Origin of the sequence: Bifidobacterium primatium, from assembly GCF_002802875.1 — a bacterium.
In the GTDB taxonomy this organism is placed as follows: domain Bacteria; phylum Actinomycetota; class Actinomycetes; order Actinomycetales; family Bifidobacteriaceae; genus Galliscardovia; species Galliscardovia primatium.
Window position 1 is genome coordinate 399,320 of the sequence record NZ_PEBI01000003.1, and the last position, 48,509, is coordinate 447,828.

At 65.4% G+C, this 48,509-nt stretch carries 47 protein-coding genes, 3 tRNA genes and 1 other RNA gene; 16 read left to right on the forward strand and 35 right to left on the reverse strand.

The window, feature by feature from the left end; all coding sequences use genetic code 11:
- Window positions 1–20 precede the first annotated feature (20 nt).
- Genes CS006_RS07785 through CS006_RS07795 form a run of 3 tightly spaced genes read left to right on the forward strand, consistent with a single transcriptional unit; the run spans window position 21 to window position 3,509 of the window.
- Entirely contained in the window at window positions 21–503 is a 483-nt protein-coding gene (locus CS006_RS07785) for a YraN family protein (RefSeq protein ID WP_243386917.1), read from the forward strand.
- The gene (locus CS006_RS07790) at window positions 503–2,038 is read left to right on the forward strand and encodes a YifB family Mg chelatase-like AAA ATPase (protein ID WP_100511226.1); all 1,536 of its coding nucleotides are present in this window, start codon (window positions 503–505) and stop codon (window positions 2,036–2,038) included. Before CS006_RS07785 ends, CS006_RS07790 begins: the two co-directional genes overlap by 1 nt.
- 19 nt (window positions 2,039–2,057) lie before the next feature.
- Window positions 2,058–3,509 (forward strand): DNA-processing protein DprA, encoded by a 1,452-nt coding sequence (locus CS006_RS07795; RefSeq protein WP_100511227.1) that lies wholly within the window; start codon window positions 2,058–2,060, stop codon window positions 3,507–3,509.
- A 4-nt stretch (window positions 3,510–3,513) separates the two neighbouring features.
- Here CS006_RS07795 and CS006_RS07800 read toward each other — a convergent pair whose 3' ends face one another.
- Window positions 3,514–3,852, reverse strand: coding sequence for an MGMT family protein (locus CS006_RS07800; RefSeq protein WP_423734835.1), 339 nt, complete (start codon window positions 3,850–3,852; stop codon window positions 3,514–3,516).
- A gap of 49 nt (window positions 3,853–3,901) precedes the next feature.
- Here CS006_RS07800 and CS006_RS07805 point away from each other — a divergent pair, with 49 nt between their 5' ends.
- From CS006_RS07805 to CS006_RS07815, 3 genes are all read left to right on the forward strand, one after another.
- Complete coding sequence (locus CS006_RS07805) at window positions 3,902–5,764, forward strand: FAD-binding protein (RefSeq protein WP_100511228.1); 1,863 nt, start codon at window positions 3,902–3,904, stop codon at window positions 5,762–5,764.
- Between the two features lie 149 nt (window positions 5,765–5,913).
- Window positions 5,914–6,873 (forward strand): succinate dehydrogenase/fumarate reductase iron-sulfur subunit, encoded by a 960-nt coding sequence (locus CS006_RS07810; RefSeq protein ID WP_165777295.1) that lies wholly within the window; start codon window positions 5,914–5,916, stop codon window positions 6,871–6,873.
- Window positions 6,874–6,932: 59 nt separating this feature from the next.
- Complete coding sequence (locus CS006_RS07815; RefSeq protein ID WP_100511229.1) at window positions 6,933–7,631, forward strand: O-methyltransferase; 699 nt, start codon at window positions 6,933–6,935, stop codon at window positions 7,629–7,631.
- Between the two features lie 126 nt (window positions 7,632–7,757).
- Here the strand turns inward: CS006_RS07815 and CS006_RS07820 are convergent, their stop codons facing one another.
- Both CS006_RS07820 and CS006_RS07825 read right to left on the reverse strand, forming a co-directional pair.
- On the reverse strand, window positions 7,758–8,522 hold the full coding sequence (locus CS006_RS07820) for an LOG family protein (protein ID WP_243386940.1): 765 nt from the start codon (window positions 8,520–8,522) through the stop codon (window positions 7,758–7,760).
- A gap of 259 nt (window positions 8,523–8,781) precedes the next feature.
- Window positions 8,782–10,194, reverse strand: coding sequence for a Na+/H+ antiporter NhaA (locus CS006_RS07825; protein WP_100511230.1), 1,413 nt, complete (start codon window positions 10,192–10,194; stop codon window positions 8,782–8,784).
- Between the two features lie 164 nt (window positions 10,195–10,358).
- On the opposite strand from CS006_RS07825, the gene CS006_RS07830 reads away from it, so the two are divergent.
- A tRNA-Arg gene (locus tag CS006_RS07830) sits at window positions 10,359–10,435 on the forward strand.
- A 169-nt stretch (window positions 10,436–10,604) separates the two neighbouring features.
- Here CS006_RS07830 and CS006_RS07835 read toward each other — a convergent pair.
- Window positions 10,605–10,826, reverse strand: coding sequence for a hypothetical protein (locus CS006_RS07835; protein WP_133119549.1), 222 nt, complete (start codon window positions 10,824–10,826; stop codon window positions 10,605–10,607).
- Between the two features lie 182 nt (window positions 10,827–11,008).
- Here CS006_RS07835 and CS006_RS07840 point away from each other — a divergent pair, with 182 nt between their 5' ends.
- Window positions 11,009–11,302 (forward strand): helix-turn-helix domain-containing protein, encoded by a 294-nt coding sequence (locus CS006_RS07840; protein WP_100511232.1) that lies wholly within the window; start codon window positions 11,009–11,011, stop codon window positions 11,300–11,302.
- Between the two features lie 79 nt (window positions 11,303–11,381).
- On the opposite strand, the gene tsaD is transcribed toward CS006_RS07840, so the two are convergent.
- The 21 genes from tsaD to glyA form a co-directional block, all read right to left on the reverse strand.
- Entirely contained in the window at window positions 11,382–12,428 is a 1,047-nt protein-coding gene (gene tsaD / locus CS006_RS07845; RefSeq protein WP_100511233.1) for a tRNA (adenosine(37)-N6)-threonylcarbamoyltransferase complex transferase subunit TsaD, read from the reverse strand.
- A complete protein-coding gene (gene rimI / locus CS006_RS07850) occupies window positions 12,425–12,988 on the reverse strand; it encodes a ribosomal protein S18-alanine N-acetyltransferase (protein WP_100511234.1) in 564 nt (187 codons plus the stop codon). Before rimI ends, tsaD begins: the two co-directional genes overlap by 4 nt.
- A complete protein-coding gene (gene tsaB / locus CS006_RS07855) occupies window positions 12,988–13,794 on the reverse strand; it encodes a tRNA (adenosine(37)-N6)-threonylcarbamoyltransferase complex dimerization subunit type 1 TsaB (protein ID WP_100511235.1) in 807 nt (268 codons plus the stop codon). Before tsaB ends, rimI begins: the two co-directional genes overlap by 1 nt.
- A 30-nt stretch (window positions 13,795–13,824) precedes the next feature.
- The gene (gene tsaE, locus CS006_RS07860; protein WP_100511311.1) at window positions 13,825–14,352 is read right to left on the reverse strand and encodes a tRNA (adenosine(37)-N6)-threonylcarbamoyltransferase complex ATPase subunit type 1 TsaE; all 528 of its coding nucleotides are present in this window, start codon (window positions 14,350–14,352) and stop codon (window positions 13,825–13,827) included.
- Window positions 14,353–14,401: 49 nt separating this feature from the next.
- Window positions 14,402–15,373 (reverse strand): DNA polymerase III subunit delta, encoded by a 972-nt coding sequence (gene holA, locus CS006_RS07865; protein ID WP_100511236.1) that lies wholly within the window; start codon window positions 15,371–15,373, stop codon window positions 14,402–14,404.
- Window positions 15,374–15,428: 55 nt separating this feature from the next.
- Window positions 15,429–17,150 (reverse strand): ComEC/Rec2 family competence protein, encoded by a 1,722-nt coding sequence (locus CS006_RS07870; RefSeq protein ID WP_100511237.1) that lies wholly within the window; start codon window positions 17,148–17,150, stop codon window positions 15,429–15,431.
- Complete coding sequence (locus tag CS006_RS07875) at window positions 17,147–17,896, reverse strand: ComEA family DNA-binding protein (RefSeq protein ID WP_133119550.1); 750 nt, start codon at window positions 17,894–17,896, stop codon at window positions 17,147–17,149. Before CS006_RS07875 ends, CS006_RS07870 begins: the two co-directional genes overlap by 4 nt.
- A 204-nt stretch (window positions 17,897–18,100) precedes the next feature.
- Complete coding sequence (leuS, locus tag CS006_RS07880) at window positions 18,101–21,088, reverse strand: leucine--tRNA ligase (RefSeq protein WP_100511239.1); 2,988 nt, start codon at window positions 21,086–21,088, stop codon at window positions 18,101–18,103.
- Between the two features lie 82 nt (window positions 21,089–21,170).
- The gene (locus CS006_RS07885) at window positions 21,171–22,052 is read right to left on the reverse strand and encodes a transporter substrate-binding domain-containing protein (protein WP_100511240.1); all 882 of its coding nucleotides are present in this window, start codon (window positions 22,050–22,052) and stop codon (window positions 21,171–21,173) included.
- A gap of 55 nt (window positions 22,053–22,107) precedes the next feature.
- Entirely contained in the window at window positions 22,108–23,058 is a 951-nt protein-coding gene (locus CS006_RS07890; protein WP_100511241.1) for a magnesium transporter CorA family protein, read from the reverse strand.
- A 268-nt stretch (window positions 23,059–23,326) separates the two neighbouring features.
- Window positions 23,327–23,399, reverse strand: a tRNA-Ala gene (locus CS006_RS07895).
- A gap of 156 nt (window positions 23,400–23,555) precedes the next feature.
- Window positions 23,556–24,764, reverse strand: coding sequence for a hypothetical protein (locus CS006_RS07900; protein ID WP_100511242.1), 1,209 nt, complete (start codon window positions 24,762–24,764; stop codon window positions 23,556–23,558).
- Window positions 24,765–24,929: 165 nt separating this feature from the next.
- Window positions 24,930–25,655 (reverse strand): histidine phosphatase family protein, encoded by a 726-nt coding sequence (locus CS006_RS07905; protein ID WP_100511244.1) that lies wholly within the window; start codon window positions 25,653–25,655, stop codon window positions 24,930–24,932.
- Window positions 25,652–26,056 carry a ribosome silencing factor gene (gene rsfS / locus CS006_RS07910; protein ID WP_100511245.1) on the reverse strand — a complete coding sequence of 135 codons (405 nt, stop codon included), beginning with the start codon at window positions 26,054–26,056 and terminating at the stop codon, window positions 25,652–25,654. Before rsfS ends, CS006_RS07905 begins: the two co-directional genes overlap by 4 nt.
- A gap of 19 nt (window positions 26,057–26,075) precedes the next feature.
- On the reverse strand, window positions 26,076–27,452 hold the full coding sequence (glmU, locus tag CS006_RS07915) for a bifunctional UDP-N-acetylglucosamine diphosphorylase/glucosamine-1-phosphate N-acetyltransferase GlmU (RefSeq protein ID WP_100511312.1): 1,377 nt from the start codon (window positions 27,450–27,452) through the stop codon (window positions 26,076–26,078).
- A gap of 139 nt (window positions 27,453–27,591) precedes the next feature.
- Window positions 27,592–27,662 (reverse strand) — tRNA-Gln (locus tag CS006_RS07920).
- Between the two features lie 160 nt (window positions 27,663–27,822).
- Entirely contained in the window at window positions 27,823–28,839 is a 1,017-nt protein-coding gene (locus CS006_RS07925; RefSeq protein WP_100511246.1) for a ribose-phosphate diphosphokinase, read from the reverse strand.
- A 116-nt stretch (window positions 28,840–28,955) separates the two neighbouring features.
- Complete coding sequence (gene nadD / locus CS006_RS07930; protein WP_243386942.1) at window positions 28,956–29,609, reverse strand: nicotinate-nucleotide adenylyltransferase; 654 nt, start codon at window positions 29,607–29,609, stop codon at window positions 28,956–28,958.
- 26 nt (window positions 29,610–29,635) lie between these two features.
- Complete coding sequence (locus tag CS006_RS07935; RefSeq protein ID WP_165777296.1) at window positions 29,636–30,211, reverse strand: phosphoribosylglycinamide synthetase; 576 nt, start codon at window positions 30,209–30,211, stop codon at window positions 29,636–29,638.
- A 28-nt stretch (window positions 30,212–30,239) separates the two neighbouring features.
- Window positions 30,240–31,535 carry a glutamate-5-semialdehyde dehydrogenase gene (locus CS006_RS07940; protein ID WP_165777297.1) on the reverse strand — a complete coding sequence of 432 codons (1,296 nt, stop codon included), beginning with the start codon at window positions 31,533–31,535 and terminating at the stop codon, window positions 30,240–30,242.
- A gap of 202 nt (window positions 31,536–31,737) precedes the next feature.
- The gene (glyA, locus tag CS006_RS07945) at window positions 31,738–33,048 is read right to left on the reverse strand and encodes a serine hydroxymethyltransferase (protein ID WP_100511248.1); all 1,311 of its coding nucleotides are present in this window, start codon (window positions 33,046–33,048) and stop codon (window positions 31,738–31,740) included.
- A 209-nt stretch (window positions 33,049–33,257) separates the two neighbouring features.
- On the opposite strand from glyA, the gene thrC reads away from it, so the two are divergent.
- Entirely contained in the window at window positions 33,258–34,742 is a 1,485-nt protein-coding gene (gene thrC, locus CS006_RS07950) for a threonine synthase (RefSeq protein ID WP_100511249.1), read from the forward strand.
- 108 nt (window positions 34,743–34,850) lie between these two features.
- On the opposite strand, the gene CS006_RS07955 is transcribed toward thrC, so the two are convergent.
- From CS006_RS07955 to CS006_RS07975, 5 genes are all read right to left on the reverse strand, one after another.
- Complete coding sequence (locus CS006_RS07955) at window positions 34,851–35,834, reverse strand: D-isomer specific 2-hydroxyacid dehydrogenase family protein (RefSeq protein WP_100511250.1); 984 nt, start codon at window positions 35,832–35,834, stop codon at window positions 34,851–34,853.
- A 104-nt stretch (window positions 35,835–35,938) separates the two neighbouring features.
- Window positions 35,939–36,631, reverse strand: coding sequence for an HAD family hydrolase (locus CS006_RS07960; protein ID WP_100511251.1), 693 nt, complete (start codon window positions 36,629–36,631; stop codon window positions 35,939–35,941).
- Window positions 36,624–37,448 carry a bifunctional hydroxymethylpyrimidine kinase/phosphomethylpyrimidine kinase gene (thiD, locus tag CS006_RS07965; RefSeq protein ID WP_100511252.1) on the reverse strand — a complete coding sequence of 275 codons (825 nt, stop codon included), beginning with the start codon at window positions 37,446–37,448 and terminating at the stop codon, window positions 36,624–36,626. The genes CS006_RS07960 and thiD overlap by 8 nt, the downstream gene beginning before the upstream one ends.
- Window positions 37,449–37,464: 16 nt before the next feature.
- Window positions 37,465–39,213, reverse strand: coding sequence for a DNA repair protein RecN (gene recN / locus CS006_RS07970; protein ID WP_100511254.1), 1,749 nt, complete (start codon window positions 39,211–39,213; stop codon window positions 37,465–37,467).
- 17 nt (window positions 39,214–39,230) lie between these two features.
- Window positions 39,231–40,151, reverse strand: coding sequence for an NAD kinase (locus CS006_RS07975; RefSeq protein WP_165777298.1), 921 nt, complete (start codon window positions 40,149–40,151; stop codon window positions 39,231–39,233).
- A gap of 241 nt (window positions 40,152–40,392) precedes the next feature.
- On the opposite strand from CS006_RS07975, the gene CS006_RS07980 reads away from it, so the two are divergent.
- The 4 genes from CS006_RS07980 to CS006_RS07995 all read left to right on the forward strand — a co-directional run bounded on the left by CS006_RS07980 (window position 40,393) and on the right by CS006_RS07995 (window position 44,645).
- The gene (locus CS006_RS07980) at window positions 40,393–41,598 is read left to right on the forward strand and encodes an ROK family transcriptional regulator (RefSeq protein WP_100511256.1); all 1,206 of its coding nucleotides are present in this window, start codon (window positions 40,393–40,395) and stop codon (window positions 41,596–41,598) included.
- Between the two features lie 84 nt (window positions 41,599–41,682).
- Complete coding sequence (locus CS006_RS07985; RefSeq protein ID WP_100511257.1) at window positions 41,683–42,594, forward strand: carbohydrate kinase family protein; 912 nt, start codon at window positions 41,683–41,685, stop codon at window positions 42,592–42,594.
- A gap of 178 nt (window positions 42,595–42,772) precedes the next feature.
- Window positions 42,773–43,171: a transfer-messenger RNA gene (ssrA, locus tag CS006_RS07990) on the forward strand.
- Window positions 43,172–43,334: 163 nt separating this feature from the next.
- Window positions 43,335–44,645, forward strand: coding sequence for a tyrosine-type recombinase/integrase (locus CS006_RS07995; protein ID WP_100511258.1), 1,311 nt, complete (start codon window positions 43,335–43,337; stop codon window positions 44,643–44,645).
- A gap of 87 nt (window positions 44,646–44,732) precedes the next feature.
- Here CS006_RS07995 and CS006_RS08000 read toward each other — a convergent pair whose 3' ends face one another.
- The 4 genes from CS006_RS08000 to CS006_RS08010 form a co-directional block, all read right to left on the reverse strand.
- Window positions 44,733–45,014: a holin gene (locus CS006_RS08000; RefSeq protein ID WP_100511259.1), complete on the reverse strand. Its 282-nt coding sequence runs from the start codon at window positions 45,012–45,014 to the stop codon at window positions 44,733–44,735.
- A gap of 10 nt (window positions 45,015–45,024) precedes the next feature.
- Window positions 45,025–45,828: a CHAP domain-containing protein gene (locus CS006_RS08005; RefSeq protein WP_100511260.1), complete on the reverse strand. Its 804-nt coding sequence runs from the start codon at window positions 45,826–45,828 to the stop codon at window positions 45,025–45,027.
- 160 nt (window positions 45,829–45,988) lie between these two features.
- On the reverse strand, window positions 45,989–46,123 hold the full coding sequence (locus CS006_RS11040) for a hypothetical protein (RefSeq protein WP_279324828.1): 135 nt from the start codon (window positions 46,121–46,123) through the stop codon (window positions 45,989–45,991).
- A 34-nt stretch (window positions 46,124–46,157) separates the two neighbouring features.
- Complete coding sequence (locus CS006_RS08010) at window positions 46,158–46,493, reverse strand: hypothetical protein (protein WP_100511261.1); 336 nt, start codon at window positions 46,491–46,493, stop codon at window positions 46,158–46,160.
- 106 nt (window positions 46,494–46,599) lie between these two features.
- On the opposite strand from CS006_RS08010, the gene CS006_RS08015 reads away from it, so the two are divergent.
- Genes CS006_RS08015 through CS006_RS08025 form a run of 3 tightly spaced genes read left to right on the forward strand, consistent with a single transcriptional unit; the run spans window position 46,600 to window position 48,093 of the window.
- Window positions 46,600–47,448, forward strand: a complete 849-nt coding sequence (locus CS006_RS08015; protein WP_100511262.1) for a tyrosine-type recombinase/integrase — start codon at window positions 46,600–46,602, stop codon at window positions 47,446–47,448.
- A 33-nt stretch (window positions 47,449–47,481) separates the two neighbouring features.
- Window positions 47,482–47,778, forward strand: coding sequence for a hypothetical protein (locus CS006_RS08020; protein ID WP_243386919.1), 297 nt, complete (start codon window positions 47,482–47,484; stop codon window positions 47,776–47,778).
- A gap of 27 nt (window positions 47,779–47,805) precedes the next feature.
- Entirely contained in the window at window positions 47,806–48,093 is a 288-nt protein-coding gene (locus tag CS006_RS08025) for a hypothetical protein (RefSeq protein ID WP_100511263.1), read from the forward strand.
- Here CS006_RS08025 and CS006_RS08030 read toward each other — a convergent pair.
- The coding region (locus CS006_RS08030; protein WP_207760023.1) for a hypothetical protein at window positions 48,090–48,509 on the reverse strand (420 nt) is incomplete at its 5' end. The two genes, CS006_RS08025 and CS006_RS08030, sit on opposite strands and share 4 nt — an antisense overlap.

The following is a 48,509-nucleotide window of genomic DNA, read 5'->3' on the forward strand; positions in this document are numbered from 1 at the left end:
GATTGTGATGGACTCGAACCATGAACCGAACATCATCCCTGCAGACGGCGCAAGACGCCAGAGCGCATGCGGCCGCCACGCCGACGCATGCGCCGCAACATCTCATCCAACTCACCATGCAGCTGCACCGGCCGGGGCTCACTCCACGCCAGCTCGGTCGCATAGGCGAGGACTACGCGGCCCTGTGGCTACGGAACCGCGGCTGGACCATCATCGACCGCAACTGGAGATCCCGGTACGGCGAACTCGACATCATCGCCATCGACCGTGTGGGGCAGCTCGCCTTCGTCGAGGTGAAGACCCGGCGCAGCGCGCATTTCGGCGCCCCGCAGGATGCCGTCGACGCGCACAAGCGCATGGCGCTGCGGCGGGCCGGACTGCAATGGCTGCAGGAGCACGGCCGTGACGTGCCGCACATGGGCATGAGGTTCGACGTACTCGCCCTCAGCGTGCTTGCCGGACGCAGGGCCCCGCAGATCCGGCACATACCGGGGGCGTTCTGATGGCCATCGGATCCGTGACCTCCGTGGGCCTCGTCGGGCTGAAGGCCTTCACCATCACCATGCAGGCGTACGTCTCGCCCGGACTGCCGTACTTCTCCATCATCGGCCTGCCCGACACTTCGCTTTCCGAAGCGCGCGAGCGGGTCAGGTCGGCCTGCTCCTCGACCGGGTTCGCATGGCCCCAGACGCGGGTGACGGTGAACCTCTCCCCCGCCTCGCTGCCGAAAAGCGGCGCGAGCCACGACCTGGCCATCGCGGCGAGCGTGCTGTGCGCAGGAGGGGCCATACCCCATGACGTCCTGGAGCATACGCTGGTGATGGGAGAGCTGCGACTCGACGGCTGCGTGCTGCCGATCAACGGGCTGCTGCCGATACTGCTGCACGCGCGGGCCTGCGGAATCCGCCGGGCGTTCATCCCGCAGGGCAACCTCGACGAGGCACGGCTCGTGACCGACATCACGCTCGTGCCCGTCCGCCATGTAGGCGAGCTCATGGAGCATCTGGGCGGCCGTGCGAAATACCGCATACCGGACGACGCCGGAGCCTTCTCCCCTCCCACGTCCATCGAGGACGGACTGCGCGAGAGGGAGGTCCCCGACATGCGTCAGGTCATCGGCCAGGATCATATCAAATGGGCGTTGGAGGTGGCGGCGGCCGGTGGGCATCACATGATCATGGTCGGGCCGCCGGGTGCGGGCAAGACCATGCTGGCCTCCCGTCTTCCCGGCATCATGCCGCCGCTGAACGAACGCCAGCAGCTCGAGGTGGCGTCCATACGCTCCATCTGCGGAACGCTGCCGTCCTATGGCATATGCGACGTTCCCCCGTACGAGGCGCCCCACCACACGGCGAGCGTCGCATCCCTGGTGGGCGGCGGCGCGGGCATCGCCAGCCCCGGCGCCATATCCCGCGCGCATGACGGGGTGCTGTTCATGGACGAGGCGCCCGAGTTCCAGCCCCGTGTGCTGCAGACCATACGCGAGCCGCTGGAGACCGGCTTCGTCTCCATATCACGCGCCAAGGGGACGGCGCACTATCCGGCGAGGTTCCAGCTCGTCATGGCCGCCAACCCCTGCCCGTGCGGCTTCGGCTGGGGCAACGGCGAGCGCTGCGTATGCAGCGTCAAGGAACGCACCCGGTACTGGAACCGGCTGTCCGGCCCGATTCTGGATCGCATCGACATTCAGGTGACGGTGCCGCCGATATCGGATCTCACATCGGAGAGGAACCGTCCGAGCGAGTCCAGCCACGACATCCGTCTGCGCGTCATTGCGGCGCGCCAGGCCGCCGCCGAACGGTACCGCATGCATGGATGGCCCTGCAACGCCAAGGCCAGCGGAGAATGGCTGCGCGCCAACACGTCGCGCAAGGCCATGGCCCCGGTCGCCGCCGCAGTGGAGGACCAGCGCCTGAGCCTGCGCGGCGCGGACCGTGCCCTGCGTCTGGCATGGACGCTCGCGGACGTGTCCGGACGCACGTCGCCGGGCCCCGAGGACGTGGCCTGCGGCATATCCATGCGTACAAGGCTGCAATGAAACGAGAAGGGAAACGACCATGACCGACGCCTCGACCCTGCCGCTGGACGCCGACACCCTGGCGATGGCGGTGCTGACCTTCTGCGGCGACGGACCGGATGCACTGATGTTCGCCGCCCTCAAGGGAGCGGCAAGCCCGCGGCTGCTGCTGACGCTGATAGCACGGACCGAATACGCCGCATGCCCTGCGTGGCTGCTCGGCGATGACGAGAAAGGAACCTCGCGGGCTTCGGACGCCTGCGGAAACCCGACGGATCCGGCGGTCGATTCGCAGCTCGACCGCATATTCGCCACCGGACTCACCCGCTGGGGACGAAGGGCGGACCTCCAGGCCATGAAAAGCTTCCACACCGCCGTGGCCCGTTGGCGGCAACGGCTCGCCCGCATGCGGATCGAATCGTTCGGCAGACTCGCCGACCAGCTCACCTGCGGCGGCGGCCAATGGCTCATCTCGCCATCGTCTCCGCAATGGCCCGGGCAGCTCAACGATCTCGCCATCCGTTCGGACTGGGCACCGCCGTTGTGTCTGTGGGGCATGGGCGACCCGTCTGCCCTGACGAGCTGCGAGGCGCCCGTGGCAGTGGTCGGCTCCCGCGAGGTGACCGACTATGGGCGGTATGTGGCACGGAACGTGGGACTCGAGGCGGCGCGCCACGGCCATCTGGTGGTCTCGGGAGGCGCAATGGGAGCGGATGCGGCGGCCCACTGGGGCGCGATCGCGGCCCAGGACGAGCGTATCGCCGGCGACGACCCCGACCATGCCGGACGCACGGTGGCGGTGTTCGCCGGCGGCCTCGACCACCGCGGTCCCGCGCGCAACATGCCGTTGTTCGACGCCATCGTCGAACATGGCGGCGCGCTCGTCAGCGAAATGCCGCCCGGCACCATACCGGAGGCCCGCAGGTTCCTGCTGCGCAACCGCATCATCGCCGCGATGGCCGGGACCATCGTCATCGCCCAGGCGCGTCACCGGTCCGGGGCGCTCAACACCGCCACATGGGCGGCCGAGATGAGCCGTGACGTGTACGCGGCGCCCGGCGACATCGACGAGCCATACAACACCGGATGCAACCGGCTCGTCCATGACGGCAAGGCCACGCTGCTTGCCTCGGCCACCGACATCGGCGACATATGCCATGCAGGCCATGACCCGCTCATCCGACCCGTCGCCGAGAGGAACGCACCGCCGGAACCCCGCGACGAGGAAGCCGGGGAGACGGGGACGGACGGAACGCTGAACCGCCAGCAGAGGGCCGTGGTCACGGCCATCCGCAGCTGCCGTCGACGGCATGTAGCCGCGACGCCCGACACGATACTCGACTATCTCAGACGCCGGCACCCCTCATGGCGTTGCAGCGCCGCCACGGTGCAGATCACATTGGCGGCCCTGGAAACCGCCCGAATCATCGACATGACCGGACGCGATGGCATCCGGCTCGTCACATCCCGCCAGCCGGACGCGACGGCCTAGCGGATCAGGCCCGCCAAAGACAGCGTTCCAGGTCGACGCGCCAGCCGCCCGCACCGGCGTTCACGCCGTCCGCGGGCGGCACGAACACCACCCCTTCCTCCTCGAGCAGGGTTCTCTGGCGCTCCGGCCCTCCGAACGCGAATCCCGGGGCAAGCGATCCATCGCGGAACACCACGCGATGGCAGGGGATCACGCCGGGCTCGGGGTTGGCGTGCAGCGCGAACCCGACGAACCGCGCGTTGCGCGGGGCGCCGGCAAGCGCCGCCACCTGACCGTATGTGGCGACCGTGCCACGGGGAATGCGCCGCACCACGGCATACACTTTCTGCGAAAACGTCTCCATGAACCCCATTATGGCCGTTACGGCCCGGCCTTGTGCGACAATCGTGGGTATGAGTCCGAAGCAGTTGGAAACACACTATGATGCGGTAATCGTCGGAGCCGGCGCGGCGGGGTTGTCCGCCGCATTGGGATTGCTCCGATCCGAGGCCTACGAGGCCATGCGGGCGGAAGGCAGGGAGCCGGACATCCTCGTCGTCTCCAAGCTCCAGCCGCTGCGTTCGCACACCGGTTCGGCGGAGGGCGGCATCGCCGCGAGCCTGGGCAACATCGAACACGACGACTGGCACTGGCACCTGTACGACACCATCAAGGGCGGCGACTGGCTGGTGGATCAGGACATGGCCGCGATTCTCGCCGAGGAGGCGCCTCGCACCGTCATCGGACTGGAGCATGACGGCGTGGCGTTCTCCCGCAACGAGGACGGCACGATCGCCCAACGCCTGTTCGGCGGGCATACGGCGAGGTTCGGCGAGCAGCCGGTGCACCGCACCGCCTACGCCGCCGACCGTATCGGCCATCAGATCCTGCATTCGCTGTGGCAGCAGTGCGTGAAGGAGAGAGTGCGGTTCGCCGAGGAATGGTATGTCAGCGACCTCGTCGTCACGCGCGGGGATTCCGGCGCCGCCAAGGTGCGGGGCCTTGTGGTGCTCGATACCCATTCCGGCAAGGTGCACGGCATCCACGCCGACAACGTCGTGCTGGCGACGGGCGGCGCCGGCAGGCTGTTCCACACCACGTCGAATTCGTGGGATCTCACGGGCGATGGCATGGCGCTGGCCCTCGAGGCCGGGCTGCAGCTGGAGGACATCGAATTCGTGCAGTTCCATCCCACCGGCCTGGCGCATACCGGCATCCTGCTGTCCGAAGCGGCGAGAGGCGAGGGAGGCCGTCTGCTCAACGCCGACGGCGAGCATTTCATGGACCGCTATGCCCCCGGTCACGGCGACCTTGCCGCCCGCGACGTGGTATCCCGCTCGATCATGGCCGAGGTCGACGCCGGCCGCGGCGTCGCCGACCCGAAGGATCCGGACGGCCCCAAGGATTGCGTGTGGCTCGACCTGCGGGCGTTGGGCCGCGATACGTTGAAGTCGAAGCTGCCCGAGGTGTACGAGACCGTTCGCCAGTACGCGGGCCTCGATCCGGCGGAGGATCTGGTCCCCATCAAGCCGACGGCGCACTACACGATGGGTGGAATCCCCATCGGCGCCGACGGCAATGTGTATGAATTCTCCGATGGCGCCCGCCACGGCGTGGATGGCCTGTTCGCCGCCGGCGAATGCTCCTGCGTGAGCGTGCACGGAGCCAACCGTCTCGGCGCCAACTCCCTGCTGGACGCCTGCCTGTTCGGCACCCGCACCGGCCGGAGCCTGGCCGCACGCATCGCCGAGTCCCGGGACGTCGACGAGGATGCATACCAGACGGTGGACGAGGCCGCGACCCGTCGTGAACATGCCATCAAGGCGCTGCTGGCCGGTGCTCCGCAGGATGCTGCCGACACCGGAGACGCCGATGCCGGCGCGGACAACGCCTATCGCCTGATGGCGGATCTCGGCGCGCTGATGGAGCGGGCCGCCGCAGTGCGCTGCAGCCATGACACGCTCACCGAGGCGCAAGCCGCCATCGAACGCGATCTGCTGCCCCGCGCCGAACGGCTGACGGCGCACAGCGACACCGCGGCGTTCAATCAGGAGGTCACCGCCATCATGGAGGTGCGGCATCTGCTCGTCGTCGCGCAGACCATGCTCTCTGCCGCCGATGCGCGCCATGAGTCCCGCGGCGCGTTGTTCCGCACCGACTATCCCTCACGCGACGATGGGCGTTTCCTTGCGCATTCCATGGTCGGCAAGAGCCAGGAGGTCCTGTGGCAGCCGGTCACCATCACCGACTATCCGCCGAAGGCACGCGCCTACTAGCGGACGCATGACGAGCGCGGCTCATGGGCCCTTCCCGCGCGCCGCGCTCGTGAACACTCATTGATGATTGCGTCGTCCCGGCCCGCCATCGCCGGGACGACGCTAAACTGTGGTGACGGAAAGCAACTGTATTGAGGAGAACCAACGAAATGACCATTGCCGCGGCAGAACGCATGCTCTCAGTGACCCTGCGAGTCGCACGCTTCACCCCGAAACCGGAGCGGCCGGGCCGTCGACGCGGCGGCAGCCCGTTCGGTTCGAAGTCCCCGTTCGGCGGCGACGGCTCCGAGTCCCGTTCGAACCGTGTTCGCGGCAAGCGCTGGTCGCAGGACTACACCGTCCTCGCTCATGCCGACGACTCGGTTCTCGACTGTCTGCTGGCCGTCAAGCGCGACCAGGACCCCTCCCTGGCGTTCCGCTACTCGTGCGGCCATGGCATGTGCGGCTCGGACGCCGTGGCCATCAATGGCACGCCGACCCTGCTGTGCACGGCGAAGGTGCGCGACTGGGCCCGTCCGGACTCCCCCGAGTACGCCAACGAGGACGGATTCCGTCCCACCGGCGAGCCGCTGGACTCCTCCGAGCATGCCATCGATCTCGATGCGCTCGCCCCGGACACGCCCCTGGTCATCGAACTGGCGGCGCTGCCCGGATTCCCCACCCGTCGAGATCTCATCGCCGACATCGATCCGATGCTTGACCAGATCCGCAGACTGAAGCCCTATCTCGAGGCGAAGAACGAGTTGAAGACCACGGCCGAGGGCAAGGTCAATGTGTTCGAGTATCTGCAGCATCCCGATGAGCTGGCGCGATACGAGCTGCTGAGCAACTGCATCGCCTGCGGCGTGTGCGAGGGCAGCTGTCCCGTATATGCGGGCGGCGAGGCGTTCGTCGGTCCGGCCGCCATGATCATGTCGTCGAGATTCCTCAATGATTCGCGTGACGCCGCGTTCCAGGCGCGTCTCACCGCCCTGATGGGTCCGGACGGCTCGGCGGCGTGCCAGTCCGTGCGCGCCTGCTCGATGCATTGCCCGAAGGGCATCGACGTCGGCGAGGAGCTGTGGCAGACCATTCAGAAAGTGGATGCGGCGAAGGCGCAGTTGCAGTAGGTTGGAACGAGACGTGCACAGAAGGACATGCGCACAAAGGACATGGTAGAGAAGCACCGATGAACAGAAAAGATTTCACGAACACCGCCAAGGGCTGGGAATTCATCGAGAACCTTGCGCTCGACAACGAGACGGACTCGCTGCGGCGGCTGCGCCTCGAGGCCGAGGGGGCGGGATTCTCCCAGGGGTCGGCCGCCCAGGCGTGCTTCCTGGCATTCGAGGCGCGGCAGATCGAGGCCCGTTCGGTGATCGTGCTCGGCACCGCAGCGGTGACGGAATGCGTGCACATCATCGAGGCGCTCAACGCCATGCGCCCCGACGTTCCGCGCCAGCTCACCGCCGTCGACTCCTCGGCGCAGGGAACGGCGCTCATCCGCAGGACGTTCAACCGACTGCCGTCCGACGCCCATATCAAACTGCGCGTGGTCAATGCCAAGCTCGATGTGTTCCTCCCCCGCCTCAACGCCGGCGACTACGACCTGGTCATCATAACGGGCGACGAGCAGAACTACGAGGACGCCTTCGACAGGGCGCACCGGCTGCTCCGCGACGGCGGCATACTGGTGCTGTGCGACGTGCTGGCCCTGGACAATGCCGATTCTCGCGGTGGGCTGCTCAACTCCGCGGACCGCGGCGCCAAGGCGACACGCATGCGTCAGCTCATCGACGACGCCGAAGGCGACGAACGCTTCGATTCGACGATCATCCCGACGGGCACCGGTCTGATGCTCAGCGTCAAGGTGCCGGATCAGGCCTGAGCAGGTACGATACACGCTCACACAGTACGCTCAGGCACACAGTACGCTCAAACGACGGGCCGTGGTCCGCGGCGGTAGTATATGCCGCCGCGGACCACGGCCCGTTTCGTCATCGGCGGGATGCCGTCAGCGGTCGATGAAATGAGTGGCGTATTCCACGGCCTCGTCCGGGTCGTCGGTCAGCGTAATCAGTCCGGGATCGATCGACGAGATCATGCCGCGCTCCTGCAACGTCCCCTGGATCCAGTCGAACAGGCCCTGCCAGTACTGCCTGTCGAACAGCACGATGGGCATGGTCGTCACCTTGTGCGTCTGCACCAGCGTCAGTACCTCGAACATCTCGTCGAGGGTGCCGAATCCTCCCGGGCATACGATGACGCCCGACGAGTATTTGACGAACATCGTCTTACGCACGAAGAAATAGCGAAACGTCATGCCCAGGTTCACATAGCTGTTCAGCCCCTGCTCATGAGGCAGCTCGATGCCGAGGCCGATGGATTTGCCGCCGGCGAGCGACGCACCGCGGTTCGCCGCCTCCATGACGCCCGGCCCGCCTCCGGTGATGGTGGCGATGCCGCGTTCGGCCAGCAGCCGCCCCATGCGGCGTGCGGCCTTGTACGAGGGATCGCTGCGCTGGGTGCGCGCCGAGCCGAAGACCGTCACCGCAGGACCCACTTCGGCGAGCGCACCGAATCCATCGACGAATTCGGCCTGGATGCGCAGCACGCGCCATGGGTCCATATGCAGCCAATCCGTGCGGTCGTCCCTGCGCAGCAGATTGCCACTGGTGGTGTCCTTCGGAATCATGGAGCCGCGCATCACCACGGGGCCGCGATAGTAGGTGTCGCCCAGAGGGGAATCCTGTAGACGCGCGATCTGCTCCTCGTCCATTACGGCATCCGAGTCGTCCTGCGATGCAAGCGTCTCGAGATTCTTGCGCTTGGTGTGCTTATCCTTCTTCTTGGCGGCGTCCACGGTGCGGGACTTGCTCTTCTTTTTGCCGCTCTTGCCGGATGATTCCCCGGTCCTGACCATCTTCGCCATTGGCATCAGCTCCTTCACGACTCATGCCAGAGTATCAGGCGTTGATAGGCGCCGCCGCGGCGACACCTCCGACGGCCGGGCAGTTCTCCACCTGTTCAGCGGACATTCACCGCCCGTCGCGTCGGCTGCGATACCGTTCCACCGCATGCGGGCTCAGCTCGGCGGCATCCACACTCACCGTGCCGTCCTCGTTCATGTGCTCCACGACGTCGGCTGCAACATCCGCCATGGAATCCACGCCGTCGACCGCAGCAGACGCCGCAGCGGCACGATACCGTTTCGCCTGTCGGCTCAGCAGCACGCCGGAAATCGCCGCCGACACCAATGAACCGACCAGCACGCCGAACCGTGCCTCACCGGAGAGCTCGGAATCCGCATAGGCCAGCGACGCGATGAGGAATGACACGGTGAAGCCGATGCCGCAGGCGCATGCCGCAGGGAACAGGTCCCGCACACGCAGCCCCTTCGCCAGCCGCAGCCCCGCCACATGCGTGGACAGCCATGCGGTGAGCATGATGCCCACGGGCTTGCCGATCACCAGCGCACAGGCGATGCCAAGCACCACCGGGGACAACAGCATGCGGGGGCTCAACGCCTCGAACCGCACGCCCGTGGCGAACAGGGCGAACAGAGGCAACGCCAGCAGCGCCGAGAACGGCTGCAGCTTGTCACGATAGCGTTCCGCGCGCGGCGTCGCCTCGCCGTGCATCTCACGAGCCGGGGTCAGCAGGCCCACCAGCACGCCGGCGAGTGTGGGATGCACCCCCGCCTCGAACATCATCACCCAGGCCAGCACGCCGACGACACCGACGGCGATCCACGGCACCCGGCGCCGCTTGACCAGCAGGGCCCAGACGAAAGCGCACAGCGCGATGCCCAGGAACCAATACCAGGCGTTGAGCGAGGAGAAGCATACGGCGATGACGATCACGGCCAGCAGGTCGTCCACGGTGGCAAGCGTCATGAGGAACGCACGGATGGCGCCCGGCAGGCCTTTGGCGAACAACGCCAGCACGGCCAGGGAGAACGCGATGTCCGTGGCCATCGGCACGGCCCATCCCTGGGCGATCTCCGCACCGGGAAGCACCGTGCCCGTGGCCACGGTCTCCATGCCCGCGCCGCCAGGACCGAACCGCGAGAACATCGTGGAGACGGCGAGAAAGATCAGCGGAGGCACGGCCATGCCGCCGACCGCGCACGCCATGGGCACGGCGGCGGCCCTGGGGTTGGCCAGCGAACCGGTGGTCAACTCCTGTTTGAGGTCCAGCCCCACCACCAGGAAGAATATGGTGAGCAGCCCATCCTGGGCCCAGTGCCCTATCGGCAGTTCGATGTTCGTGGCGGGGACGCCCACATGCGTCTCCGCCACCATCTCGAACACATGCGCGCTCGCCGGTATGTTGGCGAGCAGCAGGCCGGCCAGGGCGAAACCAAGCATGACCAGACCGGATATGGTGTCGGAGGCGGCGATACGCCGAATCCGAGCCCATACCCCGCTGACGGTTGTTGAGGACACCATGTTTCCTTCCGTTGCGTGAAAAACCACACAATTCTACCAATATGCGGACGTTTGGCCCTCGGTTCGCGTCGGACGCGCACGGCGTCCATCTTAGACGACACGCCGGGTTTTGCATATTCTGATATCAAACGTTATATTAAATGAGTTGTCTGAATGGACGACATGCGCCAGTAGCCCAATGGATTAGAGCATCTGACTACGGATCAGAAGGTTGCAGGTTCGAATCCTGTCTGGCGCACCACTTGGAACCCTTCGCATACGCGAAGGGTTTTTTCGTACCATGACCCCCGATTGCAAACGTTGAGCCTACGGCTCATGCCATTCACAGTGAATCGATTCCATAACAGCACGGCATGAACGATGAACAATGACGATGGGCCCCTCCGAACGCGCCGGAGGGGCCCATCGCATCACAGCTCGCCGTCGTCGCGCCGATGAATGAAGAACTCGTCGGCGTCATCATCGATGGGCAAGCCCCTGCGCATCATTTCAACGCCGGCGACATTACGATAGAACGAGGATTCGGGCGTGTTCAGGTGCCCGTACACCTCGGCAAGCGTATCGTCGTCGATGTTGGACAGCAGGTGATTGACAGCCGCCGTGTTATGCCCGATGTATGCAAGCTCAGCCAAGATATCCAATATGCACCATTCCTCACATGCATGACGTTACCGGTCGGAAGCCATCATAGCCCCCTACCTCCCGCCAATCCATTTCCGGCCGAGTCACAGCCGAAGCGCTGGCTACCAACCTAGTCGAAAATGCGGACTATAAGCCGTGGACTCGCCCATGTGCGACGCGGACGATAGCCCCTATGACTGCGACGGATATCACCGAAGACAAGGGAATCGAACGCCGACGTGCATTCGGACGGGCGGTTGCGGCACTGCGCAGACAGCGTCACCTCAGTCAGGAGCGGCTGGCGCTTGACGCCGGGCTCGACCGCTCCTACATGGGCCGCATCGAACGCGGAGAGCAGTCCATGGGATTGGACAACATGTGGGCGGTCTGCGACGCGATGAACATCTCGATGCTGGACCTGTTCCAGCAGGAATACGTGGAACGCCGCGACCACGGCACGACGGACAGCAGGGATCCACACGCCTAGAGGCGCCCGGCCAGGGCGTGTCTCGCGGACCGGCCCGCCATGACGATGCATGACCGGCCCACGACGTCTCCCGCCCCCCCTACTCCATGACGATCTTCGACATCGGCATGGCCGAGTCGATGGGAAAGTCGGGGCTGCTCGGCTTCACACCGGCCTCGACGAGGTTGACGCCGAGCATGGCGACCATCGCGCCGTTGTCGGTGCACAGGCCGATCTTCGGAATGCGCACCTGCACGCCGTGATCGGCGCCCACCTCAAGAAGCTTCTCACGCAACTGGGAGTTCGCCGAGAAGCCTCCGCCGACGATAAGCGTATCGGAGCCGTTCGCGCGGCATCCCCTGACGGCCTTCCTGGCCAGCACCGTGGCCACCGAGTCGGCCAGCGACGCGCATACGTCGTCGACGGGAACGTCTCTTCCGGCGGCCTGTTGTTCCTCGATCCAGCGTGCCACGGCGGTCTTGACGCCCGAGAAGCTGAAGTCATAGGGATGCTTCGCGGCGGCCTTGCCCTGGGTCAGTCCCTGGGGCACCCGAATGGCGTGGGGATCGCCCGCCTGTGCATGACGGTCGATGTGGGGCCCTCCCGGATAGGGGAATCCGAGCAGACGCGCCACCTTGTCGAAGCACTCCCCCGCCGCATCGTCCAATGTGGTGCCGACCACGTCGACATGCCGTGCCACGTCGCGCACATGCAGCAGCGAGGTGTGGCCACCGGAGACGATAAGGGCCATGGTGTCGTCGGGGAACGGACCGAACTGCAGCTGCGTGACCGCGATATGGCCGATGACATGGTTGATGCCGTATAGGGGCTTGTTCGCCGCATAGGCGAGCGCCTTGGCGCCGGAGACGCCGACGGCCAGGCACCCGGCCAGGCCGGGACCCGCCGAGACGGCGATGGCGTCGACGTCGCCGATGCGAAGACCGGCGTCGGCGAGCGCCTTGGAGACCACCGGCACGAATGCCTCGGCGTGGGCGCGCGAGGCGATCTCCGGTATCACGCCGCCGTAGCGGGCGTGTTCGTTCATGGACGAGGCGACCACGTTGGACCGCAGCGTCCGGCCCTGGACGATGGCGGCGGCGGTTTCGTCGCAGGTGGATTCGATGCCCAGTACGATTGGCTCGCTCATATGTTCCTCTCCCCGTTGTCGCGGCTTGCTCCGGTATGTTCGGCGGCTGCGGTCGCCGGCTGGAATCCGACGACGCGCCGTTTCAGTTCCAACGCCATCACGTAGGCGTCGACGCCTTCGGGCTGGTAGTAGCGTCGGCGCAGTCCTATGCGCCGGAATCCGAGCCTGTGGTACAGGCCGAGTGCGGCGGCGTTGTCGACGCGCACCTCCAACAGCATGCGGTTTGCGCCCTGCTGTTCGGCCTCGTCGACGAGCGCGGTCATCAGCCGCCATGCGATGCCTCGGCGCTGGGCATTGCGTCGCACGCCCACGTCCATGATCTCCGCATCGTCGCCGTCATACCAGAATCCGGCGAAGCCTCGGATGTCCGATGCGGCGAGCGCGTCTCCTGCCGCGCCGTCGGTTTCGGCGGTTTCGAACAGGTAGGTGCGCGCCGGCGCGTCGAGTTCCTGGCGTATGGAGTTCTCGCTCCATGCATGGTTGTCGAACAGTTCGAGTTCGATGTCGCGCAGGGCCCGGACCGCGGTCTCACGGTCCAGTTCCTCCAGACGGTGCAGCATCATGCGGTCCTTTCGGCACCGGCGTGGTTGAGCACATGTTTGAGCGGCGCCGGTATCTGCGCGTCGGGACGACGCAGGTACAGCGGTTCGACCGGTGTCTCGGGATCGCGCTCGTAGGCGAGGAGCGCGTCATGCGCGAAGACGGCAAGACCCTGTTCGCCGCCGTCGAGCACGGATTCGTCGACGATGTCGCCCACGTGTTCGATGGCCGAAAGCGTATCGGCGTATCGGTCGGCGCCGTGGCCGATGACGTCGACGACCGCGTCGTCGCCGTTTCGCTCCCGCCAGGCACGCACCGCATCGTTCACACGTTCGACGATGGATGCCGGATAGTCGATGTCCATGTCGATGATCGGACGCACGGCCGTCCCGTCATGTTCGCCATCGACGGCCGGGGCCTCGCACAGTTCGAAGTACAGTTGCCTGCGACGCGCGTCGTTCACGGCAAGCGTGAGCGTACGTCGCGTCCTCGTATCGTCGGATGCTCCGGCCCCGCCCCGGCGGATGAGGTTCCATCGCGCCTGCGGTTCGAGTACGTTGCGTCCGATGAGCTTCGCACCGGTGGCGAAGGCGAACGCCTTGGCAGTGACGATGCCGGCGCGCAGGCCGGTGAACGGCGCGGGGCCCGTGCCCACGATGACCGTGTCGATGTCCTGCGGCGTGTTGCCGGAACGCTCCACGGCGAGGGCGATGTTGTTTCGCAGCCGTTCGACGTGCGTTCGCGAATCGGTCTCGACTATCGGCTCATGACCCACGATGCCGACCGTCGACCCGTATGAGGTGTCGATAACCAGCGTGCATCCCATATGATTCTCCTTGTTACGACCTGTAAGAGTCTACAACGCGCAGGACACGCGGCCGGCCCATGCGCCGCCCACGGGCACCAGCGTGACGGTGCGGGTCCCGGCGCTGGTCAGCTCGTCGTCCGCGTCCGGCGCACGGCCGGCGTCTAGCGGCCGGTCGATGTGGATCTCCAGGCGTTCCGACGCGAGGGCGGCGACCATCTGCTCGCCCCATTCCATGAGCACGACCGTGTCGTCGCTGGGATCCTCGAGCTGCTCGTCCAGACCGAGGGATTCGAGCTCGTCGAGCAGACGGTCGACGGCGTCCTCGCCGGGGGCGTAGGCCGCTCCACCCAGACGGTAGGCGTCCACATGCACCAGATGGGCCTTGGAGCCGTCGGCGAAACGGCCGTCGAGCTCACGGGCGATGGTGAATGTCGGAGATACGATCGGCTCGTCTATGCCGAGCCCTTTGCCGAAGCCCTGGGCGAACGTGGTCTTCCCCGCTCCGAGCGGCCCGGACAGCAACAGCACGTCGCCGCCACGCACGATGCCGGCGAGGCGTTCGCCGATGCGTCGCATGTCCGATGCCGTGGGAGCCTCGATGGTAACGGTCGGTGCCGCAGTCACTTCAGTGCCGTCCTTTCACGCCGATGGTTTCGATGGTCCGCTCCAAAGCATAGACCGGGTCGCCGCCATTCGTCTTACTCTGCTCGTCCGCCCATGCCAGCATGCCGATGCAGTGCGCGAGCCCTGCGGAGGTCCAGCCGGAAAGCTGACGCTGAGCGTTCTTCAGCACCCATGGATTGGTTTTCGCCTCGGCCTGGCTTATCGTCCCGGCACGTACCGCAGACGCCTTGGCGAGGGTGCGCAGCTTCATGGCCAGGGCACCGATCAGCGCTATGGGATCCGTGCCCTGCCCGATCGCCGACCGCATGGCGACGATCGCGCCGGCGACGTCGCCGGCAAGGGCCTTGTCGGCGACGGTGAACCCGGTGACCTGTGCGTTCGCGGTCAGATACTGGTTCACGCGGTCCATGCCGATGACCTCGTCGTCGAAGTCGAAGCACAGCTGGGCACACATGGCGGCGAGCTCACCGGTTCTATCGCCCAGGACGTTGACGAGCTGCTGGGCGGCCATGGGATCGATGCGACGGCCCTCCCGTTCGAACCGCTGGTAGACGAAGTTGATTTTCGCGTCGGATCGTTTGAGATCGGGCACCGCCACCTTGTCGGCACCGACGCGGGCAAGGGCGTCGACCACGCGCCTGCCTTTGCTGCCGCCTTCATGCTGGCAGATCACCACGCTCACGTTCCCGGGCTGTCTGCGCGTCTGTTTGGCGTAGGCGACGATGGCGTCGCCGAGTTTGTCGTCGGCCTGCTGCAGGTTGGCGACGCGGACCACGGCCACGTCGGAAAGCAGCGAGGGGCTTACCGCCTCGTCGAACGCGTAGGCGTCGCAGTCGGCGGCGTCGAGTTCGATGAGCTCCGCGTCGGGCCGTCGCTCGCATTCGCTGCGGCATAGGTCGCGGACCGTCTGGTCGTTGAGGAACGGGTCTCCCCCGTATACGATATGCACCGCGCTGTTCTTGCCTGCTGCCATAGTCCCTAATCTCTCGTCAGTGCTGGACAACGTCGCCCTGCCGCAAAGGGTGCCGTCAATGCCGTCGCGGTCCGAAGACCATGACGCGGGTGTCGCGCCACCAGACGCCCAGTCGTTCCATGGGAGTCGGAGCATACGATCTACCGCCGTCGGCGGCGGGAGGGCTTTCGCGGCCCCGCCATCGACGCATAAGACGACGTATCAGCATCACGATCAGAACGGCGACGGCCTCCGATGCCGCCATGACAGCGGCGCCTGCGGCACCGTCATGCCATGGCAGCACGCTGAACCGCGTTCGTCCCAGCATCGTGGCGCATCGTTGGAGCAGCAGCGTGCCGGCGCTCGCGACGACGACCAGACCATGACCGAGCGGAGGAACAAGCCAGGAGACTCCCACGGCGGCCAGTCCCAGCAACGTCGTCAGGGAGACGACCGGCGCCACCAGCAGGTTCGCCGGCACCGACAGCAACGGTATCCGCGGGTTCATCATCACCTGTATGGGCAGGGTGGGAATCTGCGCGGCGATGGTTACGGATGTCGCCCGGGCGATCGCATCGGGCATGAGGAAGGCAAGGGCCTGCGATATCGGACGGTCCAATATGACGATGCCGTAGACCGCGGCGCACGACAATGCGAAACCGTAGCTGTGCGCCAGCTCCGGCTCGACCAGCAACGAGGCGATCACCGTCCAGTTCAGGGCCGCGAGCGCCTGGCCTGGACGGCCGATCAGCATGCAGGCCACGCCGAAGCCGCCCATGGCCGCCGCGCGCAGCACCGAATCGGAGGGATAGACCAGTGCCGTGAGCACGATGTATGCGGCCGCCACGCCCACGGCCTTCACCTGACGGGGTATGAGCAGCATGGTCCCCGAACGCCTGACCAGCGCGGCGACCAGCACGAAGTGCCCGCCGGAGACGGCCATGAGATGCATGATGCCGGAGTTCTTGAAATCATCCTCCATCAGCCGCGCGGCCGTCTCGTCTATTTCATCGGCGGTACGGCCGTCCGCCTCGACGTGGGGACGGTAGACGTCCTGTCCCAGCACTCCCAGTGTCAGTCCCGGCACCAGTATGCGTCCCTGACCGGAAAGACGGTCGGTCTGTTCGAGGAATGCCCCGCGCAGACGTTCGACCGCGGCATCCCGCCATGACGGCTCCCGAACGTGGACGACGGCGTTATCGTCGTCGTCCACGACGAGCCAAAGCTCCCTGTTGCCGAAGCGGGCGTGTCTTGCCGTGCCTTCGACGACATACCCGCCGCCCTGACGCCATTCGCAGGCGTCGTCCGACGCGTACACCCGTATGCGTGCGCTCGAAACCGACCGCACGCCGTCGAACAGCACGCCGCGAGCCCGCGCATCGGTCTGGCAGTCCATGCCGCGCAGCGAGGACGCCATGGCCGGACCCGTGACGTCGAGCAGTACGGAGACCCCGGTTTCGGCGTCGGCCGCCGAAACCATCGGGTCGCCGGCTGTCATGAGGTCGTGGAATCCGCCGGAGACGAGCGCGCAACACGCCGCCCCGATGACGACCGCGCCATGCCACAGTCCCTGGCCAAGAGCCGTCGGCACGGACCGCGACGACATTACGACGATGACGGCGGCGATGCCGAGAACGACGGCCGGAGCGACGGAGGCGACGGCAAGCCAGTGCATTCCCACCGTGTCGAACAGCATGTATTCGGCCAGCAGGACCGACCAGACCGCAGCGGCGGCTGGTAGGAGACGGGCGTCGCGGCCGCCGCGTTCGCGCAGTCGATAAGCGTGACGCCGTCTCATGGCCCGACCGTAACATAGGGCCGGATCTTCTCCAGCGTCTTGGCGCCGATGCCCTGCACGTCGAGCAGCTCGTCGACGCTGGTGAATCGGCCGTTCCGTGCGCGGTGCTCGAGTATTCGCCGTGCGGTCACCGGCCCGATGCCGTTGATGGTGTCCAGCTGTTCGGCGGTGGCCGTGTTCAGGTCGATGAGTCCCGAGGCGTTCGATGCGGCAGTGCCCGGCGAGGTCGAGGGGACCGAGGAGGACGGGGACGGGGAAGCCGTAGGAGTGGGAGATGCCTTCTGCGGCTGGGGCTGCACCGTCGAAGCCGATGGCGGGGATGTCTGCGATGAAGCGGAGGACTTCGGAGAGGCGGTCGATGTCTGTTCCGTGGCCCGGCTTCCCCAATCCGCCGAATCCGCAAGATGACTGCTTTGCCGGACCAGCATCGTCAGGCTGGCGCTGAGCATGAACACCAGTATGAGGATGATGACGGCGGACCGTCGTCCGTCGAGCATGAGGCGGGTGGCGTCGCGTGATGAGCTTCTCTCCAGCAGCGAGTCCGCTCCGGCGTCGTCACGATCGACCCCGGCAAGCGCGGACAGCAGCGTGGATGGTGCGGATGATGCGCCGCAGTCGGGGTCATCGCGGCCATCGACCGCCTCCACGCCGAGGTCGGGAGGCAGCGGCACCGACGTGATCGGCAGATACGGCAGAGGCCGCGGCGGTGCGGCTCCCACGGCCGGGCGATGATGATTCGTAGACACGGTTCCACTATGTGTCGGGCCGCATCATCCGGGCAAGCCGTGCGGACGTTGTTGACGAATGACACACCCTCGCGTCATGAATGTGGACGGTTCGACATACCGTCCACATTGCCGTCTCCGACAAAAGACGTCGAACGACGATGCCCCGTGCCGACCGAATCGACACGGGGCATCGGCCCGTAGGGGAATCGCGAAGGAATCGGACTACTTGGCGGGCACCACGGAGACGATCTTCGGGGCCTTGACGATGACCTTGCGCGGAGGCTCGCCGCCGAGACGATCCTGCACGGCGGGCAGCGCCAGGGCGAGCTTCTCGAGCTCCTCGGCCGAGATGTCGGGGCTGACCTCGAGCTTGCCGCGGATCTTGCCCTTCACCTGCACGACGGCGGTGACGGTGTCCTGTCCGACGTAGCGTTCGTCGGCGACCGGCCACGGCGCATGGGCCAGGGACTTCTCGTGGCCGAGTCTGCTCCACAGCTCCTCGCAGATGTGCGGTGCGATCGGCGAGAGCATGAGGATCAGCGGCTCCACGGCGGCGCGCGGCACGGCGGGCAGCGAGGTGAGGTGGTTGTTGAGCACGATGAGCTTGGAGATGGCGGTGTTCGGACGCATGGCCTCCATCTCGACGGTCACGTCGTGGATGGTGTTGTTGAGCAGTTTGAGCGTCTTGTCATCCAGGGAGTCCTCGCTCACATGCACCGCGCCGGTGTTCTCGTCGACGACGTTGCGCCACAGGCGCTGCAGGAAGCGCATGCCGCCGACCACGTTGCGCGTGTTCCACGGACGGGACTCGGACAGCGGGCCCATGCTCATCTCGTACAGACGGAACGTGTCGGCGCCGTAGTTGGCGTACATGTCGTCCGGCGTGATGATGTTCTTCAGGCTCTTGCCCATCTTGCCGAACTCGCGGTTGGCGTGCTGGCCGTGCCAGGTGAACGTCGGTTCGCCGTTCTCGTCGGGCTCGCCCTCGACCACCTCGGCGGCAGGCACGTACTGGCCGCGGTCGTCGGTGTAGGCGTAGGCCTGGATCATGCCCTGGTTGAACAGCTTGTGGAACGGTTCGGAGGAGTCGACATAGCCGAGGTCGAAGAGCACCTTGTGCCAGAAGCGCGAGTACAGCAGATGCAGCACGGCATGCTCCACGCCGCCGATGTACAGGTCCACGCCGCCGGACTTGCCTGCGGTCTTGTTGTGGTTCGGACCCATCCAGTAGTCGAACTCGTCCTTCTCCACCATGTGCTTGGTGTCGGACGGGTCGATGTAGCGCATGTAGTACCAGCAGGAGCCGGCCCAGTTCGGCATGGTGTTGGTGTCGCGGTAGTAGGTCTTCGGGCCGTCGCCGAGGTCGAGCGTGACCTTCACCCAGTCCTCGTTGCGGCTCAGCGGCGCCTCCGGGTTGGATTCGGCGTCCTCCGGGTCGAAGGTGCGCGGGCTGTAGTCCGGCACGTCGGGCAGGTTGATGGGCAGCTGGTCGTCGGGCAGCAGATGCGGGGTGCCGTCCTCGCCGTATACGATCGGGAAGGGCTCGCCCCAATAGCGCTGGCGGCTGAACAGCCAGTCGCGCAGACGGTAGCTGACGGTGCCCTTGCCGACGCCGGCGGACTCGAGCCAGGCGTTCACCTTGGCGATGGCGTCGTCCACGCGCAGGCCGTCGAGGCTCAGTGCATCGCCCCTGACCTTGGTGGCGTCCACGGTGGAGTTGATGACGATGCCGTCGTGGCTGACGAACGGGGCCTTGCCTTCGTAGTTCGCCAGGTCGTCGCCGGACTCCGGCAGCGGCTTGACGGTGTAGATGACCGGCAGGCCGAACTTCACGGCGAAGTCGTAGTCGCGCTGGTCTCCGCCCGGCACGGCCATGATGGCGCCGGTGCCGTAGTCCATAAGCACATAGTCGGCGGTGAACAGCGGCAGCTTCGCGCCGGTGATCGGGTTGACGGCGTACAGGCCGGTGAACAGGCCGCTCTTCTCGCCGGCCTCGTCCACGCGGTCCTTCGCGGTCTTCGACTCGGCGGCCAGACGGTAGGCCTTCACGGCCTCGACCGGGGTGGCGTAGCCGCCCTTCCAGTCCTCGGGAACGTCGGCCGGCCATTCGGCGGGAACGTCCTCGAGCAGATGGTGCTCCGGGGAGACCACCGCGAACGTGGTGCCGAACAGGGTGTCGGGACGCGTGGTGTAGATCTCCATGTCGCGTTCGCCGTTCGGCGTCTCGACGGCGAAGTGCACGGAGGCGCCGTGGGACTCGCCGATCCAGTTGCGCTGCATGAGCTTGACCTTCTCGGGCCAGTCGATGGTGGCGAGATCCTCGATGAGGCGGTGGCCGTAGGCGGTGATGCGCATGGACCACTGGCGCAGCTCGCGCTGGAACACGGGGAAGTTGCCTCGCTCGGACTTGCCTTCGGCGGTGACCTCCTCGTTGGCGAGCACGGTGCCCAGGCCCGGGCACCAGTTCACCGGGGACTTGGAGATGTAGGCGAGACGGAAGTCGTTGAGGATGTCCTGCTGCTCGGCCTCGGTGAGCTCTCCCCAGGCCTTGCCGTCGGATTCGTGGCCGGGGATGGCCTTCTCGCCGGATTCGAACTTGGCGACCAGCTCGCCGATCGGGCGGGCGGAGCCCTTGGAACCGCTCGGGTTGGTGGCGTCCTCGTCGTACCAGGAATCGTAGATGCGTGAGAAGATCCACTGCGTCCAGCGCACGTAGCCGGGGTCGATGGTGGCGAAGGAGCGGCGGTTGTCGAAGCTCAGTCCCATACGGTGCAGCTGGCGGCGCATGTTGGCGATGTTGGCCTCGGTGGTCACGCGCGGATGCTGGCCGGTCTGCACGGCGTACTGCTCCGCGGGCAGGCCGAAGGCGTCGTAGCCCATGGCGTGCAGCACGTTCTCGCCCTTCATGCGATGGTAGCGGCTGACCACGTCGGTGGCGAGATAGCCCAGCGGATGGCCCACGTGCAGGCCCTTGCCCGAGGGGTAGGGGAACATGTCCATGGCGAAGTAGGAGGGGCGCCCCTCCGCGTTGCGGCCTTCGCCGTCCTTGAGATCGCCGTTGACGTTGGCGGCCCAGAACGTGCCTTCATCGTCCCAGCGCTTCTGCCAGTCCTCTTCGATCTTCTGTGCCAGGGTGGCGTTGTAGCGGAATGCGGGCTCCCCGTTTCCGTCGTGCTGTACGCCCTTCACATCGGTAGCGTCCTGCGCCATGATGCTCCTTTGTTGTTCAACAGACTCTGTAACAGGGGCAATTATCGCCAGACATGCGGACACGCCGCATCGTTCGTCCCAGTTAGTGAACGTCGGTTCCGCGCCCGTCATCGTATCCGATGGCTCCCAGGGTCTCGTCGTAGGCGCGGTCCCATGAGCCGTCGGCGTGCATCTGCTCGATGGCCTCACGGATGCGCGCCGTGAGCTGGTCGCTGCCCTTGCGCAGGCCGATGCCGTAACCGCCTTCGGCGAAGTCGAGGCCGAGCAGGCGCATCCGGTCGCCTCCTTCGGCGTCGGCGAGGCCGGCCAGCACGGAACCGGGGGCGGCGACCGCGTCGACCATGCCGGTCAGCAGGGCGGTGGCGCATTGCGTGGCACCGGGCTGGCGCACCAGCCGTATGCCACCATCCAGACGCCGCTGCAAGTCGGCGTCCGTCTCGCTTCCCTCGATGACGCATACCTTGTGTCCCGCGAGGTCGGCGAGCGACACTATGGAGGTGTCGGAGGAATCATCGGATCGGCTGAGCACCATCACATCCTGCCGATCGGCGAGATACGGACCGGCGAAGTCGTAGCCGAGGGTCGCGGAGTCCTTCTCCCCCGCCGTGATGTCGGCGGCGTCCTCGTACATTCCGGTGATCATATCGACGTCGCCGTCGTCGAGCATGGACCTGCGTTCGTCCTCGGGGGCCTGCTCCCACACTATCTGCCAGGAGGCGTAGCCGAGCTTCTCGGCCACGTATTCGGCGACCGCCACGTTGAACCCGTGATACCCGCTGCCTTTGCGAAGTCCCATGGCGGGCTGGTCGAAGGTCACGCCGATGACGATGCGGGGACCGATCACATCGCTGACCGCCAGAGGGTTCTGGCCGCAGCCCGCGAGCGTCAGCGTCATGCATGAGGCGAGCAGCGCGGCGGCGGCCCGCCGCACCGTGCACCGTGCGTTCGCCATGACGTATGCCATGCGCGCCCCTTTCGTCCGTATGCGAACGGCTTCCGTACCGCGACCGGGTCCGAGGTCACTTGAACATGCGCGACCGGGTGAGGAACCAGGTCACGAGCACGGAGACCAGCAACGAGATGACGATGACGATGGCGAAGCCCCATGCATGGCCGGTGAACGGCATGCCCAGCATGCCCTCCTGGAAGTTCATGCCGTACATGGAGAAGATCAGCGTGGGGATGGACAGCGTGATGGAGATGATGGTGAACACGCGCATCACGTTGTTCAGGTTGTTCGAGACGACGGAGGCGAAGGCGTCGGTCATGTTCGCAAGAACGCCGCTGTAGATGTTGGCCATCTCGATGGCCTGCTTGTTCTCGATGATGACGTCGTCGAGCAGGTCCTGGTCGTCGGGGTACTGCCGGATGCGGCTGAGGGTGTTGAGCTTCTCCATCACGATCTCGTTCGATTTGAGCGATGTGGTGAAGTAGACCAACGTCTTGCTCAGTTCGAGTAGCATGAGGATCTCGCGGTTCTGCATGGAATGGCGCAGCTTGAGTTCGAGCTTGTCGCTCTCCCGGTCGATGATGCGCAGGTAGCGCAGGTACATGGTGGCGTTGCGATACAGGATCTGCAGGATGAACCGTGATTTCATGAACGTGTTGAACCCGCGGATCGTGCCTTCCATGAACGGGTGAAGCACCGGGGTGTCCTGCATGCAGACGGTGATGATGATGTCGTCGACGATGATGATCGACAGCGGGATGGTCTCGTACCAGTCGCGGCCGCCGCGCTCCTCCACGGTCGGGATGTCGACGATGATCATCGTGTAGTTGTCCTCGACGTCCACACGCGACCTCTCCTCGTCATCCAGCGGGGCACGCAGGTCGGCGAGGTCGATGTCGCATGCTTCGGAGACGGTGGCGAGCTCCACGTCGGTGGGTTCGCTAAGGCATATCCACGAGCCGGGGGCCGGTTTCTCGATCTGTTCGATCTGACCGCCTACCGTGCTGAACGTTCTCATCATCGCGCATCACCTGCCTTGTGCCCGTCGTGTCTTCCGTCGGCCCGTCATGATGTCCCGCCGTATCATTCGTTCCACGGCGTCCGCATGGGCCGTTCGGCCCGTGTCGCCGCGGACCCCCATCAAGGATAGCCCACGCCACGACTTCGCGAGGCCACACGGCCGCGCGTTCACCCGCCGTTCATGCATGGAGGTCCGACCGGAGACAGGACCCGGATGCATGGGCATGAAAAAGGCCGGAATCCAAAAAGGATTCCGGCCTTAATCTCTGTGGAGCTAGGGGGATTCGAACCCCCGACCCCCTCCATGCCATGGAGATGCGCTACCAGCTGCGCCATAGCCCCGAACATCGGTTGGTCGTTGAAGACCTTGAGTAATATACAACAACACAGTCGACGACGCAACAATCGGCGTGTCCCGCATGATTGCAAGGATTTCATCCGTTTGCTGCGCCGCCGGTCAGGCGATCGTCCCCGCGCAGGGACCGATCCGTCGTCGGTCTACCGGATATCGGTCGAGCCGCTGCCGGTGCTTGAGCTGTTGCCGTTCGAGCCGTTGGCGGAGTCGGAACCGGTCGACGAGCCACCGTTGTTCGCGGATTCGGAGCCGCCGGTCGAACCGGACGAACCGCCGGTCGTGGAGTCGGAACCGGTCGACGAGCCACCGTTGTTCGCGGATTCGGAGCCGCCGGTCGAACCGGACGAACCGGATGTGCCGGACGAGGTGCCGTTCGAGCCGTTGGTGGTGTCCGTGGTGCCGCTGTCGGTCGAGCCGTTCGTCTCGTCGTTATTCGTCTCGCCGGTGCCCTGGTATTCGTCGGTGCCCGAGGTCGAGGTGTCGGTGGGCGTGGGCGTCGCAGTCGGCGCCGTCGTGGTCGCCGTGGGCGACGGTGTGGGCTTCGTGGTCTGCGACGTCTCTGTATGCTTGGTTATCGTGCGACGGACCACGTCGTCGGTGCCCTGGCCTCCGGTGAGGGCGAGGATGATGCCGGCCGTGATGCCGACGGCGGCGATCGCCGCGGCGATGGTGATGGCCAGCGCCTTCCGACGTGTCCGGACATCCGGCTTGGCGCCTCCGGCATGATAGGTGACGGTGGAGCCCGATGCGTGCCCCTTGTCGGCCCCGTCGACGGTGGAGCGCGGTGAGAAGGACGCGGGCTCCGTTCCCGCCAGCGCCGGTTTGCCATCGGTTCTCGGCACGGCGGGCATGACGTGGGTGGAACCATCCGCGGCATCCTCGTTCCCGCCGAGGGCGGGCATCGCGCGGGTGGCGTCGGAGGTCGCGGGAAGCACGGCGGTGCCGTCACCCACAGGTGGCATTACGGACGTTCCGCCATCCGTCACTGCGGCGAGGGTCCGCGTCGCGTCGGCCGACGGGGCCTCCCCCGCGACCGGCGCCATCACCGTGGTGGCCCCGGTGCCGCCGACCGCGACGCGAGGCTCGCGCGGTTCCTTGGTCTCTTCCGACGAATCGTCCGAGGAGGGGTCGCCGCTGACGAGATCGACCTTCTCCTGGATCTTCCTGCCGGATTCCTTCAACAGATTCTGATACAGCTGCGACGACACGGCGGAGACCACCGAGCCGACGGCCACGCCGATCACCGAGCCGCCGATGCCGATCTTCGCCGAAAGCAGGAAGGACGTCACTGCGGCGAGCGCACCGCCGATGATGGGCACAGCCGAAATATTCGCAAAGAACTTCTTGAGCACAACACCCCTTAGCCGATTGCATTGCGTTATCGGTGGGCAGCTTATGCGGATTCGTCGGCCGTCACCGGAAAAACCGCATATTCGTCACAAACCATCACATGGGCCTTACACGCCCGCCACATATGACGACGCCGCACGGCCTTTCGTCCGTGCGGCGGCATGGGTTCATGGCAGCTTCGGCTCGTCCCAGCCGTCGGTCTCGGCCGCGGCGGGGCCATGGTTGAATGCGGCAAGCCGCCATTGCACGGAACCGTCCGGACGATCCATCGGGCGCAGACGACACCAGTGGGCGTTGCGCATGGACATCAGGCTGGAGAAGTCGGGACGCGCCTGGTTCAGTCCGAGCAGCACCTGCAGCGTCTGCGATATCCATGCGCCGTGGGAGAACACGAACAGGTCGGTGTCCCCGCCGAATCGCGTGGCCCAGTCGCGCACCGCGTCGACGCCGCGCTCTCCGACGGCGAGCTTGCTTTCGGCGCCGTGGCGCAGTTCGCCACCGCGGAATCCTATCCAGGAGAAGAAGTCCTCGGTCCAGCGGTCATGGATGTCATGCAGCGTCAGCCCCTCCCATTCGCCGAAGTCGCGTTCCCGCACGCGTACGTCGGCATGGACCTCCAGGCCCAATGGGTCGGCGAATGCGTGGGCGGTCTGCATCGAGCGTTCCAGGTCGGAGCTGACGACGACCTGCCGACGCGTGTCGTCCGCCGGGTCCACGTACAGCCGACGCAATGCGAGACCGGATTGTTCCACCTGCCAGAGCCCGACGTCGTCAAGAGGGATGTCGGACTGGCCCTGAAGACGGCCGACGGCGTTGAACGCCGTACGTCCGTGACGTATCAGGGTGATGGATCTCACATGCCTGCACGGGGCGACGGCGTTGGCGTCCGTCATGCCGGGACCTCGTCGGTCGCCATGGCGGAATGCTCGGGATGGGCGAGCTGCAGGTCGATTGTCGGGCAGTCCTTCCACAGACGTTCGATGTCGTAGAACTCGCGCTTGTCCTCGAGCATGACGTGCACCACGAAGTCGCCGAAATCGAGCAGGATCCACTCCCCCTGCTCGAATCCCTCCCGACTGCGCGCGTCGATGCCGCGGACGATGTGCAACTGCTTCTCGATCTCCTCGGCGATGGCGACCACCTGACGGTCGGACGAACCGGATGCGATGACGAACGCGTCGGTGATGCCGACCGTGTCGCTCACATCGATGGCGACGATGTCCGTCGCCTTGACGGAGTCGGCCGCCTGCGCGGCGATGCGTACGGATTCGATGGAATCTGCTGCTGCGGGCACGGATTCACCTTTCTCTTGTCTATTCCGCGGGCTTCCAGTGCTCCACGACGTGCTGCGTGTTCTCCGAATACACCATCGAGTCGGCGGGTACGTCATGGCGCACCACGGAACCGGCTCCGGTGGTCACGCCGTCTCCCACGGTGACGGGGGCGACGAACATGTTGCCGGCCCCCACGTGCACGCCCGAGCCGATCTCGGTGTGGTGCTTGTTCTTGCCGTCGTAGTTCGCGGTGATGGTGCCGCCGCCGATGTTGGTGTGCTCGCCCACGTGGGCGTCGCCCACGTAGCTGAGGTGCGGGACCTTGGTGCCGTTGTCGATGTGGGCCTTCTTCATCTCCACGAAGGCGCCGGCCTTGGTCTCCTCGCCGAGGTCGTTGCCCGGGCGCAGATAGGTCCAGGGGCCGATGTTCGCGGCGCGGCCGATGTGCGTGCCCTGCACGCGGGAGCGTTCCACGACGGCTTCGGCGTCGATGGTCGCGTCGATGAGCGTGGTGTACGGGCCGACGACGGCCTTGGGCCCCACGACGGAATGTCCCTGCAGGAAGCTTCCGGGAAGCACGGTCACGTCCTGTCCGAGCTCCACGTCATCCTCGATCCACGTGGTCTCGGGGTCGAGGATCGTCACGCCGGCGCGCATCCACGCCTCGCAGATGCGACGGTTGTGTGCCTTGGCCAGCTTGGCGAGCTGCACACGGTCGTTCACGCCCTCCACGGCGAGCGCGTCGGGGGCCGCGTAGGCGCCGACGCCGCCGAACTCCTTGGCCTTCTCCAGAGCGTCGGTGAGGTAGAACTCGCCCTGCGCGTTGTCGTCGTCGAGTCCGGCGATGGCCTGGGAGAGGACGTCCGCGTCGAACACGTAGACGGAGGTGTTCACCTCATGCACGGCGAGCTCGGAGGAGTTGGCGTCCTTCTGCTCGACGATGCGCAGCACCTGTCCCTTGGAGTCACGGATGATGCGGCCGTAGCCGGTCGGGTCGTCGAGGATGGTGGTGAGCACGGTGGCGGAGTTGCCGGACTGCGTGTGGGACTCCATGAGCCGGCGCAGCGTGGACTCGTCCAGCAGCGGCATGTCGGAGGCGGCGATCAGGACCGGGCCATGGAGCGGGCCGTCGGCGGCAAGCTGCGACATGGCGCACTGCACGGCGCGACCGGTGCCGGGAATCTCGTCCTGATGCACGATGGTGACGTTCTCGTCGTAGGACCTGGCGGCCGCGGCCACGCGTTCCGCCTGATAACGGACCACCACGCCCAGCACGTCGGGGTCGAGGGCCCGCACGGAATGCATCACCCGCTGCAGGAACGTCTTGCCGGCCAGGCTGTGCAATACCTTGTGATCGGCCGACTTCATGCGCGTGCCCTCGCCGGCAGCCAGAATGATCGCCGCACTGAATGTCATGTTCATTTCTCCACTTCGCTGTTTGCGACTGATGTCGTCGTATTCGACAGAACCATATATAAGCATATAGCCGGCATCGTCTCACCGGAATCACATCGGAATCGTGATTCCCGCAGGACGCATGCCGGCTATTTTCGAGCTCCCCCACCTGGACTCGAACCAAGACAAAGGGTTCCAAAGACCCGTGTGCTGCCATTACACCATGGGGGAACGGCGGCGAAAACCGCCGAGTCACTATTATGCCACGACCGGACGAAAAAATCGTCATGGGCGGACGGGCGTCACCGTTTTGCCGGTATGCCAACGGTTTTCCGGCGCGCGGCAGCGTGTCCTGCGTGGATGGAGCACCGGCCGCGCACCTGGAAACCGGTCAGGCGAACAGGAAGCCCTGGCCGTGGTGCGTCGGATAGGTGTCGAACAGCTCGGCGACCGAACCGTCGCTGAAGACCTCCTTGATGGCGCTGGCCAGCAGCGGCGCGATGGACAGGACGGTCAGACCGTCCCAGCGCTTGCTTTCCGGAATCGGCACGGTGTCGGTGAGCACCACCTCGCGGGCGCCGCTGTCGCGCAGGCGCTCCACGGCCGGGCCGGAGAGCACGCCGTGCGTGGCGGCGACGGTGATGGATTTGGCGCCGGCCTCCTTGAGCACGTGGCAGGCGCTGGCGATGGTGCCGGCGGTGTCGATGAGGTCGTCGACGAGCACGCAGTCCTTGCCCTTGACCTCGCCGACCACACGGTTGGCGACGGCGTGGTTCGGGCGTGTGATGTCGCGGGTCTTGTGCACGAAGGCCAGCGGGCATCCTCCCAGACGCTGGGCCCACTGCTCGGCCACCTTGATGCGGCCGGCGTCGGGGGAGACCACGGCGATGTTGGAAAGATCGAGACGGTCACGGACGTAGTCGACCAGCACCGGCATGGCGATGAGGTGGTCGACGGGCCCGTCGAAGAAGCCCTGGGACTGCGAGGCGTGCAGGTCCACGCTCATGATGCGGTCGGCCCCTGCAGTGGCCAGCAGATCGAACACCAGTCGGCAGGAGATGGGCTCGCGGCCGAGATGCTTCTTGTCCTGGCGGGAGTAACCGAGCATGGGGCACACGGCGGTGATGGAACGCGCGGATGCACGCTTGAGGGCGTCGATCATGATGAGCTGCTCCATGATCGCCTTGTTCACCGGCGTGGAATGCGGCTGCAGCACGAACACATCGGCGCCACGCACCGATTCGGTGTAGCGCACGTACATCTCGCCGTTGGCGAAGTCATACGCCGTGGTCTCCAGGATGTCGATGCCGAGCTGCTTGGCTACGTCGGCGGCCAGCTTGGGATGCGCCCTGCCGGTAACGAGAATGAGATTTTTGTCCGGTTTTCCCTCGAGGATTGCGCTCACCATATCTCCAAACGTGTACTGGTCTGTGACAGTCCCCAACTATAACCGTCAACTGCGACGAGCGGGGCGCCGGAGCCCCTCCCCTTCACCGGGGACGAGGGGGCTCCGGCAATGGCCGTTCACCGGTACAGGCCGTGCTTCGAGATGTACTGCACCACGCCGTCGGGAACGAGGTACCACACGGGTTCGCCGTCCTCGCTGCGCCGGCGCACATCGGTGGAGGAGATCGCCAGCGCGGGGATCTCCAGCATGTCCACCGCACGGGCGGGGATGTCGAGGTTCTTCAGGTCCGACGAATAGCCGGGACGCGAGACGGCGACGAAATGCGCCAGCGACCACATCTCCTCGGCGTCCTTCCATCGCATGATCTCGGCGATGGCGTCCGCGCCGGTGATGAAGAACAGCTCGGCGTCGGGACGGGCGGCGTGGATGTCGCGCAGCGTATCGATGGTGTAGGTCACCCCGGGACGGTCGATGTCGACGCGCGAGACGGTGAACTTCGGATTGGAGGCCGTGGCGATCACCGTCATCAGATAGCGGTCCTCGGCGTTGGTCACCACCTTGTCGAGCTTGAACACCGGCCGGCCGGTGGGCACGAACACCACCTCGTCGAGGTCATACACCCATGCCACCTCGGACGCGGCCACAAGATGCCCGTTGTGAATCGGGTCGAAGGTGCCGCCCATGATGCCGATACGGGGCACCGAGTGGCGGTTGCCTCGGGTGGAGAGGCCCTGCGCGGACGCCGTGCGGTCGCCTCCGAGCTCGGACATGGTGCGTGCTGGTCTGGCGGTGTCGGTCATGACTGCTCCCCCGCGTCTCGCTGCTCGTTCTCGAGACGGGTCTCCTGCTCGACCTCGCTGGCGCTGCCGCTGGACTGCGGGTCGATCTTGCCCATGTCCTCGTCCCATTCCTCCTGCACGACTCGTCTGATCTCGGCGAAGGTCGGCAGCGGGAAATCGGGCTGGAAGATCTTGCGTATCTCGGCGACGCGCTCGGAGATCCGGATGAGGATGTCGGTCATGTCGTCGATATTGCCTTCGCGCTCGGATTCGCGGAACTTGCCGATGTATTCCTCCATGATCCTCACGTGCGCGACGATCTCCGCCTCCTGCCGTTCATCCACGGCCACGACGTCGGGGGCGTCGGCATCGGGCCAGCCGATGAGCACGGCGTCGGAGTATTCTAGGGCGGAGCGCTGCGCCGCGGTGGGTATGCCGTCCTCTATCTGCACCAGGAACACGTAGCGTACCAGGCTCAGCCGTTCGGCCCCGACCCGCAGCCACAGGTCCGGGCTGGTCGAATGCTCCTCGAGACCGTCGCCGCCGGCACGGACCGCATCGTCATGCGTCTGATTCATGTCGTCCTGTGTCATGTCGTTTTCCCCGTTCATAACTTGTGGGCTATGGGCGCACCTGTCCGGTGCCGTAGCCTATCCATTTCGTGGTGGTGAGCTCCTCAAGGCCCATCGGTCCCCTGGCATGCATCTTCTGGGTGGAGATACCGAGTTCGGCGCCGAGTCCGAACATGCCGCCGTCGGTGAAGCGCGTGGAGGCGTTCACCATCACGACGGCGGAGTCAACCCGTGCGGTGAACTCCTCGATACGCGAATAGTCCTCGGAGATGATGGCCTCGGTATGGCCGGTGGAGTATTCGGCGATGTGCGCTATGGCGTCGTCCATCGAGTCGACCACACGTATGCCGATCTCATAGTCGAGGTATTCGGTCGCCCAATCCTCCTCGGTGGCGGGAACGATGTCGAGGTCGTCGATGCCGGCATGGGTGATGATGTCGAGCGATGCCTCGTCGACGTGCAGGCGCACGCCGTGCTCGGTGAGCGCATTGGCGACCACGGGAAGGAAGTCCTCGGCGACGTCGCTGTGCACCAGCAGCTTCTCGGCGGCGTTGCACACACCGACGCGCTGGGTCTTCGCATTGATGATAATGGGCAGGGCCTTGTCGAGGTCGGCCGTCGAATCGACGTAGATGTGCACGTTGCCCGCGCCGGTCTCGATGACCGGGACCTTGGAGTTGTCGACGACGGCACGGATCAGACCGGCGCCGCCCCGCGGCACGAGCAGGTCGATGTGTCCGCGGGCCATCATCATGGATGTGGCCCCGTCCCTGCCGTAGCGGTCGACGCCGGCGACAAGCGCCGAATCGAATCCGTGGTCGGCGAGCACCTGGCCGATGACGGCCAGCGTCGCCTCGTTGGTGTGCCGGGCGGCATGCCCGCCGCGCAGCAGCACGGCGTTGCCGGACTTGATGCACAGCGAGACGACGTCGACGGTCACATTGGGCCGCGCCTCGTAGATCATGCCGATGACTCCGATGGGCACACGGACCTGATTGAGGCGCATGCCGTTGGGAAGGTTGCGCCCGCGCACCATCTCCCCGACGGGGTCGGGCAGCGCCGCGACTCCCCGGACGCCATCGGCGGTGGCGCCGATGCGTCCGGCGTCGAAGCGCAGTCGGTCGAGCAGACCCTGGCTCATGCCGGAATCCTCGGCCTCGTGCATATCGACGTCGTTGGCGGCCTCGATCATGCCGGCGTTCGTCACGAGCGCGTCGGCGATGTCGAGCAGAACGGCGTTCTTCCGTTCGGTGCTGGCACGTGCCAGGGTCCGTTGGGCGTACGATGCCTCGTCGGCGAGTTCGCACACGGCGGCGAACGCCTCGTTCATGGTTTTCTCACCCATAGAGCTCCCATCCATCTGGTTGAACACCACCATAATGCCACGTCGGCACATCGATGCGGGGGAATATCCGACGGCGCGCCGTGGCGCCGGCACGATATGGAACGGCCCTTCGCCGGGGCCATGTCTCACATGGCTCCAGCGAAGGGCCGTTCGGTCGGGCCGGCTGCGGCCGGCCGGCGTCTTCGGACCGGTCGATTCGAAATCAGTCGATCTGGTCGAGTTCGGGGTAGAGCGGGAAGTCGGCGACGAGCTTGTCGACGCGGGCCTTGAGGGCCTCGACATCGGCGCCCTTGCCTGCGGCGAGCGCGGTGCCGATGATGTCGGCGACCTCCTCGTATTCCTTGGGTCCGAAGCCGCGGGTGGCGAGCGCGCTGGTGCCGATGCGCAGGCCGGAGGCCACGGAGGCCGGACGCGGGTCGAACGGCACGGTGTTGCGGTTGATGGTGATGCCGCACTGGGCGAGCAGGTCCTCGCCCTGCTGGCCGTCGAGTTCGCTGTTGCGCAGGTCGACCATCACCAGGTGCACGTCGGTGCCGCCGGTGAGCACGGAGATGCCGTTGGACTTCACGTCGTCGGCCATGAGGCGGTCGGCGAGGATCTTCGCGCCGTCGAGCGTGCGCTGCATGCGGTCCTTGAACTCGGGGGTTCCGGCCACCTTGAAGCTGACGGCCTTGCCGGCGATCACATGCATGAGCGGGCCGCCCTGCTGGCCGGGGAACACGGCGGAGTTGAGCTTCTTGGCGTACTCCTGCTTGGCGAGGATGAATCCGGAACGCGGACCGCCGAGCGTCTTGTGGGCGGTGGAGGAGACGACGTCGGCGTACGGCACGGGGCTCGGGTGCAGGCCCGCGGCGACGAGTCCGGCGAAGTGGGCCATATCCACCCAGAACTTGGCGCCGACCTCGTCGGCGATCTCCTTCATGGCCTTGAAGTCCTCGATGCGCGGGTAGGCGCTCCAGCCGCCGATGATGAGGGCGGGGTGGGTCTCCAGGGCGCGCTGGCGGATGATCTCCGGATCGATGCGGAAGGTCTCCGGGTTGACCTGGTAGGCCTCGGCATGGTAGAAGCGGCCGGAGAAGTTGATCTTCATGCCGTGGGTGAGGTGGCCGCCGTGGTCGAGGGCGAGGCCGAGCACGGTGTCGCCGGGCTTGACGAGGGCCTGGTAGACGGCGGCGTTGGCCTGAGCGCCGGAGTGGGGCTGCACGTTGGCGTATTCGGCGCCGAACAGCTCCTTGGCGCGGTTGCGGGCGATGGTCTCGAGCTTGTCGACCTGCTCGCAGCCTCCGTAGTAGCGGCGGCCCGGGTAGCCTTCGGCGTACTTGTTGGTGAGCACGGAGCCCTGGGCCTGCAGCACGGCGCGGGGCACGAAGTTTTCGGAGGCGATCATCTCCAGGCCGTCCTGCTGGCGGTGCAGCTCGGCGGTCAGGATCTCGGCGATTTCCGGGTCGGCCTGCGCGATCGGCGCGTTGAAGGTGTCGCCGACATGCTGGGGGTATGACGTCTGGTCGGTCATGGTGCTCCTTTACTTCTGCCTTGGATGACTAGCGTCCCAGTGTAAACAGTTTCGGTTACGAAACAAATCACGGGGCCGGTTCGTCTCATTTTCGCGAGGTCGGCCGCTCCCCGGTCTGCGGCCCCGAATGAGACGGACCGTTCCCTTGCCCAGCGCTGCCAGTAGAATCGGTATGTCCACATCTTGTCGAGCATCCAAGGATTTCGAACGTGACCACTTTCCACAGCACACGTAGCACCACTGATTCGCTCACCTCCAAGCAGGCCATCCGCAAGGGCATCGCCGACGACGGCGGCCTGTTCGTCTCGGATTCCCTCGGCGACGAGCATGTCGACATCGCCTCCCTCGCCGGCAAGTCATACCGGCAGATCGCGCAGGACGTGCTGGCGAAGCTGCTGCCCGACTTCACCGACGAGGAACTGGCCGACTGCATCCGCGAGGCGTACGGCGACCAGTGGTCCGACCCGGCCATCACCCCGCTCAGGCCGCTTGGCGACGACTACATCCTCGAACTGTTCAACGGTCCGACGAGCGCCTTCAAGGATGTGGCGCTGCAGATCCTGCCCCGCTTCATGGCCCGCACGACGCCGGCAGGCGGCGACGAGGACGAGAAGATCATGATTCTCACGGCCACCTCGGGCGACACCGGCAAGGCGGCGCTAGCCGGCTTCGCCGACGCCCCGGGCACGGCCATCACCGTGTTCTACCCGGAGGGCAAGGTCAGCCAGGTGCAGCAGCTGCAGATGACCACACAGACCGGAGACAACGTGAACGTGTGCGCGGTCAAGGGCAACTTCGACGACGCGCAGTCCGCGGTCAAGCGCATCTTCGGAGACAAGGAGCTCGCCGCCGAGCTCGCCGGCACGTCGCATACGGTGCTCTCCTCCGCCAACTCCATCAACGTGGGCCGTCTGGTGCCGCAGGTCGTGTACTATTTCGCCGCCTACGCGCAGCTGCTCGAACGTCAGGTCATCAACGTGGGCGACGAGGTGGAGTTCACGGTGCCGACCGGCAACTTCGGCGACATCCTCGCCGGCTACTATGCCAAGCTGCTGGGTCTGCCGGTGAAGCATCTGGTCGTCGCCTCCGACAGGAACAACGTGCTGTTCGACTTCCTCACCTCGGGCACGTACAACCGCCAGCGCCCGTTCTACCAGACCATCTCCCCCTCGATGGACATCCTCGTCTCGTCGAACCTGGAGCGCATGCTCTACTACTTCTCCGAGAAGGACACCCGTCTGATCTCCATGCTCATGAACGATCTCAGCCAGTGGGGCGCGTTCGAGGTTCCCGAGCCCATGCTCAAGTCCATCCGCTCGCTGTTCGGCTGCGGCTGGGCCGACGAGGACCAGGTGCGCGAGTCCATCCGCGACTGCTGGGAGAGGAACCGTTACGTCATCGACCCGCATACGGCATGCGGCTACTTCGTGATGCAGCAGATGCCGCGCGACCCGCTGACGCCGCGCGTGCTGCTGAGCACCGCCAGCCCGTACAAGTTCCCGCGCGTGGTCAACGAGTCGCTGGGACTCGACGCCACGGGCACCGACTTCGAGTGCATGGACGTGCTGGCCGAAGCCACCGGCACCACGGCGCCGGCCGCATTGCGCGGTCTGGAGACCGCCGATGTGCGCTTTGACGACGTCGTCGAGATCGACGCCATGGAGGAGTACGTGCGTTCGGCCGCCGAAAAGTAACCGGATTCCATATGAAACCATATGACATATGACGAAGGGCCGGCCACCGTGGCCGGCCCTTCGTCATATCATCGCCGCCCATAGGCCCGCTGCGATATCCCTCGTGCTTCAGACCAGACGAGTGCGGAAGCCTCCGGTCTGAAGCACGGACTTGATGCCGTCGACCGAGCAGGAGACCATGCTGTGCACGGCGGCGTCGGTGTAGAACGCCATATGCTGCGTCATCACCACGTTGGGGAACTGCCTCAGGTACGCGATACCGCGGTTGGTGAGGATGTCGGTGCGCCGGTCGCGATGGATGAGGTCGCCCTCGGTCTCCACGGTGTCGAGTCCCAGGCCGCCGATCTTCTCCGCCTCGATGTTGTCGATCAACGCGTCGAGGTCCATGAGCTCGCCGCGCGCGCAGTTGACGAGCACCACGCCGTCCTTCATCCTCGCGATGGATTCGCGGTTGATGATGTGATATGTGGAGTCCAGCAGCGGCATGTGCAGGGTGATCACGTCGCTGTTCGCATACAGGGTGTCGAGATCGACGTATTCGGCATGTTCGGCCACTTTGGCCTTCGGATGCGGATCGTAGGCGAGGATACGGCATCCGAATCCGGTCAGGCATTCGATCACCGTGGCGCCGATGCGGCCCGTGCCCATCACGCCGACCGTGAGATTGCGCAGCTCGCGTCCCTGCAGTCCCTGGAGCGAGAAGTCGTAGACCTGCCCGCGCCACAGCGCCGGCTTGTAGTTGCGCAGCACGAGCAGGATGAACATCACCGTGTATTCGGCCACGCCATTGGGCGCATAGTCGGCGTTGAGCGCCACGATGCCGAGCCGTTTGGCGGCGTCAAGGTCGATATGGTTGTATCCGATGGTGCGCGTGGCCACCACCTTCACGTCCCGCTGGGCCAGCGCCTCCAGCAATGCGGCGTCCAGATGGCTCTGGCCCAGCGTGCTCACGCCTTCGCACCCGTCGGCCAGATGCGCATTCCCCTCCGTCAGCGGTTCCGCGTGCAGATCGACGTCCACGCCGACCCTTTCGGCCTCCGCGGCGAACGCCTCGCGTTCGTCGTCACGCACCTCGAATGCGGCAATCCTCATATCACAACTCCCATGTCATCGACGTCACGACAATCATCGGACGCGCGGATAATATCCGTCGCGTCCGTCATTCGACTCCATGATAGTGAATCGCCAACCGCTGCTCACAATGTCCGGGGCGCCTCGTCGAAATCATGCATCACACCGTCGGCGGCCTCGCAGATCTGCGGCCAATGCGACCTTGACGACGCGTCATACATGGCCCACGCGGTCATGCCCACCGACTTGACCGCACGGATGCCGACGAGGATGTCCTCGAACACCGTGCAATCACCCGGCTTGACGCCGATGCGTTCGGCCGCATACAGGTACACGTCGGGCCGGTCCTTGGAGACATGGCCGACGTCGTCCACACTGCACAGCGCGTCGAACAGGTCGAATACGCCGAGCCGACGCAGCACCGGCTCGCGGAAGTCCGGCGGCAGGCTCGTGGCCACGGCGAGACGCGCGCCGGTGTTCCTGAGATGCCGAAGGTACTTCCCCGCGTGAGGTTTGAGCGGCACGGTGGTCGAATACGCCTCGAACGCCATGCGGTTCCACTCGTCCATCAGCTCCTCCGGAGTATCCGGCAGGCCGAAACGTTCGATGGTGTAGCGCGCGCACTCGTCGAACGACATGTGGGCGATGGAGTCGGCATAGTCACGCGGCACGTCAAAGCCGCGGGCGTGCAGGAACTCGTTGTCGACGTCCGTCCACACATGCATCGAGTCGAGCAGCGTGCCGTCGAGGTCGAAGATCGCGCCCTTGCCCGCATTCGCCGGTACGACGGCAGGGGATGCCACGGTGGAATCAGGCATTGGCGTCGAAGCCCTCGAGACCGTGGGCGTACAGGTCCCAGAAGTGGTTGGTCGGGCCGTTACCGCGGCCGAGCTCCAGCGAATGCTCAATCGCCATGGTCACGTACTTCTTGGCCCGGCCGATGGCCTCGTGGAACGGATGGCCGAGCGCCAGGTTCGCGGCGATGGCCGAGGAATACGTGCAGCCGGTGCCGTGCGTGTTCTTCGTGTCGATGCGCTTGGCGGAGAACTCGTAGAAGTCCCTGCCGTCGTACAGCACGTCGATGGCGTCGCCCGTGGCATGGCCGCCCTTGACCAGCGCGGACGTGCAGCCCATCTCCTGGATGGCCTTGGCGGCGGCCTTCTGACCGTCGAGGTCATTGATCTTCAGGCCGGAGATGCACTCGGCCTCCGGAATGTTCGGCGTGAGCACGTCGGCGTGCGGAATCACGATATCGATGAGCGAGTCGATGCAGTTGGGATCCATGAGCGGGGCGCCGTTCTTCGCGTACATGACCGGATCGATGACCACGTTCTCGGCCTGGTACTCGACGAGTTTGTCTGCCACGACCCGCATGATGTCGGGATTGTCGAGCATGCCGACCTTGACGGCCTTGGGACGGATGTCCTCGAACACGGCGTCGATCTGGTCGGCGATGATCTTCGGGTCCACGTCGAGTACGGAGATCACGCGGGCCGTGTTCTCGGCGACCACGGATGTGATGACCGACATGGCGAAGCAGCCGTTGGCGCTCATGGTCTTGAGGTCGGCCTGGATGCCGGCGCCGCCGGAGCAGTCGGAACCGGCGATGGTGAGGGTCGGGGTGAGGGTTGTCATGATGGTTTCCTTTCGTCTACAGGGCGGAGGATTCGAGCAGTTCCCTGGCGTGGGTGAGGGAGGTCTTCGACTCGCTGCCGGCGAGCATGCGGGCGATCTCGCGCTCGCGCGCATCGTCGCGGACCTCGGTGACCGTGGTGTTCGCTCCGTCATCGTCGCCGCCGGCCGTCTCGACGGTCTTGGAGACGACGAACTGCGCGTTCGCCCACGACGCCACCTGCGCCAGATGGGTCACGACGATCACCTGGGCATGCTCGGCGAGCTTCGCCAGTCGTCGGCCCAGCTCCACGGCGGTCTTGCCGCCGACGCCGGCATCGACCTCGTCGAACACGAACGTCATGGCGAAATCATCGCCGCCGTTCATGCCCCGTTCGGCGGCCACGAGCTCGAGCGCCAGCATCAGACGGCTGAGCTCGCCGCCTGAGGCGCTTTTGCCCATCGGCAGCTTCGGGGAACCCGGGAACGGGGTGAACAGGAACCGGATGTCATCGCCGCCGCTGGCGTCCAGCGGACCGAAGTCACCGGCGGCGGACGAATCGGGACGCCTGCGCACCTGCACGTCGATATCCAGTGAGGCCCCGGACATCGCCAGCGACGCGAGTTCGTCGCCCACTCGGGAGGACAGCTCGCCTGCGGCGGCCGCACGCGCCTCGTGCAGTGCGTCGGCCGCGGAAAGCGCGGCCTCGTATGCGGCTTCGCGCTCCTTGCGCAGCTGGTCGACCCGTTCGGGGGACGCATCGAGATCCTCCAGATCGTAGCCGGCCCGCTCCCGCCACGCCAGCACATCCTCCAGGGTCGGCCCCCAGCGGCGGGTCAGTTCGCCGAGCTCGTGTATGCGATCGTTGATGCCGTCGAGGTCCTGGGCCTCGTCATCGCCGTCGAGCATGCCGCTGAGGGTGAACACCACGTCGGAAAGCTCCGTGTTCAATGCGTCCAGTCGGTCGGCGGCCTCGGCGTATTCGCCCTGCACACGAATGGAGCGCAGCGACTGCACGGCCTGTTCGATCAGCGAGGTCGCACCCATGGTGTCACCGCCGTCCGCACCCATCTGGGACGAATCCAGGGCGGCCAATGCGCCGCCCACGCCGTGCATGATCTCGGCCGCGTTCTCTATCCGGTCACGCAGCGCCTTGAGCTCGACATCCTCGCCGGCGTGCGGGGCCGCACGGTCGATGCGCTCTATGGATTCGCGCAGGTAGTCCGCTTTCCGCATGGCGTCGGATTCCTGTTCGGTGACGCCGCGCAGCTTGGCATCGACGTCGTTGAGCCGCTGCCACGCCGCATGATAGGCGTCGCGCAACGCATCATCCTGCGCATAGCGGTCCAGGAAATCACGCTGCCGGCCCACGGATGCCATACGCAGCTGGTCGGCCTGTCCGTGGATGGTCACCAGCTCGCCGCTGATGTCGCCCAGTATGGCGCGCGGCACGCTTCTGCCGTTCAGCACGGCGCGCGACCGTCCCTTTGCGGGCAGCGTGCGGGTGAGGAAGATCTCTCCGTCCTCGACTCCGCAGCCGGCGTCGTGCGCGATATCCGTCACCGGCGATCCCTCTCCGACGGCGAAGATGCCCTGCGCCCAGGCCTCGTCCTTCCCGGGCGACACCAGCCGGGGGGCCGCAGCCCCTCCGGAGATCATGCGCAGGGCGTTGAGCAGCATGGACTTTCCGGCACCCGTCTCACCGGTTATCGCCGTCATGCCCCTGGCCGGGCGCAGCACGGCGTGATGGATCGGGCCCAGCGCCCGAATCTCCAGTTCCTCAAGCATCGCTTGGCGCCACTCCCCTATCGCTTGCCGCCGCGGCTCTTGTTCGACTCGCGCCAGCCCACCACCGGCAGGTCGAACTTGCTGACCAGACGGCTGGTGAACGGAACGCCGAGCAGTCGGGCCAGGCGCAGCGAATTCGGCGACTGACGCACCACCAGGCGGGAGCCCCTCGGCAGTCCGCGCTGGCGTCGGCCGTCACAGCAGATCCATCCCTCGCTGGAGGAATCCTCGAGGATGTCGATGGTGAACGTGGACTTCGCCCCGATGACCAACGGCCTGGAGAACAGCGCGTGCGCGGCCAGGGGCACCAGCTGCAGCGCGTCCACGTTCGGCCAGATGATCGGTCCGCCGGCGGAGAACGCGTAGGCCGTGGAGCCCGTCGGGGTGGACACGATGACGCCGTCGCAGCCGAACGAGCTCATCTCCACGTCGTCGACGCGGATGCTGAGCTCCACCATCTTGCCGCGGTCGGCGCGTTCCAGCGTCACATCGTTGAGCGCCCAATCGTGCAGCGGCTCGTCGGCGCCGGGCAGCCATACGTCCACCCATGCGATCACGCGTTCGTCGATCGAGTAGTCGCGCTGGGCGATCTTGGCGATGGCGTCGCGAATCTGGAAGCTTTCGAATTCGGCGAGGAACCCGACGTGTCCCATGTTGATGCCGACGATCGGCACATCGGTGCCCTTGACCAGTTCCGCCGCACGCAGGATGGTCCCATCGCCGCCAAGCACCACGACGATCTCCGTATCCGGGTCGACCGACTGCATCTCGGCCGCGGCGAACGGAGGCGCCTCGAGGTTGTCCACGATCACCACGTCAAAGCCGGCGTATTTGAGCTGTTCGACGACTTCCTTGACCTCGGTGCCGGTGGCGGCCAGCTGACTATGGGTCACCACGACCGCTTTTCTTTGACCTGGCAATACATCCTCCTTGCGCATCCGCCTACGCGAACAATCTATGTCACATTCTTCCACATCGAACCGATATTGTCTGCCCCGTTTCTCGGCCCGGCTCTTTCTCGTCGATTCGCTCATCCCGGTGTGTCGCGCTTGCATTTAATAAATTAACGTTGTTAATATATTCACAACAACGCAAGCCGCTTGCGCCGCAGGACGCCGACACCAGACGTCGGCATCGCGGAACGCATCGGCACCACGCAACGACGTCAAGGAGGACAGGATGATAGCACCCGGCAGCACCCACGCATCGATGGCCGAGCTCAACCGGTCCCGCATCATCCAGCTTCTGCATCGCGACGGCATCTGCTCACGCGCGCACATCGCCCGAGTGCTCGGCCTCACCCCCGCCGCCATCACCAAGATCACCGCCCAGCTCATCGACATGGGCGTGGTCAGCGAGACCGGCAACCTCGACGGCATCAAGAAGCGCCGCTCCATCGGATTGCAGCTCAACGAATCCAAATACCGCGTCATCGGCGTGAAATTCGCCCGCACACTTGTGCGCCTCGGCGTGTTCGACCTCGGCGGCAACATGGAAAGCGAACAGCTGCTGCCGCCCGTCAGTGGCGGACGCATCCGCGAGACCCTCGACGACGTCAAGCGCCGCATCGACGACATCCTCGCCTCGGACGATTCCATCGTCGCCATCGGCATCGCCGTGCCCGGCCCGTATCTTCGCGACGAAGGCCGCATCGCCGTGGTCACCTCGATGATCGAATGGAAGGACGTCAACTTCATCGACGAGTTCGTCGGCGCCTTCCGCGTCCCCGCATTCATCGAACAGGACGCCCGCGCCGGAGCGCTGGCACAGAGCCTGTTCGACTCGGACTCCGACCCGCGCAGCCTCGGCTACTATCTCGTCGGCGAAGGCGTGGGACTCGGCCTCATCGACAACGGCGAGCTGGTCAACGGCAATCTCGGCGCGGCCACGGAAATCGGCCACGTCAGCATCGACATCCACGGCAAACCGTGCGAGTGCGGCAACGTCGGGTGCCTCGAGAACTACTGCTCCGCGGTGGCGCTGCATCAGGCGATCGTCACCGGAGACCTCATCGACGACGCACAGAGCATGACGCACATCGACGCCTGCGCCGCCCTGTTCGAACTCGCCCGCGGCGGTGACGAAACGGCTCTGGGACTCGTACGCGACTTCGCCCGGTACATCGGCTATGGCTGCGTCACCATCATCAACGCGTACAACCCCGCGCAGATCGTACTCGGTGATATCATGGCACAAGCCGGTTCGATACTGCTCGACGAAGTGCAGACCGTGGTCGAACGGCACGCCCTGCCCGCCCTGCGGGACACCACCGCCATAACCATATCCGACCTGCCCGTGGACGCGACGCTCTCCGGAGCCGCCGCCGTGGCCGCCGCGCAGTTCCTCGAACACCCCACCGAATTTGTCGGCCAGCCCAACGACTGACCGGCCACACCGACACCAACCGATCACCAACCCAACAACACAATCTCCACAGGGAAACCCGAGGGAGAGAAGAAAGGAACCATCATGGCAGACAAGAAGCCGATCGTCCTGAGCCTTGGCGAGATCCTGTGGGATATGATCCCCGAAGGCAAGCGCGCAGGCGGCGCCCCCGTCAACTTCATCTACCACGCCACCAAGAACGGCGCCGACGGCTACTCGATCAGCGCCATCGGCGAGGACGAGCTCGGCGACGAGCTGCTGGCCGCAGTGGAGAAGACCGGCATCAAGTCCGTCCTGCAGCGCAACGCCTACCCCACCGGCCGCGCCGACGTGAAGCTCGAGAACGGCATCCCCGAGTGGACCATCGTCAAGGACGTGGCCTGGGACCACATCGCCCTCACCCAGGACCTCATCGACCTGGTGCGCAAGGCCGACGCCATCTGCTACGGCTCCCTCGCCTGCCGCATGCAGGAGTCGCACGACACCATCATGAAGCTGCTCAAGCTGAGCCGCCCCGAGACCCTGCGATACTACGACATCAACATCCGCGGCGACCACTACTCCAAGGAGCTCATCGAGGAACAGCTCTCCGACGCCACCGTGTTCAAGCTCAACGACGACGAACTCGTGCTGCTGCGTCCGATGTTCGGCATCACCGGCACCGACGAAGAGGCCTGCAAGTGGTTCATGGACAACTACGACCTCGACTACGTGATCCTCACCGCCGGCGCCGACTTCAGCACCATCCTGTCCAAGGACGGCGAGGTCTCCACACTGCCGACGCCGCGCGTGGAGGTGTCCGACACCATCGGCGCCGGAGACTCCTTCTCCGGCGCGTTCACCATCAACATCCTGCTCGGCAAGTCGCTCAAGGAGGCCCACCGCGCCGCCGTGAACACCGCCGCGTACGTGTGCACCCAGGCCGGCGCATGGCCGGAGTACCCGGAGGTCATGCCCGACTACATCGCCGAGTACGAGGCCAGGCAGGGCAAGTGACACCGTATGACGGCTCGTCGACGTCCCGTCTCGAACCGTCATCCATATGAGGTTTCGCTGTAGGCTTCATTCCTTGTTGACAGACCGGACATCCCGACGCTATATTGAGATGTCCGGTTTTATCATGCCGGAATGGTCGATGCCCGGAAATCGGGCTTCGGCTTTGATAATTCAATATGGGGTCGATCGGTTTCGACGGTGACCTGTTCGTCGCAGGGAAGCGTGCCGAGAACGCGGGGGTCCGCTCGTTAATGTCCTCCCGCAAAAGAATAAGTGCTAAATCTAACCGCACTGAGTTCGCTCTCGCTGCCTGAGCTTCGCGCCAGATCTAATCCAGCGAGCAGCCGCTCCGTTCACTCTCCCATGTCTTCGGGGAGATGCTGAGCGTCGTTAGAAGACTCGCCCGAAGCGTCGCGTCACAGGATGTTTCGGGGACTTTGACTGTGAATATGCCCGCCGCCAGTTGTCTGCGACATCGGCGGGGGCAGACATATAGCCACCAGGCCAGCAGACTACGCACGTAGAAGACTGAGGGTACGGTTACCGGACGCGGGTTCAATTCCCGCCGGCTCCACAAGGCACTAGCCGCCTAAGCATCGCTTAGGCGGCTTTTTTGTTGGCATTCCAACGGTTTCACAAGGTTTTAGAGAGGTGTGCTTTAATGGGTTTACGGCCGTTTAAGGCGGTTAAAACACGTCGCTAATACGTCGTCTAATACGTCGTTCTGATCGGAGGCAACGATGCCCAGGAAGAAGACCAACCGCAGGTTCGGCACCCTCGAATACCGTCCCAACAAGAAGCACCCCACGCGCGTGGTCGCCTCCTATCCTACTCCGGAGGACGCGTTCGACAGATGGCCGGGCCTGCCTGCCCGCCAATCCAAGAGCTTCCCCATCGAGCAGGAGGACGACGCCGTCGCATGGCTCGGCGCCGCACGCAAACGCATCGACGCCGGCGTATGGGAACCGCCCGAGGCATCCGAACGCAAGGAGAAGGCGAAGCGGATCACATTCGACCAGTACTTCCCCACGTGGCTCGACCAGCGCCGGTACAAGGGCCGGCCGTTGAAGGCTGGCACCAGATACCGGCTCGCCAAGGACTACGAGAACCACATCAGCCCGGTCCTCGGCGCCACTCCCCTCATCCGGATGACGCAGAGCATGGCCGAACGGTTCCGCGACGGACTGCCCGACCAGCCGTCCATGCGCGCCAACGTGATGAAACTATTGCGCGCTATGCTGCGCACCGCCAGCCAGTCCGGCGTCGACGGCGAGGAGCCGCTCATCCCCAAATACCCGTTGGGGGCCGGCGAGCCACGCCCCAGACGCGAGCACGTGGTCACGCCATGCACCCCCGAGGAGATGAAGGCCATCCACGACGCCATGCCGATGCCCTATGCGCTGGCCGTGTACATCGGCTGCTGCATCGAGATGCGCATCGGCGAGGTGTGCGCACTGCAGCGACGCGACATCAACCATCACACGGGGATGCTGCACATCGGACGGACGCGCGTCACCATGGACTCGCAGCGGCTGACCGACCGGCCCAAGACCGACGGCAGTGACCGCGAGGAGCCCATCCCCGCACAGCTCATGCCCCTCATCGACCGGCACCTTGAAACATACGTGGGCGAGGATCCGGAATCATGGCTGTTCCCCTCCGTCCGCGACCACGACAAGCCGTTGCACCCGAACTCGCTGCGCAGCTGGTATTCCACGGCGCGAAAAAAGGCCAAACGCCCCGACCTGCGGTTTCACGACCTGCGGCACACGGGTCTGACGTGGCTGGCCGAGGAGGGCGCCACCACGCGCGAGCTCATGGACGCCGGCGGGCACACGTCGCCGCAGATAGCCATGGTCTACCAGCATTCCGTCGACGGGCGACGCAGGATGCTCGCAGACCGCGTGGGCGAGCGCATCATCATCGATGACGACCCCGACATGCTGCGCCGCCGCATCATCGACCTCGACAAGCAGCTCAAGGTCATTAAGGGGCAGCGAGACGAACTGAAACGACGATTACAGACACTGGAGGAGAAGGGCGACGAGTAGAACGCGAAAACGCCCCGTCCGGCAGCAGACTTTTTCGTCTGCACGCCGGGCGGGGCGGATGATTTTTCGAGATGGTGTGTCACATGGTCAGGCTGTTTTGGCCAGCAGGCCGTGCAGGCTGAGGCCGTCGTCGACCTCGGGGATGCCGGCGATGCTGGTGAGCAGGGAGACGATGGCGGCCAGTGCGGCGACCGAGCCGATGTTGGCCCAGTCGACCTGCAGGAGCCCGACCGCGCCGGTGCCGATGACGCCGAGCGCGGCCTGCGCGGCGGTCTTGACGGCGCGGACGCCGGCCCGCCGAAGCCAGTCGACGGGGCCGGCCGCCTGCTCGGGAGTGGTGGATTCGTCGGTGGAATCGATATCGTTCATTTGCCGCTCCTTAGAATCTGCATTTGTTGAGTGCTTCCTGCATGCGTTTGACCGTCCACGAGGAGGCTCCGAGGAAATGGTCCACGGACGAGCCGTAGTGACGCTGCAGCGCATCGATGGTGTTACGGCCGATGATGCCGTCGGCCTTGACGCCGAGCTTCTGCTGCATACGGCGGATGACGGGGCTGCCGTCGCCGGTGGCGTCGTACTGCCAGCCGGACCCGAACGCCGCCTGCCGGTTGGGCCACCACTGGTGCCAGATCTCCCCGTCGACGGGAGTGCCCAGAACCTTCTGCAGCCTAGCGGTGGTGGCACGGCCCCAGACGCCGTCCACGGCGAGCGCGCCGGACGTGGAGGGAGTCCCGTATGCGGGTCGGAGGATCGCGGCGACGACTCCCCATGCACGGGTGCGTCGGGCGACTCGGCCGTTGTTGGTGTTGCCCTCGATGGTCTGCAGGTAGGAGCCGCGGTTGACTTCGACGAAGCCGATGTGGTCGACCACGCCGCCGTCCCAGTTGAAGATCACGAGGTCTCCGGGGCGTGCGGAACGGATGTTGACGGCGCGGCCGGCGTTGCGTCCCGAAGCGAGGATGTAGGGCACGTATGCGGCCGGCATGCCGGGGAACGACTGGCCCGCCTGCGCGAGCACCCACGACGCGAACATGGCGCAGAACGGGACGCCGTTCGCACCGTAGTAGCTGCCGTGGGACTGGGCGTACCAGCGCCCGTACTTCGTGCCCTGCTGCGGGTCGGTCCAACGCGAGTAGCCGATCTGGCCGGCCGCGATCCTGAGCACATCACTTGCCGTCGCCATAATGCACCTCCTCGGTCTTGGCCACGTCCTTGACCGCGTCCGCCTGGCTGGATGCGGACGCCAGTTCCTCCTGTTTCTCTGCTGTTTCGGCCATCTGGCCCTCCTTCTGTTTTTGTGGATTGTTGGTCGGCCCGTCGGATGGCGGGCACGTTTTCCCGAGTCAGGACATCGCCGTCGCGGCCAGCAGTACGAGCAGCCGCCATGCGATGGCGCCGACGAGGACCGTGACGGCGTACAATGCCGCGGCGCACAATGCGCCCGCCACGACGATCACGGAGAGAATGGCGAGAAACATCCGGAATGGATGGCTCCCCTGTGGGTCCTGCGGGTCATGCATGGGGGTCCTCCGATGCGTGGGCGCGGATGATCTCCGCGTGCAGGTGCGCCGTGGTCCCGTCGTCGGACGTGCCATCGGGATCCAACGCCCGATAGGCATCCCATGCGACGTCGGCGCGGCGTTTGATCTCCACGCTGGCGGGCCTGCCGGCCTCGACCGTCTCGGCGTGCAGTCGCGCGATCTTGTCGAACAGGAGGGCCCGCAGGGCCTCGTCTCGGACATCCTGCTTGGTCATGATGTCCTTCACCCGTTGCCAGAGGATTCCCCCGACCGCGCTGAATGCCGCGAACAGCACGCTGGCCGTGACGCTGATGATGATCTGGTCCATGTCCCTTCCTTCTCTGGGGTGGAATCCCATACGTTTCGTTGCCGTGGAGGAGCCATGGCGCGTGTGGGATTTTGGAGGATGAAAATTGCTGTTGGACGAGTTTTGGATGACGCGATTCCTGCCCTACTGCAAGACGAATCTGCGCGAATGCACGGTCGTCGGATATGAGAGCGCATGGAGGCTGCATGTCGAGCCGGTGTTCGGCCATGTGGATATGGCGGAGATCGGCGTGGAGGAAGTGGACCGGTGGCTGGCGTCGTTTCCCACGGCCGGCGCGGCGCGCAAATCGTGGGCGCTGCTGCGCTCCATGCTGCGCCGCGCCATCCGCTGGGGGCTGCTCGACACCGACATCACCCGACGCGAGATGACACTGCCCGAACGACGCCGCTACGAGCCGGCATTGCTGGACATCCGGCAGCAGCGGCAGCTGATGCGAGGCTTCTACGATGCACCGTTGGAGGCGTGGCTGATATGCGCCTCATGCTGCGGGCTCAGGACCGAGGAGGGATACGGACTAAACTGGTCGGACATCGACCTACGTCGCGGCGTCCTGCACGTGGAACGCGGACTGCAATGGGTCGGCGGACACGAGGCCGTCGTACCGCCGAAAACCGAATTGAGCCGTCGCACGCTGCCGTTGCCGCGGTTCGCGGTCAGACGGCTGCGGGATATCAAAAACGGGGCGAAAGGCCGTCTCATCGGAGACCTGACGCCGCCACAGGCCGCACGAGCCTACCGCGCATACTGCCGACGGTATTCGCTCCCCTATGTGCCGCCTCGCAATCTGCGGCACAGCTGGGCGACCAACGCCCTCACAGCCGGCGCGGACATCGCCGTCGTCTCCAAAATGCTCGGTCACTCTGATATCAAAACCACAGCCATCTACTATTTGCGCCCCGACATCGCCGCGTTGCGCGATGCGCAGCGCCTGTTCGAGCGGCAGCTCATCGGATAAAGGGATTCCCTATCCCACACGGGACCAATCACGTTGATTAACGGCGGCCCTGGAGGCAACAAGGTCGTCACCGGCGTCAAATGGGGCCGGTTCGTGCAGCTCAACGTGAGCATCGGCTCGAAGCTCACGTCAAGCTGGGCGAAGGAGACCATAGGTACCCTGCCTGTCGGGTGGCGTCCGGCCGCTCCCGCACGCTCCTCGTACGGGCGTGATGGCAAGAACCAGATGCAGGTCGTCGTCTACGCGGACGGCAAGGTCGCCGTCGAGAATCAGGGCGGTTCGCAGACCGAGCAGGGCGGATCCCTGACCGTCTGCTATTTCGCCGCCTAGTTTTCCCTATCCCAGACGCGCAGGGACGTGTCGGCGTTGAAGGCCGAGCCGAAGCCGGTATGGCAGAAGCTCAGTATCGGCATTGCGAAGAACGGCATCGGCGGCAACGGTTCTCAGTCGTGGACTCCGAAATGGCCGAAACCGTTCAAGAGCACGCCGATCGTGTCCGCCGTCAGCGTCTACTCATGGTTTATTCTGACGGTGAGTGACGTGACTGCGGTCGGATGCAGCGTCGCCGTCCGTAATATCAACCCCGATATGAGGCCGCTCGCCGGTGTCTGGCAGGACATCTGGGCGTACGGCGAGCTCGCCTAGAGCGTTCTCCTTATGGCGACCCAGTGGACTTGCACGGGCTGTTCGCCGGCGATCCAGTCGTTGTTGATTTCGTTGCGTAGACGGCAGCGGAATCGGCTGGCGGTGGTGTCCCAATGCAATGGGAGGCAGCGTTTGCCCAACGCGTCGGTCATCCGGTTCGGCATCAGCTGGTAGAACACGTCGACGTCGGTGCTGTTGAATGGGTTCGCGATAAGGCAGAAGCCCTCCTTGTCGCATTGGCCGATGTATGTTCCGGCCTTTATCTGATTCGTCAAGGCGCCTATCTGGCTGTCATGCTGACTGGCACGATTTTCCAAACGCGTCACATTGATGTTCGTCTGGGATAGGGAATCCCACACGGCTTTCATGGGCTGCATGATGTTGAACAACGGCACCGGGGTGCCAAGGGTGATGCC

Coding starts and splice junctions, on each gene's coding strand:
- CS006_RS07785 (WP_243386917.1), top strand. CDS start 21: ATGAACCGAACATCATCCCTGCAGACGGCGCAAGACGCCAGAGCGCAT.
- CS006_RS07790 (WP_100511226.1), top strand. CDS start 503: ATGGCCATCGGATCCGTGACCTCCGTGGGCCTCGTCGGGCTGAAGGCC.
- CS006_RS07795 (WP_100511227.1), top strand. CDS start 2,058: ATGACCGACGCCTCGACCCTGCCGCTGGACGCCGACACCCTGGCGATG.
- CS006_RS07800 (WP_423734835.1), bottom strand. CDS start 3,852: ATGGAGACGTTTTCGCAGAAAGTGTATGCCGTGGTGCGGCGCATTCCC.
- CS006_RS07805 (WP_100511228.1), top strand. CDS start 3,902: ATGAGTCCGAAGCAGTTGGAAACACACTATGATGCGGTAATCGTCGGA.
- CS006_RS07810 (WP_165777295.1), top strand. CDS start 5,914: ATGACCATTGCCGCGGCAGAACGCATGCTCTCAGTGACCCTGCGAGTC.
- CS006_RS07815 (WP_100511229.1), top strand. CDS start 6,933: ATGAACAGAAAAGATTTCACGAACACCGCCAAGGGCTGGGAATTCATC.
- CS006_RS07820 (WP_243386940.1), bottom strand. CDS start 8,522: ATGGACGAGGAGCAGATCGCGCGTCTACAGGATTCCCCTCTGGGCGAC.
- CS006_RS07825 (WP_100511230.1), bottom strand. CDS start 10,194: ATGGTGTCCTCAACAACCGTCAGCGGGGTATGGGCTCGGATTCGGCGT.
- CS006_RS07840 (WP_100511232.1), top strand. CDS start 11,009: ATGACTGCGACGGATATCACCGAAGACAAGGGAATCGAACGCCGACGT.
- tsaD (WP_100511233.1), bottom strand. CDS start 12,428: ATGAGCGAGCCAATCGTACTGGGCATCGAATCCACCTGCGACGAAACC.
- rimI (WP_100511234.1), bottom strand. CDS start 12,988: ATGCTGCACCGTCTGGAGGAACTGGACCGTGAGACCGCGGTCCGGGCC.
- tsaB (WP_100511235.1), bottom strand. CDS start 13,794: ATGGGATGCACGCTGGTTATCGACACCTCATACGGGTCGACGGTCGGC.
- tsaE (WP_100511311.1), bottom strand. CDS start 14,352: ATGCGACGCATCGGCGAACGCCTCGCCGGCATCGTGCGTGGCGGCGAC.
- holA (WP_100511236.1), bottom strand. CDS start 15,373: ATGGCAGCAGGCAAGAACAGCGCGGTGCATATCGTATACGGGGGAGAC.
- CS006_RS07870 (WP_100511237.1), bottom strand. CDS start 17,150: ATGAGACGGCGTCACGCTTATCGACTGCGCGAACGCGGCGGCCGCGAC.
- leuS (WP_100511239.1), bottom strand. CDS start 21,088: ATGGCGCAGGACGCTACCGATGTGAAGGGCGTACAGCACGACGGAAAC.
- CS006_RS07885 (WP_100511240.1), bottom strand. CDS start 22,052: ATGGCATACGTCATGGCGAACGCACGGTGCACGGTGCGGCGGGCCGCC.
- CS006_RS07890 (WP_100511241.1), bottom strand. CDS start 23,058: ATGATGAGAACGTTCAGCACGGTAGGCGGTCAGATCGAACAGATCGAG.
- CS006_RS07905 (WP_100511244.1), bottom strand. CDS start 25,655: ATGACGGACGCCAACGCCGTCGCCCCGTGCAGGCATGTGAGATCCATC.
- glmU (WP_100511312.1), bottom strand. CDS start 27,452: ATGACATTCAGTGCGGCGATCATTCTGGCTGCCGGCGAGGGCACGCGC.
- CS006_RS07925 (WP_100511246.1), bottom strand. CDS start 28,839: ATGGTGAGCGCAATCCTCGAGGGAAAACCGGACAAAAATCTCATTCTC.
- nadD (WP_243386942.1), bottom strand. CDS start 29,609: ATGTCCGAGCTCGGAGGCGACCGCACGGCGTCCGCGCAGGGCCTCTCC.
- CS006_RS07935 (WP_165777296.1), bottom strand. CDS start 30,211: ATGACACAGGACGACATGAATCAGACGCATGACGATGCGGTCCGTGCC.
- CS006_RS07940 (WP_165777297.1), bottom strand. CDS start 31,535: ATGGGTGAGAAAACCATGAACGAGGCGTTCGCCGCCGTGTGCGAACTC.
- glyA (WP_100511248.1), bottom strand. CDS start 33,048: ATGACCGACCAGACGTCATACCCCCAGCATGTCGGCGACACCTTCAAC.
- CS006_RS07955 (WP_100511250.1), bottom strand. CDS start 35,834: ATGAGGATTGCCGCATTCGAGGTGCGTGACGACGAACGCGAGGCGTTC.
- CS006_RS07960 (WP_100511251.1), bottom strand. CDS start 36,631: ATGCCTGATTCCACCGTGGCATCCCCTGCCGTCGTACCGGCGAATGCG.
- thiD (WP_100511252.1), bottom strand. CDS start 37,448: ATGACAACCCTCACCCCGACCCTCACCATCGCCGGTTCCGACTGCTCC.
- recN (WP_100511254.1), bottom strand. CDS start 39,213: ATGCTTGAGGAACTGGAGATTCGGGCGCTGGGCCCGATCCATCACGCC.
- CS006_RS07975 (WP_165777298.1), bottom strand. CDS start 40,151: ATGCGCAAGGAGGATGTATTGCCAGGTCAAAGAAAAGCGGTCGTGGTG.
- CS006_RS07980 (WP_100511256.1), top strand. CDS start 40,393: ATGATAGCACCCGGCAGCACCCACGCATCGATGGCCGAGCTCAACCGG.
- CS006_RS07985 (WP_100511257.1), top strand. CDS start 41,683: ATGGCAGACAAGAAGCCGATCGTCCTGAGCCTTGGCGAGATCCTGTGG.
- CS006_RS07995 (WP_100511258.1), top strand. CDS start 43,335: ATGCCCAGGAAGAAGACCAACCGCAGGTTCGGCACCCTCGAATACCGT.
- CS006_RS08000 (WP_100511259.1), bottom strand. CDS start 45,014: ATGAACGATATCGATTCCACCGACGAATCCACCACTCCCGAGCAGGCG.
- CS006_RS08005 (WP_100511260.1), bottom strand. CDS start 45,828: ATGGCGACGGCAAGTGATGTGCTCAGGATCGCGGCCGGCCAGATCGGC.
- CS006_RS11040 (WP_279324828.1), bottom strand. CDS start 46,123: ATGTTTCTCGCCATTCTCTCCGTGATCGTCGTGGCGGGCGCATTGTGC.
- CS006_RS08010 (WP_100511261.1), bottom strand. CDS start 46,493: ATGGACCAGATCATCATCAGCGTCACGGCCAGCGTGCTGTTCGCGGCA.
- CS006_RS08015 (WP_100511262.1), top strand. CDS start 46,600: ATGACGCGATTCCTGCCCTACTGCAAGACGAATCTGCGCGAATGCACG.